The sequence below is a fragment of the Saccharothrix sp. ST-888 genome (genome assembly GCF_000955975.1).
Taxonomy (GTDB): Bacteria; Actinomycetota; Actinomycetes; order Streptomycetales; family Streptomycetaceae; genus Kitasatospora.
The window spans coordinates 1-56,340 of record NZ_JYJF01000027.1 but is presented as its reverse complement, the minus strand read 5'-3'; the positions used below and the strand labels follow the sequence as shown (position 1 = coordinate 56,340).

General features: G+C 72.6%; 53 protein-coding genes, 1 tRNA gene, 2 pseudogenes and 1 riboswitch (1 of these 57 only partly in view). Of the genes and pseudogenes, 19 read left to right on the top strand and 37 right to left on the bottom strand.

Annotated elements, in window-relative coordinates; all coding sequences use genetic code 11:
* Together UK12_RS12225 and UK12_RS12220 are read left to right on the top strand one after the other, a co-directional pair.
* Positions 1-362: the 3' end of a nicotinate phosphoribosyltransferase gene (locus UK12_RS12225; protein WP_045302816.1), read on the top strand. It extends 958 nt beyond the left edge of the window; 362 of the gene's 1,320 nt are visible here — the last part of the coding sequence; the start codon falls outside the window, past its left edge; the stop codon is at positions 360-362.
* A gap of 215 nt (positions 363-577) precedes the next feature.
* Positions 578-1,168, top strand: a complete 591-nt coding sequence (locus UK12_RS12220; protein ID WP_045302814.1) for an isochorismatase family protein — start codon at positions 578-580, stop codon at positions 1,166-1,168.
* 169 nt (positions 1,169-1,337) lie between these two features.
* On the opposite strand, the gene UK12_RS12215 is transcribed toward UK12_RS12220, so the two are convergent.
* Entirely contained in the window at positions 1,338-2,366 is a 1,029-nt protein-coding gene (locus UK12_RS12215; RefSeq protein ID WP_045302812.1) for a type IV toxin-antitoxin system AbiEi family antitoxin domain-containing protein, read from the bottom strand.
* A gap of 316 nt (positions 2,367-2,682) precedes the next feature.
* Between UK12_RS12215 and UK12_RS12210 the strand changes: the two genes are divergently transcribed.
* The gene (locus UK12_RS12210; protein ID WP_045302810.1) at positions 2,683-3,258 is read left to right on the top strand and encodes a hypothetical protein; all 576 of its coding nucleotides are present in this window, start codon (positions 2,683-2,685) and stop codon (positions 3,256-3,258) included.
* On the opposite strand, the gene UK12_RS12205 is transcribed toward UK12_RS12210, so the two are convergent.
* A complete protein-coding gene (locus UK12_RS12205; protein ID WP_197084781.1) occupies positions 3,227-4,078 on the bottom strand; it encodes a hypothetical protein in 852 nt (283 codons plus the stop codon). The two genes, UK12_RS12210 and UK12_RS12205, sit on opposite strands and share 32 nt — an antisense overlap.
* Before the next feature lie 82 nt (positions 4,079-4,160).
* Positions 4,161-5,354, bottom strand: a complete 1,194-nt coding sequence (locus tag UK12_RS12200) for a cation diffusion facilitator family transporter (RefSeq protein WP_082119541.1) — start codon at positions 5,352-5,354, stop codon at positions 4,161-4,163.
* A 250-nt stretch (positions 5,355-5,604) separates the two neighbouring features.
* Here UK12_RS12200 and UK12_RS12195 point away from each other — a divergent pair, with 250 nt between their 5' ends.
* Positions 5,605-6,111 (top strand): hypothetical protein, encoded by a 507-nt coding sequence (locus tag UK12_RS12195; RefSeq protein ID WP_045302808.1) that lies wholly within the window; start codon positions 5,605-5,607, stop codon positions 6,109-6,111.
* A gap of 172 nt (positions 6,112-6,283) precedes the next feature.
* Positions 6,284-7,357 (top strand): DUF2332 domain-containing protein, encoded by a 1,074-nt coding sequence (locus tag UK12_RS12190; RefSeq protein WP_045302806.1) that lies wholly within the window; start codon positions 6,284-6,286, stop codon positions 7,355-7,357.
* 7 nt (positions 7,358-7,364) lie between these two features.
* Here the strand turns inward: UK12_RS12190 and UK12_RS12185 are convergent, their stop codons facing one another.
* The 3 genes from UK12_RS12185 to UK12_RS12170 form a co-directional block, all read right to left on the bottom strand.
* A complete protein-coding gene (locus UK12_RS12185; protein WP_045302804.1) occupies positions 7,365-7,898 on the bottom strand; it encodes a DinB family protein in 534 nt (177 codons plus the stop codon).
* Positions 7,899-8,248: 350 nt separating this feature from the next.
* Positions 8,249-8,788 carry a GNAT family N-acetyltransferase gene (locus UK12_RS12175; RefSeq protein ID WP_045302794.1) on the bottom strand — a complete coding sequence of 180 codons (540 nt, stop codon included), beginning with the start codon at positions 8,786-8,788 and terminating at the stop codon, positions 8,249-8,251.
* A 4-nt stretch (positions 8,789-8,792) separates the two neighbouring features.
* On the bottom strand, positions 8,793-9,569 hold the full coding sequence (locus tag UK12_RS12170) for a DUF402 domain-containing protein (protein WP_082119544.1): 777 nt from the start codon (positions 9,567-9,569) through the stop codon (positions 8,793-8,795).
* Between the two features lie 155 nt (positions 9,570-9,724).
* On the opposite strand from UK12_RS12170, the gene UK12_RS12165 reads away from it, so the two are divergent.
* Positions 9,725-10,198 (top strand): GNAT family N-acetyltransferase, encoded by a 474-nt coding sequence (locus UK12_RS12165; protein WP_045302792.1) that lies wholly within the window; start codon positions 9,725-9,727, stop codon positions 10,196-10,198.
* Between the two features lie 25 nt (positions 10,199-10,223).
* Here the strand turns inward: UK12_RS12165 and UK12_RS12160 are convergent, their stop codons facing one another.
* The 5 genes from UK12_RS12160 to UK12_RS12140 form a co-directional block, all read right to left on the bottom strand.
* Positions 10,224-10,445, bottom strand: a complete 222-nt coding sequence (locus tag UK12_RS12160; RefSeq protein ID WP_156178679.1) for a hypothetical protein — start codon at positions 10,443-10,445, stop codon at positions 10,224-10,226.
* A 107-nt stretch (positions 10,446-10,552) separates the two neighbouring features.
* Positions 10,553-11,953, bottom strand: coding sequence for a S8 family serine peptidase (locus UK12_RS37285; RefSeq protein ID WP_156178678.1), 1,401 nt, complete (start codon positions 11,951-11,953; stop codon positions 10,553-10,555).
* Between the two features lie 89 nt (positions 11,954-12,042).
* Positions 12,043-13,413 carry a WXG100 family type VII secretion target gene (locus UK12_RS37815; RefSeq protein WP_082119540.1) on the bottom strand — a complete coding sequence of 457 codons (1,371 nt, stop codon included), beginning with the start codon at positions 13,411-13,413 and terminating at the stop codon, positions 12,043-12,045.
* Positions 13,414-13,480: 67 nt separating this feature from the next.
* Positions 13,481-13,915, bottom strand: a complete 435-nt coding sequence (locus tag UK12_RS12145; protein WP_156178677.1) for a hypothetical protein — start codon at positions 13,913-13,915, stop codon at positions 13,481-13,483.
* Between the two features lie 327 nt (positions 13,916-14,242).
* Positions 14,243-14,950 (bottom strand): endonuclease V, encoded by a 708-nt coding sequence (locus UK12_RS12140; protein ID WP_197084780.1) that lies wholly within the window; start codon positions 14,948-14,950, stop codon positions 14,243-14,245.
* Positions 14,951-15,141: 191 nt separating this feature from the next.
* Between UK12_RS12140 and UK12_RS36530 the strand changes: the two genes are divergently transcribed.
* The 4 genes from UK12_RS36530 to UK12_RS12120 all read left to right on the top strand — a co-directional run bounded on the left by UK12_RS36530 (position 15,142) and on the right by UK12_RS12120 (position 18,241).
* Positions 15,142-15,462, top strand: a complete 321-nt coding sequence (locus UK12_RS36530; RefSeq protein ID WP_052681820.1) for a type VII secretion target — start codon at positions 15,142-15,144, stop codon at positions 15,460-15,462.
* Positions 15,462-17,180, top strand: coding sequence for an alpha/beta hydrolase (locus tag UK12_RS12130; protein ID WP_052681819.1), 1,719 nt, complete (start codon positions 15,462-15,464; stop codon positions 17,178-17,180). Before UK12_RS36530 ends, UK12_RS12130 begins: the two co-directional genes overlap by 1 nt.
* Complete coding sequence (locus tag UK12_RS12125; protein WP_045302784.1) at positions 17,177-17,785, top strand: hypothetical protein; 609 nt, start codon at positions 17,177-17,179, stop codon at positions 17,783-17,785. Before UK12_RS12130 ends, UK12_RS12125 begins: the two co-directional genes overlap by 4 nt.
* Positions 17,786-17,968: 183 nt before the next feature.
* Entirely contained in the window at positions 17,969-18,241 is a 273-nt protein-coding gene (locus UK12_RS12120) for a hypothetical protein (RefSeq protein WP_045302782.1), read from the top strand.
* A gap of 24 nt (positions 18,242-18,265) precedes the next feature.
* On the opposite strand, the gene UK12_RS12115 is transcribed toward UK12_RS12120, so the two are convergent.
* Positions 18,266-18,991 carry an RDD family protein gene (locus UK12_RS12115; protein ID WP_045302780.1) on the bottom strand — a complete coding sequence of 242 codons (726 nt, stop codon included), beginning with the start codon at positions 18,989-18,991 and terminating at the stop codon, positions 18,266-18,268.
* 83 nt (positions 18,992-19,074) lie between these two features.
* Positions 19,075-20,400: an RDD family protein gene (locus UK12_RS37810; RefSeq protein ID WP_082119539.1), complete on the bottom strand. Its 1,326-nt coding sequence runs from the start codon at positions 20,398-20,400 to the stop codon at positions 19,075-19,077.
* Between the two features lie 337 nt (positions 20,401-20,737).
* Here UK12_RS37810 and UK12_RS12105 point away from each other — a divergent pair, with 337 nt between their 5' ends.
* Positions 20,738-21,154, top strand: coding sequence for an SsgA family sporulation/cell division regulator (locus UK12_RS12105; protein WP_045302774.1), 417 nt, complete (start codon positions 20,738-20,740; stop codon positions 21,152-21,154).
* Between the two features lie 197 nt (positions 21,155-21,351).
* Here the strand turns inward: UK12_RS12105 and UK12_RS12100 are convergent, their stop codons facing one another.
* The 4 genes from UK12_RS12100 to UK12_RS12085 form a co-directional block, all read right to left on the bottom strand.
* Positions 21,352-22,764, bottom strand: coding sequence for a glycosyltransferase 87 family protein (locus UK12_RS12100; RefSeq protein WP_197084779.1), 1,413 nt, complete (start codon positions 22,762-22,764; stop codon positions 21,352-21,354).
* Positions 22,765-22,884: 120 nt separating this feature from the next.
* Complete coding sequence (locus UK12_RS44370) at positions 22,885-24,369, bottom strand: cellulose binding domain-containing protein (RefSeq protein ID WP_045302772.1); 1,485 nt, start codon at positions 24,367-24,369, stop codon at positions 22,885-22,887.
* Between the two features lie 152 nt (positions 24,370-24,521).
* Positions 24,522-26,048, bottom strand: a complete 1,527-nt coding sequence (locus UK12_RS12090; protein WP_231591162.1) for a sensor histidine kinase — start codon at positions 26,046-26,048, stop codon at positions 24,522-24,524.
* Positions 26,045-26,740, bottom strand: coding sequence for a response regulator transcription factor (locus UK12_RS12085; protein WP_082119538.1), 696 nt, complete (start codon positions 26,738-26,740; stop codon positions 26,045-26,047). The genes UK12_RS12090 and UK12_RS12085 overlap by 4 nt, the downstream gene beginning before the upstream one ends.
* Positions 26,741-26,887: 147 nt before the next feature.
* On the opposite strand from UK12_RS12085, the gene UK12_RS12080 reads away from it, so the two are divergent.
* A complete protein-coding gene (locus tag UK12_RS12080) occupies positions 26,888-27,427 on the top strand; it encodes a hypothetical protein (RefSeq protein WP_045302768.1) in 540 nt (179 codons plus the stop codon).
* Here the strand turns inward: UK12_RS12080 and UK12_RS12075 are convergent.
* Entirely contained in the window at positions 27,424-27,948 is a 525-nt protein-coding gene (locus UK12_RS12075) for a VOC family protein (protein ID WP_052681818.1), read from the bottom strand. The two genes, UK12_RS12080 and UK12_RS12075, sit on opposite strands and share 4 nt — an antisense overlap.
* Before the next feature lie 189 nt (positions 27,949-28,137).
* On the opposite strand from UK12_RS12075, the gene UK12_RS12070 reads away from it, so the two are divergent.
* Complete coding sequence (locus UK12_RS12070) at positions 28,138-28,620, top strand: Lrp/AsnC family transcriptional regulator (protein WP_045302766.1); 483 nt, start codon at positions 28,138-28,140, stop codon at positions 28,618-28,620.
* A 22-nt stretch (positions 28,621-28,642) separates the two neighbouring features.
* Here the strand turns inward: UK12_RS12070 and UK12_RS12065 are convergent, their stop codons facing one another.
* The 4 genes from UK12_RS12065 to UK12_RS12050 form a co-directional block, all read right to left on the bottom strand.
* On the bottom strand, positions 28,643-29,449 hold the full coding sequence (locus tag UK12_RS12065) for a S16 family serine protease (protein WP_231591161.1): 807 nt from the start codon (positions 29,447-29,449) through the stop codon (positions 28,643-28,645).
* Positions 29,450-29,542: 93 nt separating this feature from the next.
* Complete coding sequence (locus UK12_RS12060) at positions 29,543-30,193, bottom strand: IclR family transcriptional regulator (protein WP_045302764.1); 651 nt, start codon at positions 30,191-30,193, stop codon at positions 29,543-29,545.
* Between the two features lie 359 nt (positions 30,194-30,552).
* A complete protein-coding gene (locus tag UK12_RS12055; protein WP_231591160.1) occupies positions 30,553-31,206 on the bottom strand; it encodes a response regulator in 654 nt (217 codons plus the stop codon).
* A gap of 109 nt (positions 31,207-31,315) precedes the next feature.
* Complete coding sequence (locus tag UK12_RS12050) at positions 31,316-32,215, bottom strand: sensor histidine kinase (RefSeq protein ID WP_156178676.1); 900 nt, start codon at positions 32,213-32,215, stop codon at positions 31,316-31,318.
* Positions 32,216-32,401: 186 nt separating this feature from the next.
* On the opposite strand from UK12_RS12050, the gene UK12_RS12045 reads away from it, so the two are divergent.
* The gene (locus UK12_RS12045; RefSeq protein WP_156178675.1) at positions 32,402-32,866 is read left to right on the top strand and encodes an SsgA family sporulation/cell division regulator; all 465 of its coding nucleotides are present in this window, start codon (positions 32,402-32,404) and stop codon (positions 32,864-32,866) included.
* Between the two features lie 18 nt (positions 32,867-32,884).
* On the opposite strand, the gene UK12_RS12040 is transcribed toward UK12_RS12045, so the two are convergent.
* Complete coding sequence (locus UK12_RS12040; protein ID WP_045302762.1) at positions 32,885-34,705, bottom strand: DEAD/DEAH box helicase; 1,821 nt, start codon at positions 34,703-34,705, stop codon at positions 32,885-32,887.
* Positions 34,706-34,856: 151 nt separating this feature from the next.
* Positions 34,857-35,054, bottom strand: coding sequence for a hypothetical protein (locus UK12_RS12035; RefSeq protein WP_045302760.1), 198 nt, complete (start codon positions 35,052-35,054; stop codon positions 34,857-34,859).
* Between the two features lie 149 nt (positions 35,055-35,203).
* Here UK12_RS12035 and UK12_RS44365 point away from each other — a divergent pair, with 149 nt between their 5' ends.
* The gene (locus tag UK12_RS44365; RefSeq protein ID WP_045302756.1) at positions 35,204-35,668 is read left to right on the top strand and encodes an SsgA family sporulation/cell division regulator; all 465 of its coding nucleotides are present in this window, start codon (positions 35,204-35,206) and stop codon (positions 35,666-35,668) included.
* A gap of 199 nt (positions 35,669-35,867) precedes the next feature.
* Here UK12_RS44365 and UK12_RS12025 read toward each other — a convergent pair whose 3' ends face one another.
* Together UK12_RS12025 and UK12_RS43185 are read right to left on the bottom strand one after the other, a co-directional pair.
* Positions 35,868-36,461, bottom strand: coding sequence for a class F sortase (locus UK12_RS12025; protein WP_231591159.1), 594 nt, complete (start codon positions 36,459-36,461; stop codon positions 35,868-35,870).
* Positions 36,462-36,690: 229 nt separating this feature from the next.
* Positions 36,691-39,291 (bottom strand): phosphatidylglycerol lysyltransferase domain-containing protein, encoded by a 2,601-nt coding sequence (locus UK12_RS43185; protein WP_063838244.1) that lies wholly within the window; start codon positions 39,289-39,291, stop codon positions 36,691-36,693.
* Positions 39,292-39,672: 381 nt separating this feature from the next.
* On the opposite strand from UK12_RS43185, the gene UK12_RS12015 reads away from it, so the two are divergent.
* Complete coding sequence (locus UK12_RS12015) at positions 39,673-40,944, top strand: lipoprotein (RefSeq protein ID WP_045302844.1); 1,272 nt, start codon at positions 39,673-39,675, stop codon at positions 40,942-40,944.
* A 29-nt stretch (positions 40,945-40,973) separates the two neighbouring features.
* On the opposite strand, the gene UK12_RS12010 is transcribed toward UK12_RS12015, so the two are convergent.
* Positions 40,974-42,422 (bottom strand): MFS transporter, encoded by a 1,449-nt coding sequence (locus UK12_RS12010; RefSeq protein WP_045302752.1) that lies wholly within the window; start codon positions 42,420-42,422, stop codon positions 40,974-40,976.
* A gap of 97 nt (positions 42,423-42,519) precedes the next feature.
* Positions 42,520-42,834 carry a DMT family transporter gene (locus UK12_RS12005; RefSeq protein ID WP_045302750.1) on the bottom strand — a complete coding sequence of 105 codons (315 nt, stop codon included), beginning with the start codon at positions 42,832-42,834 and terminating at the stop codon, positions 42,520-42,522.
* Between the two features lie 57 nt (positions 42,835-42,891).
* Positions 42,892-42,954: riboswitch (guanidine-III (ykkC-III) riboswitch) on the bottom strand.
* A gap of 294 nt (positions 42,955-43,248) precedes the next feature.
* On the opposite strand from UK12_RS12005, the gene UK12_RS12000 reads away from it, so the two are divergent.
* Positions 43,249-43,323, top strand: a tRNA-Cys gene (locus UK12_RS12000).
* Positions 43,324-43,475: 152 nt separating this feature from the next.
* Here the strand turns inward: UK12_RS12000 and UK12_RS36525 are convergent.
* From UK12_RS36525 to UK12_RS11970, 6 genes and pseudogenes are all read right to left on the bottom strand, one after another.
* Positions 43,476-45,071 (bottom strand): WXG100 family type VII secretion target, encoded by a 1,596-nt coding sequence (locus UK12_RS36525; RefSeq protein ID WP_052681816.1) that lies wholly within the window; start codon positions 45,069-45,071, stop codon positions 43,476-43,478.
* Entirely contained in the window at positions 45,071-45,397 is a 327-nt protein-coding gene (locus UK12_RS11990; RefSeq protein WP_045302748.1) for a hypothetical protein, read from the bottom strand. Before UK12_RS11990 ends, UK12_RS36525 begins: the two co-directional genes overlap by 1 nt.
* Before the next feature lie 143 nt (positions 45,398-45,540).
* Positions 45,541-46,809, bottom strand: a complete 1,269-nt coding sequence (locus UK12_RS11985) for a S8 family serine peptidase (RefSeq protein ID WP_197084777.1) — start codon at positions 46,807-46,809, stop codon at positions 45,541-45,543.
* A 373-nt stretch (positions 46,810-47,182) separates the two neighbouring features.
* Positions 47,183-49,519, bottom strand: a complete 2,337-nt coding sequence (locus UK12_RS11980; RefSeq protein ID WP_082119535.1) for a xanthine dehydrogenase family protein molybdopterin-binding subunit — start codon at positions 49,517-49,519, stop codon at positions 47,183-47,185.
* A gap of 766 nt (positions 49,520-50,285) precedes the next feature.
* Positions 50,286-50,723, bottom strand: a pseudogene (locus tag UK12_RS43180) ((2Fe-2S)-binding protein); the annotation flags it as partial.
* A 206-nt stretch (positions 50,724-50,929) separates the two neighbouring features.
* A complete protein-coding gene (locus UK12_RS11970) occupies positions 50,930-51,811 on the bottom strand; it encodes an FAD binding domain-containing protein (RefSeq protein WP_197084776.1) in 882 nt (293 codons plus the stop codon).
* Positions 51,812-52,273: 462 nt separating this feature from the next.
* On the opposite strand from UK12_RS11970, the gene UK12_RS11965 reads away from it, so the two are divergent.
* Positions 52,274-52,795: a DUF6624 domain-containing protein gene (locus tag UK12_RS11965; RefSeq protein WP_045302744.1), complete on the top strand. Its 522-nt coding sequence runs from the start codon at positions 52,274-52,276 to the stop codon at positions 52,793-52,795.
* 131 nt (positions 52,796-52,926) lie between these two features.
* Here UK12_RS11965 and UK12_RS11960 read toward each other — a convergent pair whose 3' ends face one another.
* From UK12_RS11960 to UK12_RS11950, 3 genes are all read right to left on the bottom strand, one after another.
* On the bottom strand, positions 52,927-54,639 hold the full coding sequence (locus UK12_RS11960) for a beta-N-acetylhexosaminidase (RefSeq protein ID WP_197084775.1): 1,713 nt from the start codon (positions 54,637-54,639) through the stop codon (positions 52,927-52,929).
* 78 nt (positions 54,640-54,717) lie between these two features.
* Positions 54,718-54,993 carry a DUF3039 domain-containing protein gene (locus UK12_RS11955; RefSeq protein ID WP_045302740.1) on the bottom strand — a complete coding sequence of 92 codons (276 nt, stop codon included), beginning with the start codon at positions 54,991-54,993 and terminating at the stop codon, positions 54,718-54,720.
* Positions 54,994-55,056: 63 nt separating this feature from the next.
* Positions 55,057-55,626, bottom strand: a complete 570-nt coding sequence (locus UK12_RS11950; RefSeq protein WP_045302736.1) for a YqgE/AlgH family protein — start codon at positions 55,624-55,626, stop codon at positions 55,057-55,059.
* 281 nt (positions 55,627-55,907) lie between these two features.
* Here UK12_RS11950 and UK12_RS11945 point away from each other — a divergent pair.
* Positions 55,908-56,340: pseudogene (locus tag UK12_RS11945) on the top strand (UDP-N-acetylglucosamine 1-carboxyvinyltransferase); the annotation flags it as partial.

Genomic DNA, 56,340 nt, shown 5'->3' with positions numbered 1-56,340 from the left:
GCGCGATGGTCTTCAAGCTGGTCGCCCGTGCCACCACGCCGGGCGGCCCGCTGGTCCCGGTCGCCAAGCGCTCCGCCGGCGGCAAGACCAGCGTCGGCGGACTCAAGTGGGCCGCCCGCCGCCCCGACGCGGACGGTGTGGCCGAGGCCGAGGTGGTCGGCACCGGCCCGGTGCCCGAGGAGCTGGCGCCGCACCTGCTGCACGTCCCGCTGATCCAGGGCGGCGAGGCGGTCGGCCGCGAGCCGCTCACCGCGGCCAGGGAACGTCACCACCGCGCGCGGGCCGCCCTGCCGCTGTCGGCCACCCAGCTGTCCAAGGGCGAGCCGGTGCTGGCCACCGAGTTGCTCATCGGCAGCGCCTGAACACCACGCACCGTCTCGGCCGGGCCACCGCCCGGGCGTCGAACGGGGCCCGCCGGGCGGGAGACCGCCGGACGGGAAGCCGAGAAGCACGCCCGACCGCGGGACCGAGGAGCGCCAGCAGGCTTCCGCCTACGCGCGTCACTCCCTAGAGTGGCCACACCACCGAGCCACTGCTCCGAGCAGCCGTACGCCTCATCCACCCAAGGAAGCACCCCATGCACCGGGTACTGATCGTCGTCGATGTGCAGAACGACTTCTGCGAGGGCGGCAGCCTCGCCGTCGCCGGCGGCGCCGAGGTGGCCGCCGCGATCACCGACCTGATCGCCGAGTCCTCCCCCGGGTACGCACACATCGTCGCCACCCGGGACTGCCACATCGACCCGGGTCCGCACTTCTCCACCGAGCCCGACTACGTCAACACCTGGCCCCCGCACTGCGTCGCGGGTACCGAGGGCGTCGGCTTCCACCCCAACTTCGCCCCCTCGGTCACCTCGGGCGCGATCGAGGCGGTCTTCGACAAGGGCTCCTACTCGGGCGCGTACAGCGGCTTCGAGGGCGTCAACGAGAACGGCGAGACGCTCGCCGGCTGGCTGCGCGGGCGGGACGTCACCGAGGTGGACGTGGTGGGCATCGCCACCGACCACTGTGTCCGGGCCACCGCCCTGGACGCCGCCCGGGAGGGGTTCGCCACCCGGGTCCTGCTGGACCTCACCGCCGGGGTCTTCGCCGCCACCACCGAGGCTGCACTCACCGAACTCCGCCTGTCGGGAGTCGAGTTGACCGGAACCCCGATCGTCGGGGGCTGATCAGGGGGCGGGGAGCCGCATGGGCGACCCACCGCCTTCACGGGCGACCCACCGCCTTGGTGGCAGCGCCGGTCCGGCACCGCCTCGGGGGCGCGAGGCTCGGGGGTGCGAGGTGCGGGGGCACACGGCTTGGGGCAGGCGCACGCCGGGCCGCCTGCCGAACGGCCGCTCAGCGTTCGGTGACGACCAGTTCGACCACATCCGCCCCACCCGCCACGAACGCCTCCCGCAGCTCGCTCCCCACCGCATCGGGCTCCCCGGCGACCCGCTCCCCCGAGACGTACACCACCCGCACCCCGAGGTACTCCATCCGGTGCTGGCCGCCCCTGACCCAGGCCGCCTCGCCCTCGCTGACGCACCGCAGCTCCGAGTCCAGCTCGACCGCGACGCCCACCGCCGGCCAGTACAGGTCGGGCACCGCGACATAGGTGCCGCCGCGCATCCGCAGCTCCGGCCCGGTCAGCGGGACCGGCAGCAGCCACTCGTCCACCAGTTCGCCGATCCGGTCCAGCACCGACTCCCGCTCCGCCGCGAGGAGTTCGTCCAGCGCCGCCCTGACCCGGGGCTCCGCCAGCAGCCCGGCCTCCCGCAGCTCGGCGACCAACTCCCGCAGCGTGCAGCGGGATTCGCCGCCCGAGACGGCCTCCCGCAGGACCGCACGCAACAGCTCGGGCCGGAGCTCGCCGCTGTCGAAGACCCCCTCGTCGATCCACTCCCGCACCGTGTCCGCGACCGCTCGCGACACCGGGGCGCAGGCCAGGCCGTGCACCGAGCGCGCCTCCAACTCCCGTTCGGTGCGCCGGATCCGGACCTCGCCGACGTCCCGCAGCCGACGCTGCCTGGGCACCAGGACGTTCACTTCGGTGACCGCGGGCAGCCGGGGCGCCGAGGCGAATCCGTACAGCGCCAGCGCCGCCGCGCCGGTGATCACCGCCCCTTCGCGGCGCCCCTCCTCGCGGCCGTTCTGCGCCGCGTACAGCAGTGCCGCCCACATCCGCTGCTCGGGCGTGGGATCGCCGTCCTGCAGCAGGTACACCCGGGGCAGCACCCGCTGCCACGGGCCGCCGCGCCGGCAGTGCTCGCTGACCAACCTGGTCGGCACGCCCCGGGCGCGCAGCTGACTGGCCGTGATGACGTTCTGCTGACGGCGCGCCAGTTCTTCGAGTGAGGGGTGCGAGGGGGGAGTCTGGTAGCTCATGCCGACACCTTCCCCACCAGCTCGGCTGCCGCATTCACGACCTGACGCACTGTTACTCAACCGTCGCGAAATCGGGACTGCCCTGCACTAAAGTCCCCATACCCTCACTCATTCGGCGTAACGGACGTTCGCCCCCTTGCCGGTTTCGACCGGAGTTGGCATGTGCCATCCGGTTTTCCGCCATCTGCAACGTTCGCCGACGCCCGGCCGATCCACCGTTCTGAGCTGCGGGGTCTGACCGACAGTGACGAATGACATACGGTGAAGCACCACCCCGAGGTCACGACCGACCTTCGGAATTGCCTACCATCACCTCATGCCACGCGATGAGTCCACCGGCCTGCGTGCCGCCCAACTTCGTCTCGGCCGTCTGCCCGGTTACGTCCGCCAGCCAGACCTGGCCCGCCGCAACGGCGAGGAGGGCCGCACGTACAAGAAGGGCTGGGAGGTCCGCTTCACCGCGCGCACCGAGGAGGAGATAGCCGAGATCCGCGACCTGGTGGTGGCGGCGGGCTTCGCCCCCGCCCGGCCCTTCTTCAAGGGGCACCAGCTGATCCAGCCCGTGTACGGCATCGCGGCCGTACAGGCCTACCTCGCGGCGCGCGAGGCGATCGAGGGCCTGGCCCGCGGCAGAGACAGCGGGCCGCGGATCCCCGACCAGTGCCGGGCCGAACCGGCCCAGCGCACCCCGGCCCAGCGGAGCCGCACCGAACGGGGCCGCGGCGACCGGGGACGCGCCGAGCGCGAGCACCGCAGCGCCGCCGCTCCGGCCGCCGCGGCTGCGGCCTCGTCGGCGGCAGCGGCGGCGGCCCTGCGGGCACGCCAGGCAGCGGAACCCGCCGGAAGAGCGGACGCGCAGGTCAACGGGTCGGCAGCTGGTCGTACGTCTTGAAGGTGTACTCGGCGTCGTAGGTCATCAGGTTGCCGCTCGCCGAGGGCAGGCCGAGGCGACGGTTCAGCAGACCGGACAGCGGGCCGCAGTCCTTGGCAGCAGGGACGGCGAACTCGTCGGCGTACGCGGCGAACTTGATCAGCGGCGGGTTCTGGGAGAGCCAGACCGACTTGCCCGAGCGCTTCAACCGGAAGTCCACCGGGGCGTCCGCGGCGATGCCGCACCCCTCGGGCAGCAGCGGGCCGGCGAGCCGGAATCCCAGGCTGATCTGCCCGGTGTAGAAGTCCGAACGGCCGCCGTACCGGGGCTCGACGGTCATGCCCAGCAGCGGGGAGCGGTCGCCCGCCCCGGTACCGGTCAGACCGCCCGGCACGGCGGTCGGCGCGGTGTGCATGGCGCCCCAGACCTGAGCCATCGTGCCGTCCGCGAGCGGGCCCTCGGCGTGCGTCATGGTGATCGGTGCGAGCTTCAGCTGCTTGACGCCGCCCATCGTCAGCTCCGGTGCGGCGGCCGACACCTCACAGCGCCAGCGGGCCGGGTCGACGCCGGCGGGGAGCTCGGGGCAGTCGCTGTAGTCGGTGTGCTCGGGGTCGATGAGGGAACCCTGGGGGGCTGCGGTCGGGGCGGCAGGTGCCGGGGTTGCGAGCGCCGGGGCCGCGGGTGCTGCCGTCTCGGCATGGGCGAAGCCCGGTGCGTACGCGGCCACCAGCGCCGCTGCGGCGGCGGTCCCGGCGAGGGTCGTCCCGATACGGCGGCCCAGGGAGCCGCGGGAAACGGCGGGAGCGGTGGGGGTGGGGGTGGGGGTGCTGCTGTTCTCCATGGCCATCAGCCTGCCGTCCGGCGCACCCCCGCAGCCATCGGTGACGCCCCCGTCCCGACCCCGAGACAACCATGACCCACCGTCAGGGCCCAACCCCGAGAGGAGGATGGTCGATGTGCACGGTGGCCGCCAGCAGCCGGGGCACCGCCCTGATCAGCGCCCGCTCGGCCGCCTCCGCCACCTGGTGCCCGGCGACCACCGTCAGCCCGCCGTCCACCACCACCTCGGCCTCCGCCCGCAGCGAGTGGCCGATCCAGCGCATCCGCAGCGCCCCGACCCCCTGTACGCCCGCGACCGTACGGAGTTCCCGCTCCGCCGCCTCCACCAACGCGGGATCGACCGCGTCCATCAGCCGCCGGCCGATCTCGCGCACCGAGGTGCGCAGCACCAGCAGCATCGCACCGGTGATCAGCAGGCCGACGATCGGGTCGGCCAGGCTCCAGCCGAGCGCGCTGCCCGCCGCGCCGAGCAGTACGGCCAGCGAGGTCAGCCCGTCCGTACGGGCGTGCACACCGTCCGCGACCAAGGCGGCCGAGCCGATCGCCCGCCCGGTGCGGATCCGGTAGCGGGCCACCCACTCGTTGCCCAGGCAGCCGACCAGCGCCGCCCCGGCGACCGCCCACAGGTGGGTGACCGGCTGCGGGTGGAGCAGCCGGTCCACGGCGGTCGCCGCCGCCAGCACCGAGGAGGCCAGCACGGCGAGCACCACGGCCACCCCGGCGAGGTCCTCCGCCCGGCCGTAGCCGTAGGTGTAGCGGCGGTTGGCGGCCCGGCGGCCCAGCAGGAAGGCCAGCCCGATCGGCACCGCGGTGAGGGCGTCGGCGAAGTTGTGCACGGTGTCGCCGAGCAGGGCGACCGAGCCGGAGAGCATGACGATCACCGCCTGTACGGCGGCCGTCAGCCCCAGGACGACCAGCGAGATCCAGAGCGCGCGCAGGCCCCGGGCGGAGGCCTCCAGGGCGCCGTCGATCCGATCGGCGGCCTCGTGCGAGTGCGGCGTGACCAGGTGCGAGAGCCGGTGGGCCAGACCCCGCCACGAGCGCTCCCGCCCGGGGCCGTGGCCGTGACTGCCGTGCTCGTGACCGTGACTGCCGTGCTCGTGACTGTGGCTGCCGTGCTGGTGCTCGTGGGGGTGATCGTTGCCGTGACTGCCGTGCTCGTGGGTGTGATCGTGACCGTGCTCGTGGGCATGCCCGCCGGTGTGCGGATCGGCGGGTCGGCGGGTGTGGCTGCGGCCGGTGCCAGGGCCGTGGTGGTGCTCCGCGTATGCCTCCATGAGGACTACGGTGGCACACCAACTCCCTTGCAGCCACTACCGTTGTACCTGCCCTGACCAGCTGCGACACCCTCGCAGCTGCACCGGTCGAGCACTATGGCCGACAGATCGACTGACAGATCGTCAAATAGCGGCTCAATCAAGTCCATTCCGAGAATCTGATGAGACTTGTCACTCAAAGCAGCCACTCAAGGGCCTAGAGTGAGCATAGGGTGCTCCCTTGCCGCCGCGACCAGATCGAGAGGCCGATGTGACCGACCGTCATGTCCCGTCCGCCGGCCTGGGCAGTTCGGGCAGCAATCCGGCCGGCCGCGCCGACTTCCTCGAACTCTCCGCCATGCCACTGGAGTTCACCGCATTCCGGGAACTGCACCACCCACGCTACCTGAGCTACGCCCGGGTCTGGTTCCACGAACCGGTACGGTCGGCGGAGATCGTCGAACTCGCCTTCCGCGCCCTGGCCGGCGTCTGGCCCGAAGTCCTGGGCAGCCCCAACCCGGCCGCTGCGGCCTGGCAGATCCTCCGCACCACCGTCTCGGAGCAGATCGACCACCGGGGCGGCGCCGCCGACCACGTCCTTCCCGGGCAGCAGCGCCTCCCCGAGCAGCGGAGTGCGGCCATGGACGAGGACCTCGCCATCCTGCACTACGTGGTCGGCCTGGCCACCCCCGAGATCGCCGACGTGGTGGGCGCCGACACCGCGAGCATCGCCAGCCAGCTGCGCCACGCCCTCCGGCACGAGCCGGCCGAGTGGTGAACCCGCCCTCGCGCCCGCTTGTCCCCGCGCGACACCCGGCACCCCTCGTGTCCGCCCGTACTCCTGCGTCCCGCTCCCGTGATCGCAATCACTCGCCCCGCCACTACTAAGGGGCGGCCGTCGGGCGAAGGATGATCTCTGTCCACAGCACGACGAGACAGGAGTCCTTCGTATGCCCGTCGAACACGCCGTCGCGATGATCGGACTACAGGCCGACGCCTGCGAGAACCTGGGTTCACCGCTGTACGCCGCGCTGCTCCGACGGGTCGCCCAGGACGTCCGGGACGGCGGCCCGTGCGCCGACGCCATCGCCGGGTACGAGGACGCCCCCGGCCCCGACGCGATCGCGCTGCGCCTGCTCGGCGGCATCCACGCGCTCGTGCTCACCGGCCGGGCTCCGGAGCTCGCTGTGCACTACCCGAGCGTCGGCGGCTCCTTCGCCCCGGAAGCGCTCGACAAGGCCTGGGCCGCCTTCCGCGCCACTGTGGCGGCCGAACTCCCCCGGGTCAGGGACTGGATGACTCGTCCGCCGCAGACCAACGAGGTCGGCCGCGCCAACCTGCTGATCACCGGCCTGCTCCACACCCTCGCCCGACACCCGCTCCCCGTCAGGCTGTTCGAGCTCGGGTCGAGCGCCGGCCTCAACCTCCTGGCGGACCGGTTCCACTACCGGTCCACCGGTTTCGCGTACGGCCCGGAGGACTCGCCTGTCCTGCTCCCGGACGCCTGGCGCGACACCCCGCCGGCCTGGCTCACCGGACCGCAGCCCACCGTCGCCTTCACCGAGCGGCGGGGCTGCGACCTCACCCCGATCGACCCCGTCTCCGCCGAAGGCTCGCTGGCCCTGCGCGCGTATCTCTGGGCCGACCAGCCTGCCCGCACCGCCCGCCTCAACGGGGCGCTCCGGCTCGCCACCGGCACTCCCGCACCGGTCGATCCGGTCGGAGCTGCCGAGTTCCTCGCAGGCGTCGAACCCGCTGCGGGCGCACTGACGGTGGTCTGGCACTCCATCATGCGCCAGTACGTCCCAGCCGGGGAATGGGCCGGTGTGGAGGCCGGGTTGCAGCGGCTGGCCTCAGCGAGCACGGCCGACGCACCGTTCGCCCATATCGCGTTCGAACCGCGCCGGGTCGGCGACCGGCACCGGTTCCAGCTCACCGTGCGGACCGGCGCCGACTTCACGGTGGAACAGGTGCTCGCCGAGGCCATGCCGCACGGGCTCCCCGCCTGGCTGCCGACCGCATGATCCGGCGTCAGATCGCGACGCCGGTGACGTCGTAGAGGTGGTGCACCGGGTCGTGGATCAGGTAGCGCGCGAAGGACTCCACGGTGAAGCGCGCGCCGTCGGTGCGGTCCCCGGTGCGCTGCCACTGCTCGCCGGAGACCGCCTCGAAGGACGCGGCCAGCCGCTCCGCCGCCTCCGCCAGCTCCACCGTGACGACCGCCGGATCCTGGGAGTCGTACCGCTCGGCGACGGCGGTCTCGTCCTGGTCCCAGTTGGCGAAGAGCGGGCCGTCCTGGGTGAGCATCAGGTTGAGCCGGAGGTCGAAGAGCCGGAAGACGTCGCGGACGTGGCAGGCGTACTCCAGGTCCGACCAGATCTCCGGTCGCGGACGGCGGCGCAGCCGCTCCTCGGGGAGCTCGGTGAGCCGGGCCACCCAGGCGGCGGCGTTGGCGCGCACCATCGCGGCGACGTCCTCGCGGACGACCGACGGCGTGTCCAGCCCGCAGTCCGCGCAGGGGCGTTGGAGGACCCAGGTCCAGTCCTTGGTATCAGGAGTGATCATGCGTCCAGGATGGCCCGGCCGCCCTCGGCCCCACCAGCGGCCGGACCGCCAGTCGGCGCCAAGATCCTGCCACCGCCAGTCGGCGCCAAGATCCTGCCACCGCCAGCCGGCGGCAGGGCAGCCGCCGCACGCGGCCTGCCCGTGCCCCTGCTCACCGGACTGGAGCGGGTAGGCGGCCGCGCCCTCCCGGGGAACGGCGGACACATCTCGCACGCCGACTGCGCCATCGCGGTCCTGGACCAGATCGAGCGCCCCACCGGCCACCGGACCCGGATCGGCGTCCACGCCTGGACACCGGCTGCCGCGTCGCCGCCTCGCCGCCTGCGGTGCCCGATCAGCCGTCAGGCCGATCAGCCACCCGTCCGGTCGGGCACCGCCGTCGCCCCGGCCGGACCGGCGCCTGTCAGCACCCTGGTCATCCACACCTCCGCGTAGGGATCGTCCCCGTACGGCTCGGTCGGCCGATACCCGAGCCGCCGGTACAGGGCGATCGCCTCGACCAGGTCCTTCCGGGTGTTGAGCAGCATCCGCGAGACACCCCTGGCCCGCGCCACCTCCTCCGCCGCACCGACCAGCCGGGCCCCGGCACCACCGCGCCGGGCCTCCGCCCGGACGAACACCCGGGTCAACTCCCCCACCCCGTCGCCGAGCCAGCGCACCCCCACACAGCCGACCGGCATCGCGCCGTCCCGCGCCACCAGGAACACCCCGCTCGGCTCGACGACGTCGACGCCGTCCCCCGTCACCTCGACGATCTCGGACTCGGTGGCCGGGCGGTCGTGGTAGCGCCTGATCAACTCCTCCGAGTACGCACGCCGCAGCAGCAGGGCGTCCGGGTGGCCGACCTCCGTGGCGGTAACGGTCCAGCTGAGCGGGGCAGAGATGTCCATGGCCTCATTCTCCGGAGGCCGACAACTCCTTTTCCCCCGCCGGGCCTTCTCCGCCGTACGATCCGCCGCGCCCCTCCCCACCCGTCGCCGGCTCCGGGCCACCGCTCTGCGCGGGCACCTCCCCGGACCGGGCTGCGGGCCGAACTGCGGGCCGAGCGAGCACGGACGGCGCGGGAGGCAGGGGCGGCCTGCCCCACTCCGCCGGCGGCCGGTACCCGCACCGGCTACCGTCGAACGGGAACCGGCGTACCTCGGCCAACCGTGCCACCCTCTCCCCCTCCGCCCGCACCTCGGCGGCCTGCTCCACCGTCCAGTACGCGGGGTGGCCGGTCTTCGCCGCGAAGGACTCCTCGTCCTTCCACTGCCAGCTGCCGTCCGCCGCGACGGTGAGGTCCAGCTCGAGGTCGGCGACGTCGATGTCGTCGCCCCGGCGGGTACGGCGCTCCAGGTTCACGTACCAGCCCTTGAAGGCGGACCCGGGCTCCGGAGCGAAGTGCCACCACACCGCGTACCCGGCCCCGCTCGGCTCGAAGATCAGCGAACCGCCCTCGTACCACCGCCCCGGCACCAGCCGATAGCCACCGGCCGGCCACTCCGCCGGATCGATGTCCCGGATGTGCCGACCCTCGGGCAACTGCGCCTCCCACACCGGGGACCCGCCCGCCATCCACAGCCACAGACCATCGGCCCCGTGCGCCACCACCCGCACCGGGACCACCGCGAGCAACTGCCCGCCGAAGGAGAAGTTCCACCGCACGATCCGACCGGCGTCGAAGTACATGTCCGGCATGGTGCCATGGCCCACCGACAACCGCCGGAAGACTGGTTGGCCCGCCGATGACCCGCCGAGTACAACTGCCGAGTAGAACTGGCGAGTAGAACTGGCGAGTAGAACTGGCGAGTGATCAACGACCACGCCCTGAACGACAAACCACCGTGATCGGCGAACGAGTACGCCTGGTACCCCTGGGCTCCCAGCACGCGGAACCCTTCTGGCAGGCCACCCTGGCCCCGGAGAACCGCCGCCTCGCCGGCAGCCGCCGGGAGTTCACCCTGGACTCCATCCGCGCCTGGTGCGCCGACCGCGCCACCCAGCCCCACCGACTCGACCTCGCCATCGAGGACCGCACCACCGGCGGCTACCTCGGCGAACTCGCCCTGATCGACGTCGACCACGGCAGCGAGTCCGTCGCCTTCCGGCTCGCCCTCGGCCACGCCTTCGAGCAAATCCGGCTGGACCGCGTCCAGCTGGAGGTCTGCTCCTTCAACTCACGCGCCGTCAAGGCCTACCAGAAGGCCGACTTCACCCTCGAAGGCCGCCTGCGCGACGCCCACATGTGGGAGGGCCGCCGCTACGACGTGCTCTGCACGGCCGCCCTGCGCAGCGAATGGCGGACACCCGCCCAATGAGCGGGGCCCGCCACCCGGCCTCCCGTCAACTGCCGCTGCCGCCGCCGCTCCCCTGAACCGCGCAGAGCGCATCGATGTTCTCCCGGCCCAACCCCAGCGACCCGCCGAACAAGTCGGTCATCAGGTTTTTGCAGACCGCAGCCTCCTTCGGCGTCTTGGGCCCCTCGGCAGCCGCCGGCTGCGCCGCCACCAACGGCGCCGCCAGCAGCACCGCAGAGCACACCGCGCGGGTGGCGAACTTCTTCAATCTCGACGTCGTGGAAAACATGTCGGCCCTTCGGATAGGCGATGGACGAGCCATCCCTATCCGAAGGGCCGTTCACATCCGTGGACGCTCCGCCATCCGTGAGCGTGTCAGCGGTACGGATTCTCCGAGGCCGGCGGCTGCTGCTGGTAGTACTGCGGCGGCTGACCACCACCCGCAGGCGACTGCCCCTGCTGATACTGCTGCCCACCGGCCCCGTACGGCGGCTGCCCGCCCGGCGGCACGTACCCCCCGGGTCCGCCAGATCCCCCCGGGCCCCCGGACCCGCCGGACCCACGCCCACGGCGCACCACGAGCAGCACCACACCGCCGATCACCAGCAACGCGACGACCCCGATGGCCGCGTAGACAGCCATCGAGCCACTGCCGCTGTCCTTCTTCTCGGGAGCGGCCTGCTCCTGCCCGCTACCCTTGCTCGCCCCGGCAGAAGGAGCTGCGGACGACGACGCCGCGTCATCCCCGCCCTGCGACTCGGCTCGCCCGAGCAGCGGGTTCTCCTTCGGCCCATTGTCCACAGCCGGGTTGGGTGCCAATGCCTTCGAGGGCGACGCGATCCCGTACCCGTAGCTGTTGTTGGGCACCTTGGAGCCGTCGGGCGGCGCCACCGCAGACTTGATCATCCGGTTGATCACCTGGCCGGCCGACAGATTCGGGTACTTCGAGCGGATGAGCGCGGCGATGGCGGAGACGTACGCAGTGGACGCGGATGTCCCGGTTCCGTTCCCATAGCTCGTAACTGACTCGTTGCTCGCTCCATAAATACCCACTCCAGGAGCAGCAAGCGTCAACTCAGGACCACGATTGGACTTATCCCAGAGCATGCCTCGTTGATCGATAGCCCCGACCGCCACTACACCCGGAAATGCAGCAGGATAGGTTACAGGCGCATCGTGATTCCCCTGATTCCCGGTCCCGCCAACAAGAACTACATCCTTATTGATCGCCTCATTGATCGCGGCGCGAGTTTCAGCGCTATTCATCAGCGCCGCCGATGAAATTGACATGTTGATAACGCCAGCACCGCGGCTTAGCGCGTACCTAATCGCCTCTGCCACCTTGGTCTCACCACCTGTGCCGACTGATCCTGACCCATCCAGAGCGACTCGGATCGGCAGGATTTTGGCCTTAGGCGCCAAGCCGATAACACCAGCCTGGTCTCCATGCCCGTGACCCGCGATCAAGCTGGCAATCTCAGTTCCGTGACCCAGCGTATCCTTGCGGCCATCTGTTTGTTCCCCTGAGAAGTCAGCGCCAGGGAGAACCTGTCCAGTCAGATCCTGATGGTCAGGAAACACACCGCTGTCGATCACCGCGACCGTTACCCCGTCGCCTTGACTGATTGGCCAGACTGCCCGTTGTGCGTCGTAGTTGACGAGGGCCCACTGGCCATCCCGAACTGTGTCTGCACTGGCAGGCGCAGCGCTCAGACCCCAGAGAAGGGTTCCTGCTGCAAGCGCGGCCACACCGCGCATCGGTCGGCTGGTCGTCAAGCCACTTCACCCCACTCATCGAAGCGGCCGTCCCGCAGAACCGATCTGCGGGACGGCCGGTCAGGTCCGACTGCCCTGCTGGCAGGGACTCATTCCACCACGTTCGGGTTGGCCTTCTCCCCCGACATCCAGGTTTCCTCGTCCTCCACCAGGTAGTCGGGACGCTCCTTGCCCTTCTTCTCCTTCTTGCTGCCCTTCCCGGCGGCACCGGGCATTCCCCCATGCGCACCGCCCCCGGTGCCGGACTGCCCAGCCTGCGCACGGCTCCGACCGATGCCCGAGCCGCCCTCGGTGAACGAGCGACGCCCAGCCCCACCGGATCCGGCCTCACCCACTACACCACCAGGACGCTGCCCCAGCCCCCGGCCCGAACGGCTTCCGCCCCCGACACCGCCCGCTTCGCCTTCGACACCGCCCATGCCGCCGGCGCCGAACGCACCGCCTCCACGGACTGCACCTCGACTACCATCGGAACCGAGGCCACCTCGGCCCGATGCAAGTCCGCCGCTGGCCGAGCCGCCCTTGGCGCCGCCGGCAAGGCCGCCGCCACCAACCACACCCGAGCAGCCTCCGGTACCCGGGAGAGCTCCGGTAGCAGTGCCTCCGGTACCGCCTCCGGCAGTGATCGGCCCCCTCCCGACACCTCCCGTTTTGGGGACAGTCACACCGCCGTCAATCCCGGTACCAGGTCCGACGCTTCCAGGATGTTGCGGGCGGGGAGCCGGAGTGGCCGTACCTCCCCAGACCCCAGGATCGGTGGGTGCAACGACAACCGGCTTTGGAGGCTGTGCGGTTTGACCGGACCAGGAGGCCGACGGTCGGCTACTCGCGTGCGAAGTCTCGGTGTCGCCACCCGCACTTGCAAGACCCAGACCGGCGCCGACAATCAGGCCGCTGATCGCCTCAGCACCACTCGAATCCCCGGGCGGAGGAAGCTTTTCCACCTCTTCAATTGAGGAAGCTTTCGGTACCTGCAGGCCAGCAGTGCTTGCACGATACTTGAGCGCCAGCATGTCCATGACCGCAACAGCCTGCGCCTTCCGCTCATCGGCGATGGGCGTAGTCTTCTCACCCACCATTGACTTGGCAGCATCGCCGATGGAATCGCCGACCTTGTCCAGGAGATCGGGCTCCTCAGGCATATCGCGCTTGGCCTGGTCGATGGCCTCGGAGATCCCCTGAAGCGTGATCGCGGCGTCGTTGGCGTAGGCGGCAACGTTGTTGACGCTGTTGGCCAGCGTGGTCATCTTGCTGTAGAAGGCGTTGCTGGTGGCGCCCTCCCAGGAGCCGGTGGCATCACCCGCAGCGGTATTGAGGGCTGCCCGGATCTGCTTGAGCGTGGTGGCAGCCTTGCGCCAGGGATCACTGGCGGCCATGACCCCACCGGAGTCCATGGACTGGACCATGCGCCGCAGGTCGCCGTGACTGTATCCACTGAAATTCGTGTTCGCGTCACTCATACCCGGACGCCTCCCGTCCTGATCGCCATCGTTCCGCCACGCACGCCGTCCTCAACGACGCCCCCGCCTACCACGTCGGTTGCGGATCGCCGCTGCCCGAAGAAGCCTTGGAGGAGCCCACCGAACCACCCGAGGACGAAGCAGCTGTACGGGAGTTGTACCCGGCCTGGCTGACAGGCGCCGAAGTACTGCCGACTGACCAGCCATCCCCGTTCACCCTGAGGCTGCGGGAGGTCTCCTGCTCCTGCTCCTCGTAATTGTTGGCGGTAAGGTCGGCCTTCCGCTGAGCCTCGTCGATCGCGTCCTGAATGGCATTGAGCACATCGCGCAGGCCATTGCGCATGTCCTCGTACCTGCTGTGCAGCGCCTGGGCCTCGGCGAAGTCCCCGAACGCCCCAGTGCCCACCCCGCTCTGCCCATGCGTCCGGTTACCGTCCGCGCTCGTCTGGAACTCGCCCAGCAGTCCCCGGACCTGCGAGGCGAAGGCCCGCAGGCTGTCCACCTCTACGCGGTAGCCGGCCCCGGCGCCCCCGCTCGAACCGCTCCCCGTGCTCACGACCCCGTACCTCCCCCGTACACCTTCTGCAACTTCAGCAACTCCCGTAGCCCGCCAGGACCACCATCACCGGCACCGGCCGGACAGTCCGTCACGCGCCATGACCCGACGCCGACCCTCATGTCTAACACATGCCAGAGACCGTCAGAACGCCACCGGGCACCCGAGAGCTGAGAGCTTCGTCGCCCGTCCGGCCCCAGCAGCCGGGGCGCTGTCCACCCCATACCCCAGCAGGGCTGACGGAATGCCACCAACGAATCGTCGGCGAGTCCGTCAACAGCGCTCCACGGCGGCGGCAAGCGCCTGCCGGCACAGCGAGTCAGCCTTCCGGGTGGTTTCCGGCAGGCGGTAGGCCGGGGCCAACTCCAGGGTCAGACCGACGGCTTCGGCCAGGCCGATGCGGTGGCCCACCGAGACGAAGACCGGCTTCACCCCGGGTCGGGTACGGAGAGCCCGGCCCACCTCCTCGCCATTCCCGGCGTCGTGCAGCGGCGCCCAGGCGCCGCGTTCGGGCCCGGGCTGCTCGTAGGTGAAGGTGAACGGGGTCTTGGCGACGCCGATGGTGCGCAGGCCGCTCAGCACCCCGAGGTGGCTGGCGAGGCCCAGGCGGCGCGGATGGGCCTGACCGTACCCGTCACAGACGACCAGGTCGGGGGTCTGCCCGAGGCCCGCCAAGGCCGCCAGCACGGTGGGAAGTTCGCGGAAGGCCAGCAGCCCCGGCAGGTACGGGAAGCTGATCCGCCCGACCGCCGTCGACTGCTCCACCGCCTCCAGGCTGGTGCGGTCGAGCAGGACGGCGGCAGCGGCCACCACGTCCCGCTCGTCGTCGTACGCGACGTCGACGCCGGCCACCAGCGAGATGCCGGCGAGCTCGGGCCCGCACGGCCCGACGTCGACCAGCCCCCGCAGGCGTTCCTGCTCGGCAAGCGCCTCGGCCTCGGTACCGGGCCACCCGGCAGGCGGATCAACACTGTTGGGCACGGCTCGGCTCCCCCGACACAGCAGACACGACAGACACAACCAGACCCCCACCGTACCGAAGCACCCTCACCCCACCACAGCCCCGGACTTGCCCACTCAAAGTAGTCGATCAATCGCAATGGGTAAGGTTGTGGACCAATGACCCAACTGCGGCCCGCCCGACCGAGGCAGGCCGGGAGGGAGGGGGAGCGATGACCGACTCCATCAGCGTGGATCCGCACGGCCTGGCGAAGGTCGGCCGACAGAGCCGGGAGGTCGCGGCCGCCATGCCCACCGAGATCGTCCGGATCCAGGGGCCGTCCGACGAGGCGGCCGCCGCGCTGCGCGGGTGGCGTACGCAGGAGGCACTCACCCGCTGCACCCAGGCCTGGACGGACTGCCTGCGCGCGCTGGCCGCCGAAGTGGACGCCAACGGCGCCAACATGATCGCCACAGCCGACAACTACGCCGCTGCCGACAGTTCGGTGCACAGCAGCATGTCGTACGCGGGCGCGGTCGGCGGGGGACGCTGATGGTCGACTTCGCCGCGTTGCACGACGCCCGCCCGGCCGGGCTGGGAGCGGCGGCCGACGCCTACGACGCACTCGGGCGGGCCAACTCGGCCCACCACGAGGCGATCAAGGAGGGCGTCCGCTGGATCGTCCACGGCGGCAACTGGACCGGATCGGCGGCCGAGGCGGCGACCCGGGCGCTGGAGCGGACCGACGGCCGCCTCGACGGCTCCCACACCGCGATGCAGGGGATGGGGATCCTGCTCCGCGACGCCGCCGAGGCCTTCGAACTGGCCCAGGCCAAACTGCTGGAGGCCGTCGAGGAGGCGGGCCGCGCCGGGTTCCCGGTCGGGGCCGACGGCGCGATCGACTGCCCGCAGCCGGGCGAAGCCGACCGGCACGACCCCGACTACGCCGCGCTCGGCGCTCCTCGGCAGGCCCAGGCACGGGCGCTGGTGGTCCGCATCGACGGCGCGCTCGCCGAGGCCGACGCCGCCGACCGGCAGGTCGCCTCGCTACTGGACCGGCTGGCGGAGGGCGCGCGCTCCGGCTTCGGCGTCAACCGGGACGCGGCCGCCACCCGGCTGGACAGCATCAACAGCCTCGGCCGGAAGCTCATCGGCGCCGGATGGCCGGCCGACGACGCCTCGCCCGAACAGGTGCACAGCTGGTGGCAGGGCCTCACCCCGGCCGAACAGCGGAAGCTGATCGCCGACCACCCCGACCTGCTGGGCAACCGCGACGGCATCCCGAGCGCCGTCCGCGACCAGGCCAACCGCATCATGCTGCCCCGGCTGCTCGACGCGTACCGGCACAAGCCGCAGCCGCTCTCCCCGGCGGACCAGCAGAAGCTCGACGGCTTCGATGCGATCCGCAAGCGCCTGGCCGGCGAGCTCCCCGACGGCGGCGGTCCGGGCAGCGACCCGCCACTGCTGCTGATCGGTCTCGGTGAGCAGGGCCAGGGGCGTGCCGTCCTCAGCTGGGGAGATCCCGACACCGCGCGGCACGTCTCCGCCCTCGTCCCGGGCCTCAACAGCACCCTCGCCGGTGCGGCCGGCGGCGACACGGCGACCGCCCTGCGGATCCGCCAGGCTGCGGGCGGCGAGGCCACCGCGACCGCCTCGATGATCTGGCTCGGCTACGACGCACCGCTGCTGGACGGTGCCTCCGTCCTCACCAAGGACCGGGCGGTGGACGGAGCAGCCTCGTACGACCGGTTCCTGTCCGGTCTGCGCAGTACCCACCAGGGGGCCGCTCCGGCCCATGTCACGGCGGTCGGGCACAGTTACGGCTCTCTCCTGGTCGGCCAGGCGGCGCAGCGCCCCGGCGGCATCCCGGCCGACGACGTGGTCCTGGTCGGCAGTCCCGGCATCGGTGCCGACCATGCCTCGCAGCTGAGCGTCGGTGCCGGCCACGTCTACGTCGGGTCGGCGATGACGGACCCGGTGAGCCGCCTGCCCTCGAGTACCGACGCCGTCGCCACGGGCCTGGGCGCGGGCGCGCTCGGACCGGTCGGCGCCGGGGCGGGGCACCGGGTCGACCCGCGCGGTCTGTGGTTCGGCCAGGACCCGGCCGGAGCGGAGTTCGGCGCCCACCGGTTCAAGGTCGACGACGGCACGCCGACCGACTCCCACGACAACTACTTCGGCAAGAACGGCAAGGGCGGCGATTCGCTGGCCAACATCGGCAGGATCGTCGGCGGCCACCCCGACCAGATCACCCGTGAGGACGGCCGGTGACGGTCCGCCGGAACGCCCGCGACCGGCCGAGGCGTACCTGGGCCTCGCCGGTCGCCGCCCTGGCGCTCCTGTTCTGCGGCGCCTTCCTGTGCTGCGCCGGCTGCTCATCGAACCCGCCGCCCGTGGTGAAACTCGACACCGCCCACGACCGGTTGGAGAGCCTCTTCGGCGACACCTCGGCCGCCGTACAGCCCGCAGTCCAGTGGACCGATACGGCGTACATCAGCTTTCCCGGCCTCTCCGGGCTCTGCGGCACCCAGGGGTGCCGCAGGACCGGCCGGGCCGAGCTCCAGGGCACCCGCTGGATCAGGACCCGGGTCTCGGCCGCCCGTCACACCGTCCTGCTCGACCAGGTGGCCCGGGTCTGGACCGAACGCGGCTACCCGGTCGAGCGCCGGGACCACGAGGTCGTCGCACGGGCCTCCGGCCGCACGGCGCGGCTGTGGTGGATGGACGCCGCCACCGGGTGCGTCAGGCTGGAGACCTCGGTGGCCGATGTCGAGGACACCGGCGGGGCGGACGGAATCGAGACCCGCCCGTTCGGGCGGAGTGGTGACGACGGCCGGAGCTGCGCCTCCGTGACGGATCCCTACTGGTCCGGCTGAACCCGCTCCCGCACGGCCGGACCCACCGTCACCTCGGGCAGCACAGGTCGGATCCGACGTGAGCCCGTGCGCCCCTGCGTGCCCCGCATATGCCGAATTAGGCTCTACTTACCGGGCCGAGGTCCGGGGTAGACCTTCTGCACGACCCTCGGAAGCCGAACCTCGCGCGAAGGACTGACCGCCATGCCGCGCCCAACACCTGCCCAGTTCTGCACCGGCACCCTGATCGTCGTCGTCACCACCGTGGCGCTGCTCGCCGTGTCGGGGGCGACGGCGGCGCCGGCGGTCACGGCGCTGGTCGCCCTCGCCGTGGTGCTCGGCGTACTCGCGACGGCACTGCTGATGGCCGCCGACCGGCGGCGGCAGTCGGCCGCCCGCCAGGCCGCCGACCGGCGCCGGTCCGAGCCGCGACCGGCCGCACAGCCCACCGCACCGGAGTACGCCCGCCAGCGCTGACGGCCTTGGCTCGGCCGCACGGGGTCAGGCGGTCGAGACGACGACCGTCTTGGCCGCCTTGTCGTGGATGCACTGCCGGTAGGGCTTGTCGAACACCCCGAACAGGCCGTTGATGGGCCACCAGAGCAGCCCGCAGCAGACCAGCGCGGGCACGACGAAGACGGCCGCCCGGGTCCACCCGGCCGCGCCGGTCGGGCTGCTCCCGTCGATGAGCATCGCGACCCGCACCTTCATGAGCTTCTTGCCGACGGTCTGGCCGTCGCGGCTCAGCATGATGCCCTCGTAGACCAGGTACATCGCGTACCCGAGCCAGGTCGCGCCGACGTAGCCGTCCTGCTTGCCCAGATTGGCGAACGGCAGCACGATCAGCACGGCGATGATCTGGATCCCGATGTAGTCGATCAGCTTGGCGACGATCCGGTTGGGCCAGCTGCCCAGCGGCGGCATCCCGGGCACCGGCCCGGGGCCCGGGGCTGCACCGGGGCCCGGCGCGTGCGGCGGACCGTAGCTCGGCGGCGGCGCCCCGTACTGCTCGCCGTAGCTGCCCGGGGTGTCGTACGGGCTGCCCGACGGCCGGGGCGGGGAACCGTACGGGTCCGCGCCGGGGGTGCCCGCGCCGGGCTGCGGCGGGGGTGTGCCGTACGGGTCGGACGGGGCGCCCGGTGTGCCCTCCGCCGGGTGCTGCTGCTTGTCGAAGGAGGGCTTGCCGCCCCCCTCCGGCTCTGGGCCTGCGGGGTCGTGGGTGCTCATGATTCCGAGTAGAACACCGCCATTACTACGATGTTGGGACATTTAGGCCGTTTTGGTATATCAAGCCGAACGGTGACCGCCCCTCAGGAGCGCACCACCCTGGTACGGGCGGCCCGGTCCTGCCAGCCGCGCCGCGCGGCCGGGTCGAAGAGCGGCGACAGCAGCCCGACCACCGAGAGCACGGAGATCTGCCTGACGATCCATCGGAGCAGCGACCGCCCGAACGTGGGCGGTCCGGCCGGTCCACCGGTCGGACCGGCGCCCCGGGCCGGAGCGGTCACCCGGACCACCTTGATCCTCATCAGCCGCTTGCCCAGGGTCTGACCGGTGCGGGCGGTCGGGATCACCTCGTACAGCACACCCGCCAGCACCAGCAGGCCGAGCAGCGCCCCTGCCTTGCCGACCACCACCGCATCCAGCAGCCAGACGTCCACCTCGTGGTGCGTCAGCCGGGCGACGAGCTTGGCGTGCTCCAGCGTGTCCTGCATGTGGGTGACGGCCGAGGAGATCAAGGGGACCCCCGCGCCCACCCCGATCATCGCGACCACCACGCTGTCGAAGAGCCGGGCGGCCAGTCGGCGCCCCAGGGCCGCCGGTCGCACCGGGCGCGACGGACGCGACGGGCGTGCCGCACGGGCAGCCGGCTTGCGAGCGGCAGCCCCGCGCGGCGCCGGGGACACCGGCTGCGGCTTCCGAGGCGGAACGGCTGCCGGTGCCGGTGCTGCAACCGCAGCCGGAACAGCCACGGGGGCCGGGGCGGGAGCGGAAGCCTCGGACGGGTTAGGCCGCGCAGGGAGGGAACCCCAGGACACCCGGTGCACTGCGTCCGCCGGCTCCACCGCCACGCGCACCGGCTTCGGCTCCGGCAGGGGTTCCGGCACGGGCACGCGAGCGGGCGCCACCTCGAGCTGGGGCTCGGGCTCGGACGGCTCGGGAGCGGCTACCGGGGCGGACGCGGCTTCGAAGACCGGTACGGGGGCAGGCGCAGGCGCAGACGCCGCAGATTCGGCCGCCGAACGCCTCCGCAGCTCCAGTTCCAGCTCCGCCTCGGGAGCGAGCACGAAGGAGGCGCCACCGGAGGTCTGGTCGAAGAAGAGCGGTCCGGTCTCGCCGATCGTGGCTTCAACGGCGGGAGCGGCAGCCGAGTCGGGCACCGGAGCGGCCACCGGGTCAGGCACCGGAACGGACGGTGGTGGTACGTAGCGGGCAGCGGGCGGCGGAGCCTGGCGGGCGGCGAAACGCGGGGGTTCCAGGACCTCGCCCTCCCCGGGCGCGGGCCTGCTGGTGCCGGGCACCCACGACGTCCCACCCCAGTAGCGGACGAAACCCGGAATGGAGGGGTCGGGGTAGTAGCCCGGCGTCGGGTCGACGGCGGTGTCCGCGCCGCCGACGAAAGGCCGGTCCGTCATGTGGTTCTTCTTTCGTTGCAGCGCCGGGAGACAGCGGAGCAGAGGACTGCGGGGCAGGAGAACTACGGGCAAGCAGACTGCGGGCGGGAGCACAGCGGAGCAGAGGGTGCCGCTGGGGCATCAGCGCAGCAGCGCAGGGCGGGCTCGGACGAGCCGCCGCAGCGCGCGGCGGACAGTCGTCAGGCAGTCACAAAGGGTAGTACTTCCGCGCCGTGGCGGCGGGCAGTTGGGAAATCCCGGAACTTCCGCGAAAAGTGTGTAAGACCTTCCACCCGGCGTGCTCTCTTCCGGTGAAGGGGCTCGGACACGGCCCCGAGGACACGAGAGGAAGCCGGTCATGGACAGGTCCACCACCGTCGTCGAGCAGGAACTCGAACTCAGCCTGGTGCTCTCCCCGGAGCGCAGCATCCCCGTCCCGGCCCGGTTGTCGTACAGCAGCGACGACCCGTTCGCCGTGCACATCACCTTTCACCTGGACAGCGGAACGCCCGTGACCTGGGTGTTCGCCCGTGAGCTGCTGGTCGAGGGGACCTTCAGGGCGTGCGGGCGCGGGGACGTCCGGGTCTGGCCGACGAGGTCGGAGCGGCGGAGCGTGCTGTGCCTGGCGCTGACCTCCCCGGCGGGGGACGCCCTGCTGGAGGCACCGCTGCCGACGGTGGCGGCGTGGCTGGAGCGGGCGCACCGACTGGTCCCGCCGGGCGCCGAACTCTCGACGCTCGACCTTGACAACTCGCTCGCCGAGCTGCTCGCGTGATCAGCCGCAACCCCCACGAGCGCCTCCTGGGGCTTCAGCGTGCCGCGGGGGCCCGCTGACGCCCGGGGCGGTCCTGGAAACGCCCTCGGGGCACGAGAAACCGCATGGGAAACCGCACAGCAACCGCACCGGCAACAGCGCGGGCACCCACGCACCTGTACGGAGTAGCCCGCGCGGTTCCCCGTGTCGCTGGGGAACTACCTGCCGTCCGCGGACACCCCGGCCGGGCGGCGAGCCGCGGCGCTGTCGGTCCGCTGCAGCGGCACCCGGACCAGCGGCGCCCCGGCCGCCCGGCGGCGGGACCGCACCCGCAGTGCGGAGACCGCCAGGAAGCCGAGCCCGAGCAGCGGGTACACGTCGGCCGGGATCTGGTGCAGGTACGGCATGAAGCGGTCCCGGTCGCCCTTGTGCGGGACGACCCACATCGCGAAGGAGAGGAAGCCGAACAGCGTCGCTCCGAAGATCCACCGCCAGCGGGCGCGCCGGATCGCGACCGGGCGGGAGCGCTCGTGCGCCGCCTCGGCCGCGAGCAGCACCAGCATCGGGACGCACCACACCCAGTGGTGGGTCCAGCTGATCGGCGAGACGAGGACCGCCGTGACGGCGGCCGTGCACACGCCCCAGGCCTCGGAGCGGGGCAGCCAGCGCTGGCTGCGGTGCGCCCAGGCGGCGATGGCCAGCCCGGCGAGGGCGACCAGGCCGCCGACCAGGGTGGCGGTGGTACCGGGGTCCGCGGTGTGCATCAGCCGGGCGACGGCGCCGCGGATCGACTGGTTGTCGACGATCTCGGTCTTGCCGACCCGGGAGGAGTCGTAGAGGTACTTGGTCCAGAACCCGTACGTGGCGTCGGGCAGGACGAGCGCGCCGATCGCGAAGGTGCCGAGGAAGGTGAGGCCGGCCACGATGGCGGCCCGGATCCGGCCGGTGATCAGCAGGTAGACGGCGAACAGGCCGGGGGTGAGCTTGATACCGGCGGCGATGCCGATGGCGACGCCCTTGCTGCGGCGGCCGTCCGGCCGGGTCAGGTCCCAGAGGATCAGACAGGCGAGGGCCAGGTTGATCTGGCCGTAGCGCAGGTTGGTGAAGACCGGCTCCAGCCACACCCCGAGGCCGGTGACCAGGACGATTCCGACCGGTCGCAGCTCACGACGCGGCCAGCCGGCCAGCTTGAAGGCGAAGTGGGCGAGCAGCGCGAGCAGGACCAGGTTGCCGCCGGTGACCGCGACCCGCAGCAGGCCGACGCCGAGGTAGGCGGTCGGTACGAAGAGCATCGCGGCGAACGGGGGGTAGGTCGCGGGCAGGTTCCACTGGGTGACCCGGAGCGCGTACAGGTCCCGGCCGTGGGCGACGGCGGCGCCCTCCGCGCGGTAGACGATCATGTCCACCATCGAGGTGCCGACGAAGTGCCGGACGATCGCGTAGGCGAGCAGCGAGAACAGGGCCGCACCGGTCGCCTTGGCCAGCGGTCGGCGCGGAGCCTCGCGCAGCGCGCGGACGGGGGCGGCGAGGGCGTCGCGGACCGTGCGGGCGTGCGGCGGCTCCGCCGGGGCAGAGCCGTCCCGGCCGGGCTGCCGCCGGGGCACCCGCTGCTGCTCCTGCACCACTGCCACGTTCCGCTCCGTCCACCGGTCGACCAGCTAGCGACATTACCTGACGGAGTCGGGGGTGCCTCCGGCTCGCGGCGGCACCCCCGGCTTCCGCTCGGCCGGCGGACGGGCGGAGACCTGGGCTCAGCCGGTGTAGGCGCCGAGGGCCCGGGTGAAGTCCAGCGGCTGCTGGACGATGCTGCTGCAGCTCGCGTCGGCGTACGGCTTCGCGCCGCCCGCGCACGCCTTGTCGCGGGTGCCGGACCACATCGAGAGCCAGGCCAGGTGCTTGCCGGCGGCGAAGTCGGCGAGCTGCTTGGCGTCGGCGACCGTGAAGACCTCGCTGGCGACGTCGTTGACGCCGATCATCGGAGTGACCGCGACCTTCGCCCAGGCGGCGGTGTCGCCGAGGCCGAGCACGCTCTTGACCTGGGCCTGGGTGGCGGTGGCGGCGGCGATCGCGTAGGTGCCCATCCGGCCGTTCGGGTTGGGGGCCACGCCGTCGCCGAAGTCCATCGCCATGATGTTGACGGCGCCGATCGAGACACCGTTGCTCTTGGCGTCGGCGAGCAGGTTGATGCCGTCCTGGGTCAGGCCGCTGGGCAGCGCGGGCAGGGTGAAGGAGACGTCCAGCGGACGGCCCTTGGCGGCGGCCTTCTGCTGGAGCTGCGCGACGGCCTGGGCGCGGCGGGTGTTGGCGGCGGTGTCGGCGAGCGCGCCGCCCTCGATGTCGAAGTCCAGTTTGGTGAGGCCGTACGTGTCCACGGCCTTCTGGTACGCGGCGGTCAGGTCGGCCGTCGAGGAGCAGACGGTGGCGAGCTCACTGCCGTTGGCACCGCCGAAGGAGACCCGGACGTCGCCGCCGATCCCGCGCAGCGCACCGATCTGCGCCGCCACGGCGTCGGCCGACAGGTCGCTGACGCCGCCCCACTTGGGGGTGCAGCCGCCGCCGGAGACGACGAAGGCGAGGTTGAAGTTCTTCACCCCGCCGGCCTTCGCGGTGGCGACCAGGTCGTAGGGCGGGTAGAGCGAGGTGTCCACGTACGGGGCGAAGCGCGCGGCACCGGCCGGTGCACCCGTCGGCGTCGAGGTCGGTGCCGGGGTGGAGGTAGGTGTGCCGCTCGGGGTCGGCCGGGGCGAGGTCGGGCGGCCGGAGGGCACGGGGGTCGGTCCGGTGCCCGCCGTGCAGGAGGCGTTGTTGATCAGGCAGTTGCCCGGCTCGGCCTGGGCCGCGCCGGAGCCCTGGACCACGAAGCCCACCTCGACCGTCTTCCCGGGGTCGATCCGCTTGTTCCAGGACTGCGGCTTGACGGTGATGTGCTGCCCGGCGGCCGTGAAGGTGGCGTTCCAGAGCGAGTCGATCCGCGCGCCGGACGGCAGGTCGAAGCTGAGCGTCCAGTCGTCGATCGCCGTGCCGCCGGGGTTGGTCACCAGGTACTGGCCGGTGTAGCCGCTCTCCCAGGTGCTGCTCCGGCTGTACGCGGCGCCGACCGAGGCCGCGCTCGCGGAGGAGGCGAGCGCCAGCACACCGCCCGCGACGAGGGCGGCCGCGAGCGCAGACGCCCCGACGACCGTGCCCTTCCGGCTCCTCCGATGGCTTCCCGAACGCCGGCTCCGCTGGGACGTCATAGCCCGTGCACCTCCGCAAAACGACCGATCGACCGGAGCTCCCCGGCCCCGACCCCGCCGACGCTAACGGCGTCCCCACCCCCGATCGGCCCACCTCAGCCAGCCGAACGCCTCTGTTAGGACGCCCTTAAGGAAGTCCGCCCCGGACGGTGTCAGGCGCGCCTGCGGGCGGGGCGGCGGCGCGCCGGACGGGACGGGCTGCCGTCCGGATGGGTCTGCAGGCGGAGGCGGAGTTCGGCGCCGCCGAGCACGGCCGAGCGGCCGAGGGCCAGGTCGCCGCCGGTGCCCTCGGCGAGTTTGCGGACGATGTCGAGGCCGAGGCCGGTGGAGCCCTCGCCGCCCTGCCCCTCGCCTCGGCGGAGGGCGACGACGGGGTCGGCGAAGCCCGGTCCGGCGTCCCCGACCAGGACGATGACCGAGGTCCCGGTCGCCAGGACGTCCACCGAGAAGGCGGTGCCGACCGAGGTGTGCCGGAAGACGTTGCCGAGCAGCGCGTCCACGGCGGCGGCGAGATCGGTGCGCTGGACGGGTACCGGCGCCGGTCCCTCCGCCCCGGCCAGCTGCCAGCGGCGGCCCTCGTCCTCGGCCAGCGCGGACCAGAAGCCGACCCGTTCGCGGATCACCTCGGCGGCGTCGCAGCCGACCCCGACCGCCGGCACGTCGTCGGGCGTGCGCCGCGCCGAGCGGATGATCTGGTCGACCTCGCGCTCCAGTTGGGCCACCGCGTGCCGGGTGGCGTCGGCGGCGTCGCCCTCGCCGAGTCCGGCGGTGTTGAGGCGGAGCACGGTGAGCGGGGTGCGCAGCCGGTGGGAGAGGTCGGCGGCGAGTTCGCGTTCGGCGGCGAGCAGGTGGACCACCCGGTCGGCCATGGCGTTGAAGGCGTGGGCGGCCTCGCGGAGTTCCTCGGGTGCGCCCTCGACCTGCCGTCCCTCGACCGGGACCCGGACCGCGAGGTTTCCGCCGCCGAGGGAGCGGGCCGCGGCGGCCAGCCGCCGGGCGGAGCCGACGATCCGGGCCCCCATCCGGTCGGCGACCAGGACGGAGATCGCGACCAGGCCGAGGGCGACCAGCGAGAGCACCAGCCAGGCGGTGCCGACGCCCCGGGTGAGGTCGCCGTCGGCGACGTACACCTCGACCACCGCGATCCGGCCGCCCTCCACCGCGACGGCCTGGAGCAGCGCGAAGCCGCCGGGGACGGGCACGGTGAAGGACCGGGCCGGGGCGCTGCCGGAGGTCCGGCCGGGGAGGTCGGCCCGGCCGGCCGCGGTGGAGACGGAGAGCCGGTCGGCCCGGGCGGTGCCGACCACGGCGTCCGTACCGTTCGTGGCGGGCAGGTGGACCGCCACCCGGTCGCGGGCTCCGGCGTCGGTGCTGGCCAGGGCGCGCGCGATGGCGTCCCGGTCGGTGGTGATGGCCAGGGCGGGGGCGAGTGCGGCGGCCTGGCGTTCGGCGGCGGTGAAGGCCCGGTCCCTGGCGGTCTGCTGGACCATCAGGCCGAGCGGGATCAGGAAGGCGAGGGCGACCATGGTGGTGCCGGCGACGGCGGCCTTGATCAGCGCCCAGCGCAGCGAGTGCCCGCTGCGCGGCCCCCGGTCGGCCCTGCCCCGCGCGGCCTGCCCCCGTGTGTCCTGCCTCCGGTCCTCGTGCCGCCGGCCGGCCGATGCACCGGCGCGGGTCATGTGGGGTCCCCTGACGGCGCCTCCAGCCGGACGCCCACGCCGCGCACGGTGTGCAGGTAACGCGGTTTGGACGCGGTCTCACCGAGCTTGCGGCGCAGCCAGGAGAGGTGGACGTCGATGGTCTGGTCGCCGCCGTACGTCTGGCGCCAGACCTCGGCCAGGATCTCCTTGCGCGGGACCACCACGCCGGGCCGGGCGGCGAGGAAGGCGAGCAGGTCGAACTCGCGGCGGGTGAGGTCGAGCGGCCGCCCGTCCAGGACGGCCTCGCGGCGCTGGGCGTCGACGGCCAGCCCGCCGACCCGCAGGACCTGCGCCACCGGCGCGCTGCCGCCGCCGAACCTGCGCAGCACGGCGGTCATCCGGGCCGTCAGATGCTCGACGGAGAACGGCTTGACGAGGTAGTCGTCGGCGCCGTCGTTGAGCAGCCGGACGATCTCGGCCTCGTCGTCGCGGGCGGTGGAGATGATCACCGGCACGTTGGTGAGTCCCCGGATCATCTTCAGGGCCTCGCCGCCGTCCAGGTCCGGCAGGCCGAGGTCGAGGATCACCAGGTCGCAGCCGACCTGGGCGACCTCGCGGAGTGCCTCCAGCGCGGTGCCGACACTGCGGACGGCGTGGCCCGAGTCGGCCAGGTGTCGGATGAGGGCGGAGCGTACGAAGGGGTCGTCCTCGACCACGAGCACTGTTGCCATGGGGCTGCACGGTACGCCATTCGTGTCACGTGGTCTGTACCTCAGGGGCGGGGTACGGCCTTTGGCAGGTTCTCCGTCGACTTCCGGGCCCCGCCCGCCCGGGGCACCGGGCCGACGGGGCCCGGGATGCGGCAGGATGTGCTCGCGATGCGGAACGGACTGGTACAACTCACCGCCTGGGTGGCGGCCACTTCGGCGGCGGTGGCGCTGTCCTGGCTCGGTGTGCACGCGGTCCTGGCGGACGCCGCCTTCGAGCAGCCGCGGGCGGTACCGCTGCCGTCGCCCGGTGGACGGGCTGCTGACGCCCCGCCGACTCCGCAGGCGGAGCCGGCCACCATCGGGACGGCCGCCTCGGCCCGTCCCGCCGACCCGTCGTCCGGATCGCCCGCACCGACCGCGTCGCCCGAACCCCGGTCTCCGTCGCCGAGCACAGGCACGGGCACGGGCAGCAGGCCGTCGGCGGACTCCTCGGTGCGCAGCTGTCTCGTCCCGGGCGGGCGGGTGGCCCTGGGGATGGAGCCGGACCGGGCCGAACTGGTCTCGGCGGCGCCGGAACCGGGCTGGCAGATGCAGGTCTGGCGTCAGGAGGGCTGGCTGCGGGTGGACTTCACCCAGGGCAGCAAGGTCAATTCGGTCTTCGTCACCTGGAACGGCCATCCGCCGGAGGTCCAGACGGTGGTGCGCTAGGCGTTCCCGGCGGGGAGGGCGCCGCGTGGCGGCAGCACGTCCGTGGGCGGCGGGACGTAGCCGGGCAGGAAGAGGCCCGCGTAGCCGGTGCGTTCGACCAGGATGTGCCGGGCGGGGCCGTCGGTTCCGAGCACGGCGAGCACCACCGTGCCGTAGCGGTCGCTGAGTTCGTACGGCTCGGTGACCGGGGTGGCGCCGCGGTCCACGGCGTAGTCGTAGACCGCGTAGGCGTCGGGCACCTCGATGACCAGGTCGAGGATGGTGTCGCCGTGCGCGGCGACGTGGTCGGCGATGCGGTGGCCGTGGTCGGTGATCGGCTGGACGGCGGAGGTGACGACGAAGCGGGCGCCGCCGGACTCCAGGACGTAGGAGGCGGTCTCCGGGTTGCCGGTCTCGGGCCCCGAGTAGGCGGTGCACCGCATGGCCAGCGCGACGCTGTAGTAGTGGGCCGTTCTGCGGGCGTCGCCGACGGCGAGCACGACCGCGTCGGTGCGCCGGGCCGGGACGAAGATGTCGGTCAAGAGCGCCTCCCGGTCCCGATCCCGGTCCCGTGGCGCGGTGTGGGGGGCCCGCGCCACGGGGCTGTGCAGGGAGCGTGGCCCCCATCACACCGATACGCAACTGTTCCGATTCATCCTGGGCAAGCTGCGCGGCGGCGCCGGAAAATGGCAGTCCCAGCTGGACAGATTGCCCACCGGACGGAGCCCGCCGTGCACTCCCTCAACGACGCCATCGACGCGCTCGACGGAAAGCTGATCAGACTACTCAGCGAGGAACCGAGAATCGGGGTGCTGGAGTGCTCACGCCGCCTCCAGGTGGCCAGGGGGACCGTCCAGGCGCGGCTCGACCGCCTGCAGGCACGCGGGGTGATCGGCGGCTTCGGACCGCAGGTGGACCCGGCGGCGCTGGGGTACCCGGTGACGGCCTTCGCCACGCTGGAGATCTCGCAGGGCCAGGGAGTCGACGTACGGGCGCATCTGGCCTCGGTGCCCGAGGTGCTGGAGCTGCACACCATCACCGGGCAGGGGGACATGCTGGTCCGGATCGTGGCCCGCTCCAACGGCGATCTGCAGCGGGTGATCGACCGGGTGGTGGGCTTCGAGGGGATCGTCCGGGCGTCGACGGCGATCGCGCTGGAGAACCCCGTGCCCTACCGGATCCTGCCGCTGGTCGAGCAGGCCGCCCGGGAGTAGGCGGCCCCGTCCCGTCCCGGGCTCAGCAGCTGGGGACCGAACCGCCGGTCTTCAGCGCGTTCAGCGCGGCCACCGCGTCGGACAGCGTCTTGACCGGGACCAGCCGCAGGCCGGCCGGGGTGTTCACCTTGGCGTCCGAGCACTCGGCCGTCGGCACCAGGAAGACCGTGGCGCCGTCCCGGGCGGCGGCCTGCGTCTTCAGCGACACGCCGCCGACCGCGCCGACGTTGCCCTGGTCGTCGATGGTGCCGGTGCCCGCGATCACCTTGCCGCCGGACAGGTCGCCGCCCTTGCCGTCGCCGGCCAGCTTGTCGATGATCCCGAGCGCGAGCAGCTGACCGGCGCTCGGGCCGCCGATGTCACCGAGGTCCACCCGGACCTTGACCTTCTCCGGGGACAGGTGCAGGTAGTTCAGCGCCGCCACGGTCGCACTGTCCTGGGACTGCGACATCTGCTGCTGGGTCACCTGCTCGGCCTTGGCCGGGTTCTCCTGCGGATAGACCGCCTCGGACGGCAGCACCGCCTCGTTCTGGTTCAGCCAGGAGTCGAGCGCCGTCCGGAGGCTGAGCCGCTCGCCGGGGCTGGTCGCCGAGATGGTGACCATCCGCAGCTGGCCGACGGTCGGCCGGGTCGGCGCGCCGGTGACGGTCAGCACCGGATTGCCCTGGTAGCCGCCGAGGACGTCCGCCGTGGTGCCCGGCATGGTCCGGGTGAACGGCAGCGGGGTGAAGGCCGCCGTCCCCAGCAGCGCACCGACCAGCACGCCGCAGAGGGCGAGGGCGCGGGTCTTCGGGGCGGTCAGGGCTGCGCGCAGCTTCGCATGGGACACACCGGCATCCAAACACACCCGGCCCCGGACGCGTACCCTGCCATGCGCCCGCCGCGGCCCCGGGGCGGGGAGTGCGCCGCCCGGGGGCGGTGCCTACCGCAGGGCGTCCGCGACCTCGGTCGCCGCCTCGACCACGCGGGGGCCGACCCGTTCGGGCACCAGCCCGTTGAGCATCACCACGCCCACACTGCCCTCGATCCCGCTCAGTCCGAGCAGGGCGGCGGCCGCGCCGCTCGCGCCGGACTGCTCGTCCGCCCGGGTGACGACGAAGCCCTGGTCGGGGCGGCGCTGGCCGGGGAAGGTCCGGGCCTCCAGGATCGCCCGGCCGGCCGCGCTCTCGGTCAGCGGGTGGCGCAGCCCGGTCCGGTAGGCGACGTGGAAGTCCGTCCAGCTGGGTTCGACCACGGCCACCGCCAGCGCCTCGTGCCCGTCCACCAGGGTGAGGTGGGCGGTGGCTCCGAGGTCCTCGGCCAGGCTGCGCAGCGCGGGCAGCGCGGCCTCGCGCAGCAGCGGATGGACCCGGTGGGCGAGCCTGAGCACGCCGAGGCCGACTCTGGCCCGGCCGCCGATGTCCCGGCGGACCAGGCCGTGCTGTTCCAGGGTGGCCAGCAGCCGGTAGACCACGGTCCGGTTGACCGCGAGCCGGGCGGCAAGTTCGGTGACGGTCAGGCCGCGTTCGGAGTCGGCAAGAAGTTTCAGGACCCGTACCCCTCGGTCCAGCGTCTGGGACGTCTCGGCGGTCACGCGCACATTCCTTTCTGCGGCGGTGGCCGACGGTCTCCGGGAAGGGCGGAGTACCGGGCGGGGCGCCGGGAGCGAGGGTGGAGGTGTTGCGCGCAGGAATGGGTGTCCGCGCTTGAGCGGTGCGTCGGCGTCATCGACGAGCGCACGACCGTGCGGTGCGCGCCTCCGGTGGGTGGACCGTCGAGCGGGCGTTGGGCAGACCGTAATGAAGGAGGACCTACTGGGGAAGAGTTTGTCCAAAATCCGGGAAGGTTTTCGGGCGTCCCACGCACCGATACGGGGCAAGCCCGGCATTTCCCTACCGTATTGTCGATTGTCAGTTCGATAGGTCTCCGGTCTCCGGACACTCCCAGGAACTGTCAGCCGACTCGCAGCAGCCCCTCGCGCAGCGCCAGCGCCACGGCGGCCCCTCGGCTCTCGACGCCCAACTTGGCGTAGATGTTGGTGAGATGGCTCTTCGCGGTCGCCTCGCTGATGAACAGCCGGGCCGAGATCTGCCGGTTGGAGAGCCCGTCCACCAGGAGGCGCAGCACCTCGGCCTCCCGGCGGGAGAGCGCGGGGATGCCGCCGCGCATCCGCCGCAGCAGCCGGTCGACCGCCACCGGCCCCAGGACCGACTCGCCGCGCGCCGCCGCCCGGACCGCGGAGACCAGGGCGTCGGCGCCGACGTCCTTGCCGAGGAAGCCCATCGCCCCGGCATCCAGGGCGGCGAAGACCTCCTGGGCGGCGCCGTACGCGCTGAAGACCAGGACCACCGGCGCGTCCGGCTGCCCGGCCAGCCGCTCGATCAGCTCCACACCCTGGAGCGGTCCCGACCCGAGGTTGAGGTCGAGCAGCACCACGTCGGGGGCGTCCTCGGCGGGCGAGTCCGCCAGCAGGCGCAGCGCCGGGTCGACGCCGTCGGCCTCGCCGACCACCCGCAGGTCGGGCTGGTCCTCCAGCATCACCCGGACCCCGAGCCGCAGCGCCGGGTGGTCGTCGACCACCAGCACGCGGACGACCTCTCCGCCCACCAGTCCGACCCCCGTCCAGGCGCCGCCGCGCCGTGCAGCTCGGCTCGGAGGGATGCGATTCGAGTGCGCCGTCCTCGCCGGGAGCCCCAAGTATGACAGGGGAAGTTGATCATCCGACAAAAGGTCTGTACCACTGCCGAATTGAGCGTAACCACCGCTCCGGGCGCCGCCGTTCACCCGCGCTCCGCGCACCCCGGTCGCAGAACTCCACCGTCAGGGTGGTGCCGCCGCCCGGTGCCGAGTCCAGGGTCAGCCGCCCGCCGAGCCGCCCGATCCGCTCCTCGGCCCCGGCCAGCCCGAGGCCGCAGCCCGGCCGCCCGTTGGGCGACAGCCCGGCACCGTCGTCCCGGACCAGGACCTGCACCCGGTCGGCCAGGTGGCGCAGTTCGACGGTGACGGCCTGCGCCCCGGCGTGCTGGACCGCGTTGGCGACCGCCTCCTGCACCAGTCGCAGCGCCGCGCTCTCCGCCACCAGGCCGAACCGCCGGGCGGGGCCGGTGATCCGCAGCTCCAGCTCGGGCGCCCGGAGCCCCGCCGCGCAGGGCGGGAGGGCCGGGCCCAGCTCCAGCAGCCGGCGCACGATGTCCAGGTTGCGCCGGGACAGCGCCACGTACTGGGTCAGCGCCGGGACGAGTCCACCGGTGCCCAGCTGCGAGACCGCCACCCCGGCGGTCAGGTCCTGCGCCTGACCGAGGCTCAGCCGTGCGGTGTCCTGCACCGCCGCCAGCCGCTCCCTGGCCTGTGCCAGCTCCGGGACTCCGGCCGGCAGCGCGTGCTCGACGGCGCGGACCAGCAGGGTGATCGCGGCCAGCCCCTGGACCACGGTGTCATGGGCATCCCGGGCGATCCGCTCGCGCTCCTCCAACCGCCCCCGCTCATAGGCGAGTTCGATCGGATCGGCGAGCCCCGGGCCCGATCCGGCGGCCCTCCGGCGCCGGCTTCGCCGACACCCGGCCAGGACGGCGGCACCGGCCAGTCCGGGCAGCAGCACACCCGTCAGTCGCCGCACCAGGCCCCCATAGCATCGACTCACCCCGGTGGCCACCGCCGATCCGACGGTTTCCGCCCACCCCAAACGGCGATTTCCATCCCCGACGGTCGACGGATGCGGCCGTTCGACCAAAGAGGGAATCTGGTCGAGGGGCCGCGCCGAACAAACCGGTCAGCCGGAAAACTTCCATCGACGGGGGACGATATGCGTTTTCGCGAGCAACCGGAAGATCTCGGTCCGCTGGAGCCGGCCACCCGGCGGCGCCTGCACACCCGGCTCGCGATGGACCTGGAGAGCCCGCTCGGCCCCCGCTTCCCGCTCCAGGTGGAGTTCGACTACCGCGAGGACGACCCCCTAGTCGTCCGGCTCACCTTCCCGGTGCCCGGCGACCACCCGGTGACCTGGGCCGTCTCCCGCGAACTGCTGCTGGCCGGCCTCTCCGCGCCGAGCGGCACCGGCGATGTGCAGGTCCGCCCGGCCCCCGGCGGGCTGGTGGAGCTGCACCTGCACTCGACCGTCGGGTCCGCCCTGCTGCTGGCCACGGCGGAGGCCCTGCACGCCGTCCTGCTGCGCACCGGGCAGCTGGTGCCGTTCGGTACGGAGGTCAGCGAGGAGCGCCTGCACCGGGGACTGGAGCGGCTGCTCCGGTCCCCGGCCGGCGAGGGCTGAACACCCGGGCCGCCCCGGCTACTTCGCCCACTCCCGGATCTTGGCGATCCTGGACCTGAGCTGATTGGCCGTCGCCTGCGCGGTGAGCGGGCCACCGCACTGGCGGCGCAGCTCGTTGTGGATGGTGCCGTGCGGCTGGTTGGTGCGGTGGTGCCAGGCGGCGACCAGCGCGTTCAGCTCCTTGCGCAGCTCCCGCAGCTCCTGATGGGTCACCACCGGGCGTTCCTCGGCGGGGAGTTCGAGCAGGTCGGCCTCCTCGGCGGGCTTGGCCTTGCTGCGCTGGATCTGCCGGTGCTGGCGCTTCTGCAGCAGCATGTGCACCTGGTCGGGCTCCAGCAGGCCGGGGATGCCGAGGTAGTCCTCCTCCTCCTCGCTGCCCGGGTGCGCCTGCATGCCGAATTCCATGGCGTTGTAGAGCACCCGGTCGAAGACCGCGTCCGAGCCCAGCGCCTCGTAGCTGAACTCGTCGCCACCGGCCGTGTCGGGGCCGTCGTTGGCCCGCTCGGCCTCGGCGAGCAGGCGGTCCTCCTCGTCGAAGAGGCCCTCCCCCTCCTTCTTCGGCCGGTCCAGCACGTGGTCGCGCTGGAGCTCCATCTCGTTGGCGAAGCCCAGCAGCATCGGCACGGTCGGCAGGAAGACCGAGGCGGTCTCGCCGCGCTTGCGGGCGCGCACGAATCGGCCGACGGCCTGCGCGAAGAACAGCGGGGTGGAGATCGAGGTGGCGTACACCCCGACGCAGAGCCGGGGCACGTCGACGCCCTCGGAGACCATGCGGACCGCGACCATCCAGCGGGAGTCGCCCGCCGCGTAGTCGGAGATCCGCTTGGAGGCCTCGGCCTCGTCGGAGAGGACCAGGGTCACCTTCTCGCCGCTGATCTCGCGGAGCATCTTGGCGTAGGCGCGGGCCACGTTCTGGTCGGTGGCGATCACCAGGCCGCCGGCGTCCGGGATCGCCTTGCGCACCTCGGTGAGCCGCCGGTCGGCCGCCTGCAGCACGCTGGGGATCCACTCGCCCTGCGGCGCGAGCGCGGTGCGCCACGCCTGGGCGATCAGGTCCTTGGTCATCGGCTCGCCGAGCCGGGCCTCCAGCTCGTCACCGGCCTTGGTGCGCCAGCGCATGTTGCCGCTGTACGAGAGGAAGATCACCGGACGGACCACGTGGTCGGCGAGCGCGTGCCCGTAGCCGTAGGTGTAGTCGGCGACCGACTTGCGGATGCCGTCGCTGCCCGCCTCGTACTGGACGAACGGGATCGGATTGGTGTCCGAGCGGAACGGCGTACCGGTCAGCGCGAGCCGACGGGTGGCGGGCTCGAAGGCCTCGAAACAGGCCTCGCCCCAGGACTTGGAGTCACCGGCGTGGTGGATCTCGTCCATGATCACGAGGGTCTTGCGGGCCTCGGTCCGATTGCGGTGCAGCATCGGGTTGACGCCCACGCCCGCGTACGTGACGACGATGCCGTCGTACTCCCGGGAGAGCGGGCCCGAGGAGTAGGCCGGGTCCAGCTTGATGCCGACCCGGGCCGCGGCCTCGGCCCACTGCTTCTTCAGGTGTTCGGTCGGGGCGACGACGGTGACCTGCTGCACCAGGTGGTTGTGCAGCAGGTAGGACGCCAGGGTGAGCGCGAAGGTGGTCTTGCCTGCGCCAGGGGTCGCGACGGCCAGGAAGTCGCGGGGCTGCTTCTCGAGGTACGTGTCCAGCGCCCCCTGCTGCCAGGCCCGGAGCTTGCCGGCGGTACCCCAGGGGGCACGGCCGGGGAAAGCCGGGGACAGGTGGTGCGAGGGAGCTGCGGCTGTCCGGGCGGCACCATGCGGTTCGGCGTCCGAGAACAGCGGGGCCATGGCTGAAGCGGCGGCAGTACTCACGGTCTCCGGAGGGGGGATCGGCGCAGGTCAGGGCCATATAGGCGGCCCCGGCCCGCAGTTGGTCGGCGAGCGGACAACCCGCCCAGCCTACCGGCACTCCCGACTTTCGACCTCCGGCACCCGGCCGTCACACCCCGCTCACAGCCCCCTCGGCCAGCCCCCGCAACCAGCCCGCGAGCACCCCGACATCGGCCAGGACACCCGCCGCGACGGCCACCACCAGCTCGTACGCGGCATCCTGGTCGACCCCCAGCAGATCGACCCCGTGCAGGTCCAGGAAGACGGCCGTGCTCGGCCAGGCGGTGAGGGCGGCGGCAGCGAACAAACCGTCACCATGTGATGCGGATCACTGCCCTCCTTCCGGAAAGCCGAGTAAGGCCGCAGCCCCCTTCCGACTCTCTCTTCTGTGTGCGGGTCGACCCCAGCCCTGCCCCCACCGACCCGCACGCGCCCCACGCCACCGGAAGGAACCCCGTGCCCGCCGCCCTCGAACAGGCCACCCAGGCCCACCTGATCGTCTCCGCGCACCGCTCGGCCCTGCTCAGCGTGAAGCTGCGCTACCACCCGGAGGACCCGCTGGCCGTCCGGATGGTCTTCCCCGCCGAGTACGCGGTGGACGGGACCGACCCGGTTCCCGCAGCGCCCGCCGCCGAGGGCCTGCCGTCGCCGCAGGCGCCGCCCGAGGTCGAGTGGGTCTTCGCCCGCGAGCTGCTCGCGGCCGGCCTCGACCTGCCGTCCGGAGTCGGCGACGTGCACATCCGGCCCGCCCCGGGGCAGCACACCATGGTGGAACTGCGCGCCCCCGAGGGCATCGCCCTGCTCCGGTTCGACTCCGGCGACCTGCGGCGCTTCCTGCGGCACAGCTACTCCGCCGTCCCGGAGGGCGAGGAGTTCCACCACCTGGACCCGGACCGCGCCCTGGCCGAACTCCTCGGCTGACCAGGCACCCGGAGCCGCCCCGGCAGCCGCCGCCCGGGGCATCTCCACCGCCCCGGGCGGCGTCGACTCCCGGCGTGAGCGGCCGCCACCGGAGCCGGCCCGGACTATTGGTCCAGACCAATAGCCATTCTGCGCGATGCGCACCCGCAGGTCACCCCGCCGATCGGCAGGTCAGGACGGACGACGGGCCGCCGCCCGGTCAGCTGCCGGGCAGGCTGCGCACCAGGTGGGCGAAGACCACCACATTAGCTTCGTAGCCCTTCGCCGTGGTGAAGTCGCCGCCGCAGGTGATCAGCCTGAGCTGCGAGTCGGGGGCCGGACCGTACACCTTCGCGTCCGGGAAGTCGTTCTTGGCATAGACCTCGACGGCGTCCACCATGAAGAAGGCGGTGCCCCGGTCCGCACCGGTGATCTCGACCTGGTCGCCCCTGCGCAGGGTGCCGAGGTCGTAGAAGACGGCGGGGCCGTCGTGGGTGTCGACATGTCCGGCCACGACCGCGGTTCCGCGCTGGCCCGGGGTGACGCCGCCGCGGTACCAGCCCGTCAGGTTGCGGTCGGCGGGCGGGGGCGGCTGCAGCCGTCCGGCGGAGTCCAGGCCGAGGCCGGTGACGGGCGCGTCCACCCTGAGCGAGGGGATCCTGATCCGGGTCGGGACGGCCCTGGGGCGGGGCGGGACGAGCATCGCGGGCGAGGTGGCGCTGCCGAAGCCCTGGGAGATACCGGGCAGCGGGGGGAGATGGAGACCGTTGCCACCGTTGATCATCCAGGCGCCGAGCACCAGGGCGGTACTCACCGCCAGCGTCCCCGGCCACGGACTTCTGCCAGGCTGCCCGCCCATCCCTGCTCCTCGCCGTCTCGGTCCGATCCCCGAGCGGCGCGGGCTCCGACCGGCCCATGGCCGTTCGTGCGACGTCCGCACCCGGGGTGGCCCGGCCAGTCAACCGCCCCGGTCCGCGCGGGACATCCGCAATAGCTGGGCCGCGGGCCCGCCGGACGACCGGGCCCGGGACGATGAGTGCAGGTCAGCGTCCTGACCCGGCGTCAGTCGGAGCGCTCGGACCACCCTGGGCCGAACGGGTGAGCGACTCCCGTCCCTCGCCCGCCGAACGGCGCAGCCGGGGCCTGGTCAGGAAGCCCTCGGCGAGCGCGTTGGCCAGTGCGATGGCGGGCAGCTCGGAGGACTTCTCGTACAGCAGGAAGCGCGGCTCCCAGGCCGGCTGGTACTTGGCGTTCGCGCGGTAGAGCGACTCCAGCTGCCACCAGCGGGAGAGGAAGCGCAGCACGGTACGGGAGAGCCGCAGCACCGGCCCCGCGCCGATCCGGGCGCCGTGCTCGAAGACGTACCGGAACATCGCGAAGTTCAGCGAGACCCGGGTGACCGGCAGTTCCCCGGCCGAGGCCCGGGTCAGCAGCTCGGCCACCATGAACTCCACCAGCCCGTTGTCGGACTCCCGGTCACGGCGCATCAGGTCCAGCGAGAGGCCGTGCGCGCCCCACGGGACGAAGCTGAGCAGGGCGCTGGTGCGGTCGTTCTCGTCCCGGCACTCGATCAGCAGGCAGTCCCCGTCGGCCGGGTCGCCGAGCCGGCCGAGTGCCATCGAGAAGCCGCGCTCGGTCCGGCCGTGCCGCCAGGCGTCCGCGAGCCTGGCCAGCGCGGTGAGCTCCTCGGCCGGGATGTCCCGGTGGCGGCGGATCACGGCCCGGTACCCCGCTCTGCGAACGCGCTGGTGGGTCTGCCGGAGCGTCCGCATCGAGCGTCCGGCCAGCGTGAATCCCTCCGCTTCGACCACCGCCTCGTCGCCGAACTCCAGCGCCCGCAGCCCGGCCTCCCGCCGGTAGACGATCCCCGCCTGCTCGCCCGCACCGGTCACCGCGGGCACCCAGGCGTGGTCGCGGACCTCCTCGCGCCAGCGCCCGATCGCCTGCGGCCAGGCCTCCGGATCGCCGACCGGGTCCCCGGAGGCCAGCGCGACGCCGTTGACGACCCGGTAGAGCACCGCCGCCTTGCCCGAGGGCGACCAGCAGACCGACTTGTCGCGGCGCAGCGCGAAGTAGCCGAGCGAGTCCCGGGCGCCGTGCCGCGCCAGCAGGGCGCGCAGCCGCCGCTCGTCCTCGGGCCCCAGGTGCACCCGGCTGCGCGGGGAGCGGAAGAAGACCCGGACGGTGAGCAGCAGTAGCGCCGCGCCGAGAACGTTGACGGTCAGGGCGACCCAGCCGGGCACGTCCAGGTCGGAGTACTCGACGATCCCGGAGAGGGTGACCAGCCGGATCAGGACGTAGACGGCGCTGTCGCCCCAGCCCGGCGCGGCCCCGGCCGAGCCGACCCGGACCAGGGCCGCGCCGATGCCGGTGACGGCGGCCCCGCCGACCAGCAGGACGCCGAGACCGAGCACGAGGTTGCCCCGTTCGCCCCGCACCCGGCAGGCGGGACGGCCGAGCACCAGGGCGGTCAGCACGGCGACGGTGAGCGCGGCCGAGCCCCAGTTGAAGGGGTGCGAGCGGTCCTCGGGCGCGAGGACCAGGGCAAGCGTGCACAGCGCCGTGTACCCGGCGACCACGACGGTCGCGACCATCCAGGCGGCCCGCTTGCGGCGGCGCAGCATCAGCGCGAGCAGCCCGGCGAACAGCGCTGCGGTGAACCCGGCGGTCATCAGCGCCGGGGTGAAGTACTCGCCGGTGTTGGCCCGGTGCACCTGGTTGCGGAACGGTGCGATCAGCCCGGCGGCCAGGTTGAGCAGGGCGGCGATCCGCAGGTACCACTGGGCGAAGCCGATGCAGCGCCCCCGCCAGGCGGGCACCGGGCCCGGCGGGTACGGGAGGGCGGGCACCGGCGCGGGCGGTTCCGGCTGCGGGCCGGGGACGGTCCTGGGCTGCGGGCCGAGGACGACGTCCGGCGCACCAGCCAGCACGTTGTAGAAGGCGACCCTGCCCCGGTCCAGGCGCTGGTGGATCCGGGCGTCCCGGCGCTCGGCGCGCGCCATCCGCTTGGGCCGCGAGCGGTACCGCCAGCGGGCCCACGGGCTGCGCGGCCTGGCCAGCCGGACGGCCCCGACCAGGGCGAGCGGCCAGAGCATCACGCCGAGCAGGCCGGTGTAGATCTTCCCCTTGAACAGGCTGACCACCACCAGGAGCAGCACCAGCACGGCCAGCGCCGACTGGCTCAGCGTCAGCCGTCCGGTGAAGCCGCCCAGCGGCAGCGCGCCGAACAGCAGCAGTCCGATCATCGCCACGGCGATGATCACCGCGTCCACCGACTTGCGGCCCTGCTCGCTCCAGTAGACGTCCTCCAGGTGCAGCACCAGGGCGAACTCGTCCAGTACCAGGCCGCAGCCGATCCCGAAGCCGGTCGCCATCGCCTCGCGCAGCACCCCGCCCTCGCCCCGGATCGTGAAGCCGCCGACCCCGCAGACCAGCATCAGCGCCTGGCCGAACACCACATGGTGGATGTGCAGCCCACCGGGGGTTACATTGCCCGGCCACCAGCTGGTGCCGCGCCGGATCATCCGGACGCTGAAGCGGATGAACAGGAAGGAACCGACCAGCCCGAACAGCAGCAGGAAGAGCGGCTGGCGACCGGCCTCGACGATCCGTTCCCGGTAAGCGTCGAGCACCGACTGCCACATGACGGGCGCACCTCCGGGCCGTACTGAACGCGGCCGCCGCGCTCGGGCGGGCCTGCGGTCCTGCGGGCAACTGGTCCTGTGGGCTCGCTCCGGGGCGGTCGGGGTGCCTGTGCCCCCACCGCCTGGCGCCGCCTCACCCCGGTCCGCCGGCCGTCCGACGGGCAGCTGCTCCGGGCGGGTGAGCCGTCGGCCGCGAACCCGTGGATCACCCTACGCTGCGCCCCGCCTTACCGGGCTGACGGCTCGTCGCATGCGATGCTGTGGGCCGATCCGGCCCGTACCGACGCAGCTCTCGGAGTCTTCCGGACCGCCGACCCCCATGGCCTTCCCCCCTCTGCAGGGGTTCTCCCTGCATGGGCGCCTCCAGGACTGGACGTGATCATGGACGCACTCTCCCGCAGGACCCTGTTGGCCGCCGGCGCCGGCGCCGCAGCCACCCTGGCGGCGGGCTGCGCGAGCTCCGGCGGCGGGTATCCGGCGGCTCCATCCGGCGCCCGCTCGGGCCACCGTCCCAGCGGCACCCCCAAGCCGCCCGCCCCCGTCCTGATCGGGGACGGTTCGACCGCCGACACCGGTCCGCAGCCGCACCAGCCGACGGCCGAGCCGCTCAGGCCGGGCGAGCACCCGCCGCAGTTCGTGGTCTTCTCCTGGGACGGCGCGGGTGAGCTGGACAACCGGCTGTTCAGCCGCTTCCGGGACCTCGCCAAGGAACACAGCGCGTCGATGACCTTCTTCCTCAGCGGCCTCTACCTGCTGCCCGAGTCCAAGCGCGAGCTGTACCACCCGCCGCAGCACCCGGCCGGCGCCAGCGACATCGGCTACCTCAACGACCAGCACATCCACGACACCCTGGAACAGATCGGCGCCGCCTGGCTGGAGGGGCACGAGATCGGCACCCACTTCAACGGGCACTTCTGCGGCACCACCGGCGTCGCCAACTGGTCGCCCGAGGAGTGGGACAGCGAGATCGAGCAGGCGATGGACTTCGTCATGAACTGGAAGACCAACACCGGCTTCACCGACCTGCCCGCCCTGCCCTTCGACTACCGGAAGGAACTGATCGGCGGCCGCACGCCCTGCCTGGAAGGCCAGCGCGGTCTGCTGCCCACGGCGGCCGAGCGCGGCTGGAAGTACGACAGCAGCGGCCCCGGCGGGCTCCAGATCTGGCCGCAGAAGCTCGCGGGCGGGGCACTGTGGGACTTCCCGCTGCAGTCCGTTCCCTTCCCCGGGCACACCTTCCAGGTGCTGTCGATGGACTACAACATCATGTTCAACCAGTCCGGTGCCAACACCAAGGGCGACTCCGGCATGTACCCGGGCTGGCGCACCCAGGCCCGCGACTCCTACCTGGCGGGCTTCGAGCGGGCGTACACCACCAACCGGGCGCCGTTCTACATCGGCAACCACTTCGAGGAGTGGAACGGCGGCATCTACATGGACGCCGTCGAGGACGCCTTCAAGGTGATCGCCCAACGCCCCGACGTACGGCTGGTGTCGTTCCGCCAGCTGGTGCACTGGCTGGAGGCGCAGGACCCCGCGGTGCTGCGCAAGCTGCAGTCACTCGGCCCCGGCGAGGCACCGGCCGGCGGCTGGGAGACCCTTCTCGGCACCCCCAACGCGGCCCCTGCCCCGTCCGCCGCTGCCTCCTCCTGACCCGCTTGCTCAGGGGCGGGCCCCCGCCTTCAGGAGCGGGGCCGCACCCGGCCCGAGACCAGCGCGCCGAACAGTGCCACGCCGGTCATCACCAGGAAGATCACCGCGAACGCCGCCGCCGGTACCGGCGAGTCCCGGGCGGCCGCCAGCGAGCCGCCGCCCAGGCCCGCGAAGAGCACTCCGGACAGGCCGATCAGCAGGACGTTGCCCAGCGCGTCGCTCATCTGCAGTGCGGCCGAGTTGGCCCCGGCGTCCTCGGGGGCGGACAGCTTCATCATCAGCACGCTGATGCTCGCCACCGCCAGGCCCATGCCCATCCCGCCCACGGCCCAGGCCACCGACGCCGCCCAGGTCGGTACGGCCGGCACCAGTACCAGCGTCGTCCCCGCTATCGCCACGGCCGTCAGCACGAAGCCGAGCCGGATCATCGTCTCCCGGTGGCGCTGCAGACCGGGGCGCCCCTGCAGCCAGGAGCCCAGCGCCCAGGAGAGCCCGCCACTGGTCAGCGTCAGGCCGGCCAGCGTCGGGGAGAGGCCGCGCCGGGTCACCATCATCAGCGGGATGAAGGCCTCCGAGGCGAAGAACGCACCCGCCGCCACCCCGCGCAGCAGGATCACCGCCGGCAGTCCGCGCGCCGCCCGCAGCGTGCCTGCGGGCAGCAGCCGCAGCACGGCCGGAAGCAGCAGTCCGGCGCCCGCCAGCCCCGGGAGGATCGCGAGCAGGTCGAGCCGCTGGCCCGCGTACTGCAGCAGGCCCGCGCCGAGTGCGGCCATCGCCGCGAACCCCGAACGCCTGCGGTCGAACTCCGGACGCGGCGCTGCCGCCGACCTCCGCTGCTCCCGCTCGCTGCGGTGCAGCGCCGGTCCCATCACCGCCAGCGGCAGCAGGATCAGCACCGGTACGGCCAGGAACACCCAGCGCCAGCCCAGGTGCTGGGTCACCGCGCCCGACACCGCAGGACCGAGGATGGACGGCAGGACCCAGGCAGCGGAGAACGCCGCGAACACCGACGGGCGCAGCCGCTCGGGAAACGCCCGTCCGACCACGACGTACAGCGCGACGATCACCAGCCCGCCGCCCAGCCCCTGGATCGCCCGCCCGGCGACGAACAGCCACATGTCGGCCGCCGTCCCCGCCACCACCAGACCGGCCCCGAACACCACGATCCCGGAGAGCAGCGGCCCCATCGGCCCCTTGCGGTCGCACCACTGCCCGGAGACCACCAGCGCGAAGAGCGTGCTGGTGAAGTAGCCGGAGAAGGCGAAGGCGTACAGTCCGAGCCCGTCGAGCTGGCGGGCCGCCACCGGCATCGCGGTGTTCACCGCCGTCGCCTCGAAGGCCAGCAGCAGGACGACCGAGACTATGCCCAGGGTCAGCGCCCGGTACGGGGCGCCGAGGACTCCTCCGGTGTCGCCACCGGTCTGTGTCGCGGTCGCGGCGGACGAGGTCGTGGCGGAGGTGGAGGAGGCCGTGGTCATGCCCATCATGGTAAGTGCCTATTAACCGATTCACTCCTGACCTGCGGTCCCGCGGCCGCTCCCCCATCGGTCCTAGGACCCCAGCGGGCCACCGGCGTCAGTGCAGAACCTTCAGCCCCGCCACGCCACCGAGAATCAGCACCAGGCAGGTCACCCGGGCCGCCGTCGCCGCGTCGCCCATCACCGCCATGCCGTACAGCGCGGTACCGATCGCACCGATCCCCACCCACACCGCGTAGCCCGTCCCCAACGGGATGCTCCGCATCGCGTACGCCAGTCCGGCCATGCTCAACGCCAGCGCCACCACGAACACCAGGCTCGGCACCAGCCGCGAGAACCCCTTGGACGCCTCCAGCGCCACCGCCCACACGGTCTCCAGCACACCGGCGACGATCAGAACCGACCAGGCCATGACGGGACGCTCCTCCGCAGTAGTGGACGGCCGAGCCCTGCCGGGCCCTGCCGCTGTACTGCGCCGTCTTGTCATACCGGGTACGACGCGCCTCGTCCGGGGTGATCAACTCACCTGCTCTCGACGGTAGCACAGGACGACACACAGAATTCATATTCGGATATTGACGTGCCCCACCGGTTCCCGCATAAGATGAATTCATCGACGCGGCACCCCGGTTGAATCGGGGCAGAAACGACAGGAGCAGGCCATGAGCAGGAGGACGGCGACCATCGCACTGCCGCACACCTGCGCCGCTCCCTGTTGTCCCGCCTGTGGCCCGCGTGGCACCTGTAGCGCCGGTTACACCTGCAGCCCCTGTAGCGCCTGAGTACAGCCTCCACCTGGCGCGGACCAGCATCCGCCGCCGTCCACGGCCGTGTGCCCGAGTGGTTTAGGGAACCGCCTGCAAAGCGGTTTACACGGGTTCGATTCCCGTCATGGCCTCCACACTCGAATTGCCGATCGGAGAATTACCGCCGATCGGCAATTCGGCATTCCCCGGCATTATGAGGCCGGACATTTTCGGGAAATCCGCAGCACCAAAGCCCGTGGGGCGCCCTCCGGCTGGAGAACGCCCCACGTTTCAGTCCGACAGTCGGCTACTCGATGACCGGCGGGTTGGCCGAGCCTCCGGTACGCCAGGTGTCCTCGTCCTCGACGAGGTAGTCCGGCCGGTTGCCGTTCTTGCCCTTCTTCTTGTTGCCGGCCGCGCCGCCGGGAGCCCCGTGGGCTCCGGCCGCACCCTGGGTGCCGTTGGCGCGGGCCTTGCCCAGGCCCGAACCACCCTCGGTGAAGGCCCGACCGCTGGCACTGCCGGGACGGGCACCGCCGACCGTTCCGCCGCTGCGCCGGACCAGGCCGCTGCCGCCCTTGCCGGCCGCGCCCTTGCCACCCGCACCGGCGCCACCGGCGTGCGCCCCGCCCATACCGGGCATGCCCGGACGGCCCTGGCCCGCGCCCGCACCACCTGCGGCACCCGCACCGGACCCGCCGGCACCGCCGGCCGCACCACGGCCCGCGCCCGCACCGGCCCCGGCACCCCCACCACCGGTCGAACCCGCGCCCGGACGGCTGCCGGTCGGGACGGTCCTACCGCCACCGGGCCGACCACCACCGGGCAGGCCACCGCCAGGCAGACCGCCACCAGGCAGACCACCGGGGAAGCCACCGCCGGGCAGACCACCACCGGGCACACCGCCGCCGGGCAGACCACCACCCGGCAGACCACCACCGGGCACACCGCCGCCGGGCAGACCGCCACCCGGCAGCGAGCCGGTGCCCGGAGGCACGGTCGGCGCGGGCGGCAGCGAGTCGATCCCGGTGTGGGCGGGCGGCACGATCGGCGGCATGCTGCCGACCGGCCCACCCGGACCACCCGGGTGCCCCGGCGTAACGGGCCCGGTCGGGTAGGTCGGGTTGTGCTGCGGCGGCAGATTCGGCGGCTGGTACCCGGGCATGCCGGGGGTACCGACGTTGCCGCCGCCACCCTGGCCGCCCTGACCGTCGGAACCGCCGGGGCCCTGCGGGGTCGGGTTGTGCGGCATGGAAGGCATGGGCTCGGGAGCGACGCCGACCGGAGCGGGGTTCTCGGGCTTCGGCGGGAAGCCCTGCTCCCGTCCTCCGTATCCACTCTCGCCGGGCGTGTTGAGGTATCCGGCGGCCTGGGTGTACTGCGGCCCCAGTTGCTCCATCACACCGATCGCGTACTGGTGCGAGATCTCGGTCGCCGACAGCTGGTCGTAGTTCTTGTTGACGGCAGCGAAACGGTCCATGCCGCCGGCCAGGTCGGCCTTGAACTGCGCGTCGGAGCGGTCCCCGAGGTCGCTGACGAACTTCAGTCCGCTGTCGACCGAGCTGGGCACGGTGATCTGCTTCATGCTCGAGGCAGCCTGATCGAGCGCCGTACCGGCGAAGTTTATCGCGGTGGAGGTACTGGCGGCGTGGTCCGCCGTGTTCGTCATGCTGGTCTGGATCTCACCGGCTCGCCTGACGAAACCCTGCGAGGCTGTGCCCTCCCAGTTCTGGGTCGCGTGCTGCACCGCCTGCTGAAGGTCGGTGGCTGCACTGCGCAGCTCCGCCTCCACGCTCTTCCAGTGGTCGCTGACCTCCTTGAGCCGCCCCGGGTTGGAGCTCTCGAGCATCCCCTTGAGAGGGACGAGGTCGTACTTGTCGAAGCTCGTCTTGTCCGCAGCCATCAGACTTGCCCTTCCTGCTTCCGCATGGCCGCGACCTGCTGCTCGTCGTCGTTGCGGTAGGCGTCGTTGACCGTCTTGGTCTTGTTCCCGAAGTCGTTGATCAGGGAGTCCAGCTGAGAGACCATCCCCGCCAGGAACTGCTGCATTTTGTCGTGCGCCGCATACATGGCCTGCGCCTCGGCGAAGTCGCCGCCGAAGTCCGAACGGGCAACGACGGTGTTGTACTTGGACTTGTTGGCGGTCTGGCCGAGGTTCTGTTGGAGGGCCCGCAGTCGCTTGACCACCGCCTCCAACTCGTCGATGTCGACACGGAATCCGTCGGACATACGGCTCTCTCCCCCTGGAGTGTCGATGCTTCCCCGTCTGGCACTGGCTCCGGCGGGTGGTGATGGTGTCCTAGCTGGCGGACAGCAACTCGATAGCTAGGGCGTTCGATGGTAGCGCTTACCCAAAGGGTGCTGACACACCCTCAGTGCTGCTGGTTCCCGCCCTGTCCGTACGGGTTGTCCTGGTACGGCTGCTGGGGCGGGTAGCCGGGCGGCGGAACCTGGTTTCCGTAGGGCGGCTGAGGCTGGTTCGGGTACGGCGGCTGGGCCTGCTGCGGCCACGCGGGCGGAGTGCCGTACTGCTGCGGAGCGCCGTAGGGCTGTGCACCGTACGGGGCCTGACCAGGCTGGCTCTGACCGGACTTCCGGCGACGGGACACCACCACGATCACCGCGATCACAGCAGCCAGGAACACCACACCGAGGGCGGCGGCGAAGAGGACGGTGGAGCTCTTGGCGTTCGACGACTTGATGACCGGCGGCTGCCCGATCGATCCAGGACCCGCTGTGCCAGCGGTCGTGCCGCCAGGGGAAGTTGCTCCGGGCGTCTGGCTTCCGCTCCCCGTGTCACCAGCCCCCGCAGGCTTCGCGAGCGGGCCCTGCGCCGAGCCGGCGGGGATGTCCTGGGTGAGCGCCTCGTACGGGCGGATGATGCCGTATCCGTAATGCTCATCAGGCAGCTTGGCACCACTGAGAGAGGGCGGCACCAAGGCTGACTTCACCAACCGGTTGGCAACCTGGCCAGCAGTCAGCTTCGGGAACTTGGCGCGGACCAACGCGGCTGCTGCGGAGACGTAGGCCGTCGAGTCGGAGGTTCCGGGCCCGATGCAGTACTGCCCGCCGTCACATGCGCCGGTGCCGACGATGTCGACGCCGGGGGCCGTGAGCATGACCTCCGGTCCGTGGTTGGACCTGCTCCAGATGTTGTTGTTCTTGTCCACCGCGCCGACCGCCAGCACGCCCGGTTCGTTCGCAGGGAAGGACACCGAGGAATTCCCCTCGTTGCCGGCCGCGACAACAATGAGGACGTCGTTCTTCGCGGCATACGCGACTGCGTCCGCCATCTTGGGGTTCTTGAAAATGGGATTGCCCAGCGAGATGTTGATCACCTTGGCCTGGTGGTCCACAGCCCACTTGATGTCCTCGGGAATGGCGTCGGTGTCCCCCGCCGTCGTCTTGTAGATGGGCAGAATCTTGACACCCGGCGCAAGACCGACAGCACCGTCCCCGTTCCCATGGCCATGAGCGGCGATCAGACCGGCCATCTTGGTACCGTGCGGGTCTGTCGGATGCGTGTTCAGCCCCGTCCCGCTCGGGTCGTAGCCCTCCAGTACCTGCCCCGACAGGTCCGGGTGGCTTGCGTCCACTCCACTGTCGATCAGTGCGACGATGACGCCGTCGCCCCTGCTCACCGACCAGACCTTCTGCAGGTCGAACTCCTGGTTCGCCCACTGCGCGTCGCGGACCTGGTCCGCGCTCGCGAAGGGCGTGACCGTCAGGAGGAGGCCGCCGGCCAGTGTGGTGGCGCCGAGTGCGCGCATGGTCCTGCTGAGCGTCATCTCTTCCCCGTCACCCTGTCAGTAGGCTTCTGTTGTCCGTCTGCGCCCCGCGAGCACATGAAGGCAGCGGATCGATCGTATCGCCCGATACAGCGGAGCGGACAGCGGCCCACGGCTCTGCACGGCTTCTGCACGGTGCAGTTGGCCGACTTTGACCATCCGTTGACCCCGGCATCGGCTCCGGCGCTGATCCACCGTCGGAAGCAGCCGTCGCCGCCTCCGCCGCTCAGCCGACGATCGCGTCCTCCGGCAGGATCGGCAGCCGTCCGACCGGCAGGCCGGTGGCCGCCCGCACGGCGGCGGCGACGGCGGCGGGGGCGACCACGGCGGGTACGGCGCTGACGGCCTTGGCGCCGAAGGTGGCGACGACGTCGCGTTCCTCCAGCAGGGCGGCGATCCGGACGTCGGGGGTGTCCAGGGCGGTGGGGAGGCGGTAGCCGGTGAGTGAGGCGTTGAGGATGCGGCCGCCGTCGGTGCGCAGGTCCTCCAGCAGGGCCAGGCCGACGCCCTGGGCGACGGCGGCCTCGATCCGGTCCTCGATCTGGCGCGGGTTCAGGGCCCGGCCGACGTCCTGGGCCACCGTCACGTCGACGACCCGCACCGCGCCCAGCTCGATGTCGACGTCGACCACGGCGCGCATGGCGCAGAAGGCGATGGAGACGAAGGCGTCGCCCTGGCCCGACTCGTCCAGCGGCTCGGTGGGGTGCGGACGGCACTGGGCGGTCGCCCAGAGCTCCTTGCCCTCCAGTGCTTCGGCGACGGGCATCCCCAGGACTCCGTCGTAGGAGGTGATCTTGCCGTCGGCGATCGACAGCAGCTCGACCGACATGCCGAAGTTGGCGGCGATCGGCTGGAGCAGCTGGTGGCGGACCATCAGGGCGGCCCGCTCGACCGCGCCGCCCGAGACCCAGGTGTGCCGTCCGCGCGCGGACGGGCCCGCGACCGACTGGTCGCTGTCGACCGGCGCGATGTAGACCTCGGAGACGCCGAGGACCGACTGCACGATCTGCCGCGCCAGGGTGGCGAAGCCCTGGCCGACGTCGACCGCCGCGCAGATCACCGTCGCATGGTTGCCGCTGACCCGGACGGTGGCGGTGGAGACCTCGTCCTCGCCCTCCGCGCCGAGCATGTGCACCATGCCGACCGCGTAGCCGATGCCGCGCCGTACCGCCGCCGGGTCGCCCGCGCCGCCGGGGCCGCCGGGGAGCAGCCAGTCGGCCTCGGGGTCGTCCAGCGGCAGGGCGGGCAGCGGGGAGTCGGTGAGCGCGTCGAGCAGGGCGGCGACCGGGGCCGGGCAGGTGACGGCCTGTCCGGTGGGCATCGGGTCGCCGGTGGCCATGGCGTTGCGGCGGCGGATCTCCAGCGGGTCGATGCCCAGCTGTACGGCCAGCTGGTCGAGCTGGGACTCGTACGCGAAGCAGGTCTGCAGGGCGCCCTCGCCGCGCATCCGCCCCGCGGGCGGGTTGTTGGTGCGTACGGCCCAGGCGTCCACGAAGACGTTCGCGCAGACGTAGGGGCCCACCGAGAAGGCCGCTGCGGCGGCCAGAGCCTCCGAGGAGACGTCGGCGTACGCGCCGCCGTCCAGCAGGATCTGTGCCTCGACCTTGACCAGCTTGCCCTCGGCGTCCGCGTGGTGGCGGTAGCGCAGCAGGGCGGGATGGCGGCTGGTGTGGGCGTGGAAGGACTCCTCGCGGGTGAGGGTCATCTTCACGGGGCGGCCGGTACGCAGCGCGAGCAGCGCGAGGGTGACCTGGAAGGAGAGGTCCTCGCGGTCGCTGGTGGCACCGGGGACGCCGGTGACGACCAGCCGGACCCGGTCGGGTTCGAGGCCGAGGCAGGCGGCGGTGCGGTCCCGGTCGCCGTGCGGGTCGGTGGAGGAGAGGTGGAGTTCGACGCCGCCGTCGGGCCGGGGCACGGCCAGTCCGGCCTCGGAGCCGAGCGGGGCCGGGTCCTGCCGGCCGACCTGGTAGAGGCCCTCGACGACGATCTCGCCGACCGCCTCCGGGTCGCCGGTGCGCAGCGGGAGGTGCCGGAAGAGGTTGCCCTCGGGGTGCAGCGGCGGGACGTTGAAGGACTGCTCGGGGTCGGTGACCGCCTCCAGCAGTTCGTACTCGACCAGGATCGAGGCCGCGGCCAGCCGGGCGGTGTCGGGGTGGTCGGCGGCGACGGCGGCGACCGGTTCGCCGTGGTGGCGGACCACCCCGCAGGCGAGGATCGGCCGGTCGGCGACGATCGGCCCGGACGGTGCGCCGTCGGGCGTGCCCTCGGGCCCCGGCGGCAGGTCGGCGGCCGTGACCACGGCGTGGACGCCGGGCAGGGCGAGCGCGGGGGTGGTGTCGATCGCGACGATCCGCGCATGCGGGTGCGGCGAGCGCAGGACGGCGCCCCAGAGCAGGCCCTCGGCCCACAGGTCGGCGGCGTAGGGGTAGATGCCGAGCGCCTTGGGGAGGGCGTCGGTGCGCAGGGCGGTGCTGCCGAGGCCGAAGGGTTCGGCGTCCTGCGACTCCTCGGGGGCCGCCGAGGGGAGATCGGTCGGCGAGGAGATGTCGGTCGGCGAGCTCACGCATCCACCTCACTGCGCCCGGCGTCGCTCGATGCGCGCCCCGTTCTGATTCGCTCGCTCATGCGTGGTCGTCCTCGCGGATGCCGTGGGCGGGGGTGGTGCCGTCGTAGCCCTCGTAGACGGGGGCGCTGTCCGCGAAGGGGGTGCCGTGCGCGGGAGCCGGGACGTACGGGGTGCCGTGGGCGGGGGTGCTCTCGTAGAGCGGGCCGTCGCCCACCACGCCGTGGACGGGGGCGGCCTCGAAGTGGCTCTGGCCGTACGCCGTGTCGTAGGAGGCGTCGTAGGGGGCCGCGTACGAGGACTGGGTCTCGTACCCGGGGTCGTACGGCGTGCCGTGCGCCGGGGTGGCGGTGTAGCCGGGGTACGGCTCGTAGATGCCGGTCTGGTGGGCGCCGGCGGAGCCGTAGTCGATGCCGACCCCGGTACCGGCCGTGGTGGGCTCGGTCGGGTACGGGACCTCGGCCTCGACCCAGGCCTCGGAGTCCGCGTAGATCGGCGGCTCCGCGACCTGCATGGGCAGATCGGTCATGGGGTACGCCGGCATGGGCTGACCGGGCACGGGCTGGGCGAGCCCGGCGTCCGGCACGGCGGCGTGGCCGGACTCGGTGTGCGAGGCGGCGTCGGCTCCGCCCGGCTCGACCACGGGGGCCGCCGGGGCGGTGTGGGCGGTCGCGGCACCGGGGACGGCCGAGGGCACCGGCGCGGCTGCCTCGCCGGCGGCCGCCGCCTCGTCCTCGGCGATCTCCTCCTCGGCGCCGCGCGCCTCGGCGACGGCCTGCACGGCGGCGAGCACGCCCCGGTAGCCGGTGCAGCGGCAGAGGTTGCCGCAGAGTGCCTGGCGGGCCTCGACCTCGCTGGGCCGGTGGTTGCGCTGGAGCAGGTCGTGCACGGCCATGGCCAGGCCGGGGGTGCAGTAGCCGCACTGGACGGCACCCGAGTCGGCGAGTGCCTGCTGGACGTCGCTGGCGGCACCGCCCGCCGAGAGGCCCTCGACCGTGGCGATCTCGCTGTCGGAGGCGAGCGCGGCGGGCACCAGGCAGCCGGCCACCAGCTGGCCGTCCACCAGCACCGAGCAGGCGCCGCACTCACCCTGCTCGCAGCCGTCCTTGGCCCCGGCCAGGCCGAGGCGCTCACGCAGCACGTAGAGCAGGCTCTCGCCGATCCAGGCGTCGGTGACGGGCCGTTCGAAGCCGTTGACGCGCAGGGTGTACGAGGCGCAGGGGCGGCCGTCGCCACCGAACTCCACCGGCCCGAGGCCGAGCGGGCCGGCGCCCAGCGGATCCACACCCAGTGGTCCGGTGCCCAGCGGATCCACGCCCAGCGGGCCGAGCTCGGCCGAGCCGACGCCCGGGTACTCGGGTCCGACCTGGCCGGATCCGACCGCGCCGGAGTCGATCGGGTCTGTCGTCGTCACTTCAGCGCCCTTCCCAATGCCCGTCGGGCCAGCACCGATACCGTACGCCGCAGCCGTAGGGCCACCGCGCCCGGCCCCTCGGGACCGCCGTCCAACGCACCGTCGGGGATGCAGGCCCCCGCCACGTACTCGCCGAAGGCGGCGGCCGCCGCCGGGTCGATCAGGGCTGCGCCCTCCTCGCCCCTGGCGTCCCAGTCGATGCAGCCGGCCACCCAGGTCTCCGCCTCCAGCGGGCGCAGCGGTACGGGGGCGACGGCGCCGACCGCGCAGCGCACGGCGCGCCGGGCGGGGTCGAGGACCAGGGCCACCGAGGCGGTGGCGCGGGCGGGACCGCTGCGGCTGGTGGCCTTGAGGAAGACCTGCGGGGCGTGCAGCAGCGGGACGCGCACCCAGGTGAGCAGTTCGCCGGGGCGCAGCGGGTCGAGCCCGGTGAGCAGGTGACTGATCGGGACCTCGCGGGTGCCACCGGCACGGGCCAGGGTGGCGGTCGCCTCCAGGACCGCGAGGACGGGGAGGGTGTCGCCGGCCGGCGCCGCGGTGGCGATGTTGCCGCCGAGCGTGCCCACGTTGCGGACCTGTGGGGGACCGGCGGTCCGGGCCGCGTCGGCCAGGGCGGGGATGAGCGCGGCGAAGTCGGGGCGGTCCATCCGGGCGTGGGTCAGACCGGCGCCCAGGACGGCGGTGCCGCCGTCCTCGTAGCGCCAGCCGCGCAGCTCGGTGATCCGGCCGAGGCCGATCAGCGCGGCCGGGCGGAGCCGTCCCGCGTTGACGGCTTCCATCAGGTCGGTGGCCCCGGCCACCGGCACCGCGCCTGGGGTGACTGCCAGCGCCTCCACGGCCTCGTCGAGCGAGGCCGGCAGCATGATCGTCCGGTTCACCTGGATTCCACCGTGCTCCACTTGCTCATCGAACTGCCTGACCCTCGGCCTCCGGCCGGGGGACCCCCACCCCGGCCCTCCGGACGGGGGTACCACCGTCCAGCCTCCGGCCGGGGCTTCAGCCCCATCGGCAGTGCGGCCTGGCCCGTAGGGTACGGGCGATCGGTGCGGGTTGGGCAACTCTGGCACACAAAGCGCAGTGATCATTTCCCGGTAGGCACGGGCAAGCAGGCGGATTCCCGGACGAATCCGGCCGGAGTCCGTCGTGATGCCGTCCGAACGGGATCGGTTGGTCACCAGTTCTTGACGCCCCGCCACCCGGGCGAGTTCCCGGTACCGGCCGTCCGGTGGATCAATTCTCGCCCAGCCGGACACCCCGTGTCACCGCCCCCAGGGATGATCTTGGTCGCATTCGGCGGACCTAGCGTGGAGGCACCCACTCCCGCCCACCGAGGAGCCGAGATGGCCCAGCAGCACGAACCCGGCACCTTCGCCCGACTCGCCGCCGAACTGACCGCGATGGCCGCCGCGGACCACGCGGCCTCGGCCGGTGCCCACAGCCCCGACCTCGCCGAGCAGCTGACCTGGCGACGGCTGACCGCCCGCCACGGCGAGCGGCTGGACGAGGCCATGGCCGCGCACGGCTGGCCGACCGCCGAGCTGGTCGGCCCGGAGGCGGCTCGTGCGGCCTGGCTGATCGCCCAGCACGCGGACCGCCGCGCCGACATCCAGCGGCGCGCCCTCGACCTGCTGACGGCGGCCGTCGAGGCAGGCCGGGCGGACGCCCGCGACCTCGCCTTCCTGCATGACCGGACCCTGGTCAACGAAGGCCGCCCGCAGCGCTACGGCACCCAGATCGGCGCGGTGGTGGACGGTGCCCCCGTCCCGTGGCCATGCGAACAGCCCGACCGGGTGGACGAGCTGCGCGCCGGGGTCGGCATCGAGCCCTTCGCCGTCTACACCGCCGAGCACGCCCCGCGCTAGCGCCTGCCCGGGGCCGACGAGCGGGCTTCCAGCGGCACGAGGGCAAGCCCGTCCCCGGGGAGCGCCCCAGCAGATCCGCTCCGGCACATCCACCCGGCCCCACAGCCCTCGTGCCCCTCGGGAGGCGGCCGTCAGACCGCCGGCGGCGGCCCGTCCACGGGTCGGCCGAGGACGCCGGGGCGGCGCTGCCAGGGATGGGGCCCACCGCTCGGGCGGTACTCGACGCCGAGCGCGTCGAGCCTGGCGTAGTGGGCCGTCATCCGCCGCTCGAAGTCGGCGAGATCGCGCTCGGCGGGGGCGGGCAGCGTGGACCAGGCGACCTCGGCGAAGGCGGCGAGGCGCGGGAAGGCCCGGTAGTCCACGTCGCGGGCGTCGTCCGTGAACTCGGTCCACAGGTTCGCCTGGGTGCCGATCACGTGCCGGGCCGCCACCGGGTCCAGCTCCGGCGGCGCCGGCTCGAACCGGTAGACGTCGGCCAGGCTGCGCACGTACCCGACCGGGATCGGCTCGTCGTCCCCGGGGGACTGCCGGTGGTCGAGGTAGACGTGCTGCTCGGGGCACATCACCACGTCGTGCCCGGCCCGCGCGGCGGCCACTCCGCCCGCGTAGCCGCGCCAGGAGGAGACCGCCGCGCGTGCGGGCCGCCGCGCGTGAGACCCCTCGGGGTCGGATCCGCCGGTCCCGTTCGGCTCCGCCCCGCCCTCCGGGCCGGTGGCGATGGCCAGGCCGCCCTCCAGGATCTCGTCCCAGCCGATCAGGCGGCGGCCGCAGTCGGCCAGCCAGTGGTCGAAGTGCCGGATGAACCAGCTCTGCAGCTCGTCCTCGTCGGCCAGCCCGAGCTCCTTGATCCGGGCCTGGGCCGCCGCGCTCTCGCGCCACTGGTCCTTGGGGCACTCGTCGCCGCCGAGGTGGACGAACTCGGACGGGAAGATCTCCAGCAGTTCCTCCAGCACCCCCTCGAAGAACCGCAGGGTCGCCTCGGAGACGTTGAGCACATGAGGGCTGACCCCCCAGTCGGTCCAGACGCCCAGCGAGGCGGTGTCCACCACGTCGGTGTTGCCGAGCTCGGGGTAGGCGGTGATGGCCGCCTGGGAATGGCCGGGCAGGTCGATCTCGGGGACCACGGTGATCTGCCGCCCGGCGGCGTACGCGACGATCTCGCGCAGGTCGTCCTGGGTGTAGTAGCCGCCGTGCGGCCGGTCGTCCCGCCGTTCGGCCGTCCGGAAGCCGACCATCGAGCGCTCGCGCCAGGCGCCGACCTCGGTCAGCCGGGGGTAGCGCTTGATCTCGACGCGCCAGCCCTGGTCGTCGGTCAGGTGCAGGTGCAGGACGTTGAGCTTGTGGACCGCCATCAGGTCGAGGAAGCGCAGCACGTCCGCCTTGGGCAGGAAGTGCCGGGAGACGTCCAGCAGCACCCCGCGCCAGCCGAACCTGGGGGCGTCCTCGATCTCGCAGCCCGGCAGCGCCCAGCCGGTGCGGCGCAGCGGCGCCCGCCGGTAGGCGTCCGGGCCGAGCAGCTGGCGCAGGGTCTGCGCGCCCCAGAACGCCCCGGCGGGGCCGCCCGCGGTGATCACGGCCCGGCGGCCGGCCACGGTCAGCCGGTACGCCTCCGGGGCGAGTGCGGCGTCCTGCCGCAGTTCGATGCCGTCGGCCGCACCGGCGGTGCCCGGGCGCAGCGGCAGGCCGGTGGCGGCGGCGAGAGCGGCCCTGAGCCAGGATTCGACGTCCGCGAGGCCGGCTTCGGCGGTCAGCGCGGTGGCGGGGCCGAGGGGGAACCGTTCCGCCGTCCGGGTCCGGACAGCACGCAGCGGGGCAGGGACGAGATCCACAGGGATGTCAGCCATGTCGACCATCCTGCCCCGCGCGGACCGAAGTGGCATAGACCAGTGACGGACCTGGCCGATGACCGCGGAGGTCGGGGGTTACTGGTCCCCGTCGTTGCCCTGCGGCTTGTCGATCCCCTCGAAGATCTCCTTGCACATCGGGCAGACCGGGTACTTCTTCGGGTCGCGTCCCGGCACCCAGACCTTGCCGCACAGCGCCACCACGGGAGTGCCGGACAGGGCACTCTCCATGATCTTGTCCTTCTGGACGTAGTGGGCGAAGCGCTCGTGGTCGCCGTCCCCGTGTGACACCTGGGGGACGGGCTCGACCAGGGTGCCGGTGCCGAGGCCGCGCTCGGGCTCAAGAGTGCTCATAGGTGCCTAGTCTATGGGGGCGGCTCGGAACCGGGCCAGCATCCGGCGGGCGGGTGAGTCCGCTCAGTTCAGCGTCGGGTCGTCCGGATAGGTGGCGAGTATCGCCAGCGGGCCGCGCTGACGGCGCAGGACCGAGCGCCAGAGCCGGTCGGGGTCGGGGCAGAAGATGTCGCCGGGCTCGGCCTCGACCAGGTGCCAGGCGCCCTCGGCCACCTCGTTCTCCAGCTGTCCCGGCGACCAGCCCGAGTACCCGGCGAAGACCCGCAGGCCACCCAGCTCCCCGGCCAGGATCTCCGGCGGCGCCTCCAGGTCGACCAGGCCGATCGCCCCGTGCACCCGCCGCCAGCCGAGCGGTTCGGCCTGTCCCGGCTCGCCGGGCACCACGGCGACCGCGAGCGCGGAGTCGAGCGCCACCGGGCCGCCCTGGAAGACCACCGAGGGTCTGCCGGCCAGGTCGGCCCAGCCGTCCAGCACGCTGCCCACCTCGATCGGGGTCGGCCGGTTGAGCACGACGCCGAGCGCTCCCTGCGCGTCGTGGTCGAGCAGCAGCACCACCGACCGGGCGAAGTTCGGGTCGGTCAGCAGGGGCGTCGCGACAAGGAGACGGCCGGTGTGCGAGAGGGCCGGTGTCATGCCCACATGATCCCGCAGTCGGGGCTCCGACGGGCGCCCAACACGAAAGCCGGTGGCCGTTGCCGAACACCCGTACGGACCAACTCGTCCGCCATGCAGCGCCCGCAGAGAGCACGATCACCAATAGGGCGCAAGGGAACCAATCGCCCGGCCATTACCATCTACGTGGTGGTGGCCCCCTGTCTCGATCGAGCCATGGTTGCCGCGCGCCTGCTGCCACCCGTACAGCGCCCCCGCAGGCTCCTGCCCCTTCCCCATGGCATCCCGTGATTGCGAGAACGATGACCGACGACGTCCTGCTGGTCCACGGCGGTAACCCGCTGGAGGGCGAGATCCAGATCCGCGGCGCGAAGAACCTCGTGCCCAAGGCCATGGTCGCCGCGCTGCTCGGGCAGGGCCCCAGCCGACTGCGCAACGTCCCCGACATCCGGGACGTCAAGGTCGTACGCGGGCTGCTCCAGCTCCACGGTGTGACGGTCCGCACGGGCGACGAGGACGGCGAGCTCATCCTCGACCCGTCGCACGTGGAGAGTGCCAACGTCGCGGACATCGACGCGCACGCCGGCTCCTCGCGGATCCCGATCCTGTTCTGCGGCCCGCTGCTGCACCGCCTCGGCCACGCCTTCATCCCCGGCCTCGGCGGCTGCGACATCGGCGGCCGTCCGGTGGACTTCCACTTCGAGGTGCTCCGCCAGTTCGGCGCCACCATCGAGA

Bases quoted from the DNA above. Each gene is read 5' to 3' on its own strand.
- UK12_RS12220 (WP_045302814.1), top strand. From the start codon at position 578: ATGCACCGGGTACTGATCGTCGTCGATGTGCAGAACGACTTCTGCGAG.
- UK12_RS12215 (WP_045302812.1), bottom strand. From the start codon at position 2,366: ATGAGCTACCAGACTCCCCCCTCGCACCCCTCACTCGAAGAACTGGCG.
- UK12_RS12210 (WP_045302810.1), top strand. From the start codon at position 2,683: ATGCCACGCGATGAGTCCACCGGCCTGCGTGCCGCCCAACTTCGTCTC.
- UK12_RS12205 (WP_197084781.1), bottom strand. From the start codon at position 4,078: ATGGAGAACAGCAGCACCCCCACCCCCACCCCCACCGCTCCCGCCGTT.
- UK12_RS12200 (WP_082119541.1), bottom strand. From the start codon at position 5,354: ATGGAGGCATACGCGGAGCACCACCACGGCCCTGGCACCGGCCGCAGC.
- UK12_RS12190 (WP_045302806.1), top strand. From the start codon at position 6,284: ATGCCCGTCGAACACGCCGTCGCGATGATCGGACTACAGGCCGACGCC.
- UK12_RS12185 (WP_045302804.1), bottom strand. From the start codon at position 7,898: ATGATCACTCCTGATACCAAGGACTGGACCTGGGTCCTCCAACGCCCC.
- UK12_RS12175 (WP_045302794.1), bottom strand. From the start codon at position 8,788: ATGGACATCTCTGCCCCGCTCAGCTGGACCGTTACCGCCACGGAGGTC.
- UK12_RS12170 (WP_082119544.1), bottom strand. From the start codon at position 9,569: ATGTACTTCGACGCCGGTCGGATCGTGCGGTGGAACTTCTCCTTCGGC.
- UK12_RS37815 (WP_082119540.1), bottom strand. From the start codon at position 13,413: ATGAGTGACGCGAACACGAATTTCAGTGGATACAGTCACGGCGACCTG.
- UK12_RS36530 (WP_052681820.1), top strand. From the start codon at position 15,142: ATGACCGACTCCATCAGCGTGGATCCGCACGGCCTGGCGAAGGTCGGC.
- UK12_RS12130 (WP_052681819.1), top strand. From the start codon at position 15,462: ATGGTCGACTTCGCCGCGTTGCACGACGCCCGCCCGGCCGGGCTGGGA.
- UK12_RS12120 (WP_045302782.1), top strand. From the start codon at position 17,969: ATGCCGCGCCCAACACCTGCCCAGTTCTGCACCGGCACCCTGATCGTC.
- UK12_RS12115 (WP_045302780.1), bottom strand. From the start codon at position 18,991: ATGAGCACCCACGACCCCGCAGGCCCAGAGCCGGAGGGGGGCGGCAAG.
- UK12_RS37810 (WP_082119539.1), bottom strand. From the start codon at position 20,400: ATGACGGACCGGCCTTTCGTCGGCGGCGCGGACACCGCCGTCGACCCG.
- UK12_RS12105 (WP_045302774.1), top strand. From the start codon at position 20,738: ATGGACAGGTCCACCACCGTCGTCGAGCAGGAACTCGAACTCAGCCTG.
- UK12_RS44370 (WP_045302772.1), bottom strand. From the start codon at position 24,369: ATGACGTCCCAGCGGAGCCGGCGTTCGGGAAGCCATCGGAGGAGCCGG.
- UK12_RS12090 (WP_231591162.1), bottom strand. From the start codon at position 26,048: ATGACCCGCGCCGGTGCATCGGCCGGCCGGCGGCACGAGGACCGGAGG.
- UK12_RS12085 (WP_082119538.1), bottom strand. From the start codon at position 26,740: ATGGCAACAGTGCTCGTGGTCGAGGACGACCCCTTCGTACGCTCCGCC.
- UK12_RS12080 (WP_045302768.1), top strand. From the start codon at position 26,888: ATGCGGAACGGACTGGTACAACTCACCGCCTGGGTGGCGGCCACTTCG.
- UK12_RS12045 (WP_156178675.1), top strand. From the start codon at position 32,402: ATGCGTTTTCGCGAGCAACCGGAAGATCTCGGTCCGCTGGAGCCGGCC.
- UK12_RS12040 (WP_045302762.1), bottom strand. From the start codon at position 34,705: ATGGCCCCGCTGTTCTCGGACGCCGAACCGCATGGTGCCGCCCGGACA.
- UK12_RS43185 (WP_063838244.1), bottom strand. From the start codon at position 39,291: ATGTGGCAGTCGGTGCTCGACGCTTACCGGGAACGGATCGTCGAGGCC.
- UK12_RS12015 (WP_045302844.1), top strand. From the start codon at position 39,673: ATGGACGCACTCTCCCGCAGGACCCTGTTGGCCGCCGGCGCCGGCGCC.
- UK12_RS12010 (WP_045302752.1), bottom strand. From the start codon at position 42,422: ATGACCACGGCCTCCTCCACCTCCGCCACGACCTCGTCCGCCGCGACC.
- UK12_RS12005 (WP_045302750.1), bottom strand. From the start codon at position 42,834: ATGGCCTGGTCGGTTCTGATCGTCGCCGGTGTGCTGGAGACCGTGTGG.
- UK12_RS36525 (WP_052681816.1), bottom strand. From the start codon at position 45,071: ATGGCTGCGGACAAGACGAGCTTCGACAAGTACGACCTCGTCCCTCTC.
- UK12_RS11990 (WP_045302748.1), bottom strand. From the start codon at position 45,397: ATGTCCGACGGATTCCGTGTCGACATCGACGAGTTGGAGGCGGTGGTC.
- UK12_RS11965 (WP_045302744.1), top strand. From the start codon at position 52,274: ATGGCCCAGCAGCACGAACCCGGCACCTTCGCCCGACTCGCCGCCGAA.
- UK12_RS11960 (WP_197084775.1), bottom strand. From the start codon at position 54,639: ATGGCTGACATCCCTGTGGATCTCGTCCCTGCCCCGCTGCGTGCTGTC.
- UK12_RS11955 (WP_045302740.1), bottom strand. From the start codon at position 54,993: ATGAGCACTCTTGAGCCCGAGCGCGGCCTCGGCACCGGCACCCTGGTC.
- UK12_RS11950 (WP_045302736.1), bottom strand. From the start codon at position 55,626: ATGACACCGGCCCTCTCGCACACCGGCCGTCTCCTTGTCGCGACGCCC.